The 57,671-nt window shown below is 24.5% G+C and carries 49 protein-coding genes and 5 tRNA genes (1 of these 54 running past the window's edge); 27 read left to right on the top strand and 27 right to left on the bottom strand.

Annotated features, from left to right (window positions below; translation table 11 throughout):
- Both dnaG and rpoD read left to right on the top strand, forming a co-directional pair.
- Nucleotides 1-855: the 3' end of a DNA primase gene (gene dnaG / locus AB4W67_RS00270; RefSeq protein WP_367682583.1), read on the top strand. 882 nt of this gene lie to the left of the window's left edge; 855 of the gene's 1,737 nt are visible here — the last part of the coding sequence; its start codon lies off the left edge, out of view; it ends in the stop codon at nucleotides 853-855.
- 137 nt (nucleotides 856-992) lie between these two features.
- Complete coding sequence (gene rpoD, locus AB4W67_RS00265; RefSeq protein WP_367682818.1) at nucleotides 993-2,858, top strand: RNA polymerase sigma factor RpoD; 1,866 nt, start codon at nucleotides 993-995, stop codon at nucleotides 2,856-2,858.
- A 97-nt stretch (nucleotides 2,859-2,955) separates the two neighbouring features.
- Here rpoD and cysE read toward each other — a convergent pair whose 3' ends face one another.
- The 6 genes from cysE to metF form a co-directional block, all read right to left on the bottom strand.
- Nucleotides 2,956-3,786, bottom strand: coding sequence for a serine O-acetyltransferase (gene cysE / locus AB4W67_RS00260; protein ID WP_367682582.1), 831 nt, complete (start codon nucleotides 3,784-3,786; stop codon nucleotides 2,956-2,958).
- A gap of 81 nt (nucleotides 3,787-3,867) precedes the next feature.
- Nucleotides 3,868-4,296 (bottom strand): protein-export chaperone SecB, encoded by a 429-nt coding sequence (secB, locus tag AB4W67_RS00255; protein WP_367682581.1) that lies wholly within the window; start codon nucleotides 4,294-4,296, stop codon nucleotides 3,868-3,870.
- Between the two features lie 45 nt (nucleotides 4,297-4,341).
- Nucleotides 4,342-4,779, bottom strand: coding sequence for a rhodanese-like domain-containing protein (locus tag AB4W67_RS00250; RefSeq protein WP_367682580.1), 438 nt, complete (start codon nucleotides 4,777-4,779; stop codon nucleotides 4,342-4,344).
- A 119-nt stretch (nucleotides 4,780-4,898) separates the two neighbouring features.
- Nucleotides 4,899-6,278, bottom strand: coding sequence for an argininosuccinate lyase (argH, locus tag AB4W67_RS00245; protein WP_367682579.1), 1,380 nt, complete (start codon nucleotides 6,276-6,278; stop codon nucleotides 4,899-4,901).
- Between the two features lie 71 nt (nucleotides 6,279-6,349).
- A complete protein-coding gene (locus AB4W67_RS00240; protein WP_367682578.1) occupies nucleotides 6,350-7,558 on the bottom strand; it encodes an argininosuccinate synthase in 1,209 nt (402 codons plus the stop codon).
- A gap of 441 nt (nucleotides 7,559-7,999) precedes the next feature.
- On the bottom strand, nucleotides 8,000-8,887 hold the full coding sequence (gene metF / locus AB4W67_RS00235; RefSeq protein ID WP_367682577.1) for a methylenetetrahydrofolate reductase: 888 nt from the start codon (nucleotides 8,885-8,887) through the stop codon (nucleotides 8,000-8,002).
- Between the two features lie 400 nt (nucleotides 8,888-9,287).
- Here metF and murB point away from each other — a divergent pair, with 400 nt between their 5' ends.
- From murB to purH, 15 genes are all read left to right on the top strand, one after another.
- Entirely contained in the window at nucleotides 9,288-10,070 is a 783-nt protein-coding gene (gene murB / locus AB4W67_RS00230) for a UDP-N-acetylmuramate dehydrogenase (protein WP_367682817.1), read from the top strand.
- Between the two features lie 138 nt (nucleotides 10,071-10,208).
- Nucleotides 10,209-10,281: transfer RNA gene (locus AB4W67_RS00225), tRNA-Thr, on the top strand.
- A gap of 4 nt (nucleotides 10,282-10,285) precedes the next feature.
- A tRNA-Tyr gene (locus AB4W67_RS00220) sits at nucleotides 10,286-10,367 on the top strand.
- A gap of 5 nt (nucleotides 10,368-10,372) precedes the next feature.
- Nucleotides 10,373-10,444, top strand: a tRNA-Gly gene (locus AB4W67_RS00215).
- Nucleotides 10,445-10,456: 12 nt separating this feature from the next.
- Nucleotides 10,457-10,529 (top strand) — tRNA-Thr (locus tag AB4W67_RS00210).
- Between the two features lie 200 nt (nucleotides 10,530-10,729).
- Nucleotides 10,730-11,113 (top strand): preprotein translocase subunit SecE, encoded by a 384-nt coding sequence (secE, locus tag AB4W67_RS00205; RefSeq protein WP_367682576.1) that lies wholly within the window; start codon nucleotides 10,730-10,732, stop codon nucleotides 11,111-11,113.
- A gap of 3 nt (nucleotides 11,114-11,116) precedes the next feature.
- Nucleotides 11,117-11,662 (top strand): transcription termination/antitermination protein NusG, encoded by a 546-nt coding sequence (gene nusG, locus AB4W67_RS00200; protein WP_367682575.1) that lies wholly within the window; start codon nucleotides 11,117-11,119, stop codon nucleotides 11,660-11,662.
- Between the two features lie 27 nt (nucleotides 11,663-11,689).
- Nucleotides 11,690-12,118: a 50S ribosomal protein L11 gene (rplK, locus tag AB4W67_RS00195; protein WP_367682574.1), complete on the top strand. Its 429-nt coding sequence runs from the start codon at nucleotides 11,690-11,692 to the stop codon at nucleotides 12,116-12,118.
- A gap of 3 nt (nucleotides 12,119-12,121) precedes the next feature.
- On the top strand, nucleotides 12,122-12,814 hold the full coding sequence (rplA, locus tag AB4W67_RS00190; protein WP_367682816.1) for a 50S ribosomal protein L1: 693 nt from the start codon (nucleotides 12,122-12,124) through the stop codon (nucleotides 12,812-12,814).
- Nucleotides 12,815-12,979: 165 nt separating this feature from the next.
- Nucleotides 12,980-13,477 (top strand): 50S ribosomal protein L10, encoded by a 498-nt coding sequence (rplJ, locus tag AB4W67_RS00185; RefSeq protein WP_367682573.1) that lies wholly within the window; start codon nucleotides 12,980-12,982, stop codon nucleotides 13,475-13,477.
- Nucleotides 13,478-13,547: 70 nt separating this feature from the next.
- On the top strand, nucleotides 13,548-13,916 hold the full coding sequence (rplL, locus tag AB4W67_RS00180) for a 50S ribosomal protein L7/L12 (protein WP_367682572.1): 369 nt from the start codon (nucleotides 13,548-13,550) through the stop codon (nucleotides 13,914-13,916).
- A gap of 212 nt (nucleotides 13,917-14,128) precedes the next feature.
- A complete protein-coding gene (rpoB, locus tag AB4W67_RS00175) occupies nucleotides 14,129-18,157 on the top strand; it encodes a DNA-directed RNA polymerase subunit beta (RefSeq protein ID WP_367682571.1) in 4,029 nt (1,342 codons plus the stop codon).
- Between the two features lie 68 nt (nucleotides 18,158-18,225).
- Nucleotides 18,226-22,455: a DNA-directed RNA polymerase subunit beta' gene (gene rpoC / locus AB4W67_RS00170; protein ID WP_367682570.1), complete on the top strand. Its 4,230-nt coding sequence runs from the start codon at nucleotides 18,226-18,228 to the stop codon at nucleotides 22,453-22,455.
- 484 nt (nucleotides 22,456-22,939) lie between these two features.
- Nucleotides 22,940-23,212 (top strand): HU family DNA-binding protein, encoded by a 273-nt coding sequence (locus tag AB4W67_RS00165; protein WP_158360357.1) that lies wholly within the window; start codon nucleotides 22,940-22,942, stop codon nucleotides 23,210-23,212.
- A 115-nt stretch (nucleotides 23,213-23,327) separates the two neighbouring features.
- Nucleotides 23,328-24,908: a bifunctional phosphoribosylaminoimidazolecarboxamide formyltransferase/IMP cyclohydrolase gene (gene purH / locus AB4W67_RS00160; RefSeq protein ID WP_367682569.1), complete on the top strand. Its 1,581-nt coding sequence runs from the start codon at nucleotides 23,328-23,330 to the stop codon at nucleotides 24,906-24,908.
- Between the two features lie 114 nt (nucleotides 24,909-25,022).
- Here purH and metE read toward each other — a convergent pair whose 3' ends face one another.
- Entirely contained in the window at nucleotides 25,023-27,281 is a 2,259-nt protein-coding gene (gene metE / locus AB4W67_RS00155; RefSeq protein ID WP_367682568.1) for a 5-methyltetrahydropteroyltriglutamate--homocysteine S-methyltransferase, read from the bottom strand.
- A 153-nt stretch (nucleotides 27,282-27,434) separates the two neighbouring features.
- On the opposite strand from metE, the gene metR reads away from it, so the two are divergent.
- Nucleotides 27,435-28,352 carry an HTH-type transcriptional regulator MetR gene (gene metR, locus AB4W67_RS00150; protein WP_367682567.1) on the top strand — a complete coding sequence of 306 codons (918 nt, stop codon included), beginning with the start codon at nucleotides 27,435-27,437 and terminating at the stop codon, nucleotides 28,350-28,352.
- Nucleotides 28,353-28,383: 31 nt separating this feature from the next.
- Here metR and AB4W67_RS00145 read toward each other — a convergent pair whose 3' ends face one another.
- Nucleotides 28,384-29,184, bottom strand: a complete 801-nt coding sequence (locus AB4W67_RS00145) for a Cof-type HAD-IIB family hydrolase (protein ID WP_367682566.1) — start codon at nucleotides 29,182-29,184, stop codon at nucleotides 28,384-28,386.
- Between the two features lie 106 nt (nucleotides 29,185-29,290).
- Between AB4W67_RS00145 and glmU the strand changes: the two genes are divergently transcribed.
- Both glmU and glmS read left to right on the top strand, forming a co-directional pair.
- Complete coding sequence (gene glmU, locus AB4W67_RS00140; protein ID WP_367682565.1) at nucleotides 29,291-30,676, top strand: bifunctional UDP-N-acetylglucosamine diphosphorylase/glucosamine-1-phosphate N-acetyltransferase GlmU; 1,386 nt, start codon at nucleotides 29,291-29,293, stop codon at nucleotides 30,674-30,676.
- A gap of 55 nt (nucleotides 30,677-30,731) precedes the next feature.
- On the top strand, nucleotides 30,732-32,561 hold the full coding sequence (gene glmS, locus AB4W67_RS00135) for a glutamine--fructose-6-phosphate transaminase (isomerizing) (protein ID WP_367682564.1): 1,830 nt from the start codon (nucleotides 30,732-30,734) through the stop codon (nucleotides 32,559-32,561).
- A gap of 102 nt (nucleotides 32,562-32,663) precedes the next feature.
- On the opposite strand, the gene rpoH is transcribed toward glmS, so the two are convergent.
- Both rpoH and ftsY read right to left on the bottom strand, forming a co-directional pair.
- Entirely contained in the window at nucleotides 32,664-33,524 is an 861-nt protein-coding gene (gene rpoH / locus AB4W67_RS00130) for an RNA polymerase sigma factor RpoH (protein WP_367682563.1), read from the bottom strand.
- A gap of 187 nt (nucleotides 33,525-33,711) precedes the next feature.
- Complete coding sequence (gene ftsY / locus AB4W67_RS00125; protein WP_367682562.1) at nucleotides 33,712-34,767, bottom strand: signal recognition particle-docking protein FtsY; 1,056 nt, start codon at nucleotides 34,765-34,767, stop codon at nucleotides 33,712-33,714.
- Between the two features lie 132 nt (nucleotides 34,768-34,899).
- Here ftsY and rsmD point away from each other — a divergent pair, with 132 nt between their 5' ends.
- Genes rsmD through dnaC form a run of 3 tightly spaced genes read left to right on the top strand, consistent with a single transcriptional unit; the run spans nucleotide 34,900 to nucleotide 36,749 of the window.
- The gene (rsmD, locus tag AB4W67_RS00120; protein ID WP_367682561.1) at nucleotides 34,900-35,472 is read left to right on the top strand and encodes a 16S rRNA (guanine(966)-N(2))-methyltransferase RsmD; all 573 of its coding nucleotides are present in this window, start codon (nucleotides 34,900-34,902) and stop codon (nucleotides 35,470-35,472) included.
- 42 nt (nucleotides 35,473-35,514) lie between these two features.
- Nucleotides 35,515-36,009 carry a DnaT-like ssDNA-binding domain-containing protein gene (locus AB4W67_RS00115; RefSeq protein WP_367682560.1) on the top strand — a complete coding sequence of 165 codons (495 nt, stop codon included), beginning with the start codon at nucleotides 35,515-35,517 and terminating at the stop codon, nucleotides 36,007-36,009.
- A complete protein-coding gene (gene dnaC, locus AB4W67_RS00110) occupies nucleotides 36,009-36,749 on the top strand; it encodes a DNA replication protein DnaC (protein WP_367682559.1) in 741 nt (246 codons plus the stop codon). The genes AB4W67_RS00115 and dnaC overlap by 1 nt, the downstream gene beginning before the upstream one ends.
- A gap of 2 nt (nucleotides 36,750-36,751) precedes the next feature.
- Here the strand turns inward: dnaC and efp are convergent, their stop codons facing one another.
- The 3 genes from efp to AB4W67_RS00095 all read right to left on the bottom strand — a co-directional run bounded on the left by efp (nucleotide 36,752) and on the right by AB4W67_RS00095 (nucleotide 39,414).
- The gene (gene efp / locus AB4W67_RS00105; protein ID WP_367682558.1) at nucleotides 36,752-37,318 is read right to left on the bottom strand and encodes an elongation factor P; all 567 of its coding nucleotides are present in this window, start codon (nucleotides 37,316-37,318) and stop codon (nucleotides 36,752-36,754) included.
- 100 nt (nucleotides 37,319-37,418) lie between these two features.
- Nucleotides 37,419-39,065 carry a chaperonin GroEL gene (gene groL / locus AB4W67_RS00100; RefSeq protein WP_367682557.1) on the bottom strand — a complete coding sequence of 549 codons (1,647 nt, stop codon included), beginning with the start codon at nucleotides 39,063-39,065 and terminating at the stop codon, nucleotides 37,419-37,421.
- 58 nt (nucleotides 39,066-39,123) lie between these two features.
- Entirely contained in the window at nucleotides 39,124-39,414 is a 291-nt protein-coding gene (locus AB4W67_RS00095) for a co-chaperone GroES (protein WP_367682556.1), read from the bottom strand.
- A gap of 204 nt (nucleotides 39,415-39,618) precedes the next feature.
- Here AB4W67_RS00095 and AB4W67_RS00090 point away from each other — a divergent pair.
- Nucleotides 39,619-39,691, top strand: a tRNA-Phe gene (locus tag AB4W67_RS00090).
- Nucleotides 39,692-39,701: 10 nt separating this feature from the next.
- Here AB4W67_RS00090 and mnmE read toward each other — a convergent pair.
- Genes mnmE through rpmH form a run of 5 tightly spaced genes read right to left on the bottom strand, consistent with a single transcriptional unit; the run spans nucleotide 39,702 to nucleotide 43,460 of the window.
- Complete coding sequence (gene mnmE, locus AB4W67_RS00085) at nucleotides 39,702-41,072, bottom strand: tRNA uridine-5-carboxymethylaminomethyl(34) synthesis GTPase MnmE (protein ID WP_367682555.1); 1,371 nt, start codon at nucleotides 41,070-41,072, stop codon at nucleotides 39,702-39,704.
- Nucleotides 41,073-41,123: 51 nt separating this feature from the next.
- A complete protein-coding gene (gene yidC / locus AB4W67_RS00080) occupies nucleotides 41,124-42,719 on the bottom strand; it encodes a membrane protein insertase YidC (protein ID WP_367682554.1) in 1,596 nt (531 codons plus the stop codon).
- A 2-nt stretch (nucleotides 42,720-42,721) separates the two neighbouring features.
- On the bottom strand, nucleotides 42,722-42,979 hold the full coding sequence (gene yidD / locus AB4W67_RS00075; protein ID WP_367682553.1) for a membrane protein insertion efficiency factor YidD: 258 nt from the start codon (nucleotides 42,977-42,979) through the stop codon (nucleotides 42,722-42,724).
- Entirely contained in the window at nucleotides 42,958-43,305 is a 348-nt protein-coding gene (gene rnpA / locus AB4W67_RS00070) for a ribonuclease P protein component (RefSeq protein WP_367682552.1), read from the bottom strand. The genes yidD and rnpA overlap by 22 nt, the downstream gene beginning before the upstream one ends.
- 11 nt (nucleotides 43,306-43,316) lie before the next feature.
- On the bottom strand, nucleotides 43,317-43,460 hold the full coding sequence (rpmH, locus tag AB4W67_RS00065) for a 50S ribosomal protein L34 (RefSeq protein WP_367682551.1): 144 nt from the start codon (nucleotides 43,458-43,460) through the stop codon (nucleotides 43,317-43,319).
- Between the two features lie 338 nt (nucleotides 43,461-43,798).
- Here rpmH and dnaA point away from each other — a divergent pair, with 338 nt between their 5' ends.
- The 3 genes from dnaA (at nucleotide 43,799) to gyrB (ending at nucleotide 48,734) form a co-directional block, all read left to right on the top strand.
- Complete coding sequence (gene dnaA, locus AB4W67_RS00060) at nucleotides 43,799-45,154, top strand: chromosomal replication initiator protein DnaA (protein WP_367682550.1); 1,356 nt, start codon at nucleotides 43,799-43,801, stop codon at nucleotides 45,152-45,154.
- Nucleotides 45,155-45,158: 4 nt separating this feature from the next.
- Nucleotides 45,159-46,259 carry a DNA polymerase III subunit beta gene (dnaN, locus tag AB4W67_RS00055; RefSeq protein ID WP_367682549.1) on the top strand — a complete coding sequence of 367 codons (1,101 nt, stop codon included), beginning with the start codon at nucleotides 45,159-45,161 and terminating at the stop codon, nucleotides 46,257-46,259.
- A gap of 69 nt (nucleotides 46,260-46,328) precedes the next feature.
- Nucleotides 46,329-48,734 carry a DNA topoisomerase (ATP-hydrolyzing) subunit B gene (gyrB, locus tag AB4W67_RS00050; RefSeq protein WP_367682548.1) on the top strand — a complete coding sequence of 802 codons (2,406 nt, stop codon included), beginning with the start codon at nucleotides 46,329-46,331 and terminating at the stop codon, nucleotides 48,732-48,734.
- 101 nt (nucleotides 48,735-48,835) lie between these two features.
- Here the strand turns inward: gyrB and AB4W67_RS00045 are convergent, their stop codons facing one another.
- The 9 genes from AB4W67_RS00045 to mnmG all read right to left on the bottom strand — a co-directional run bounded on the left by AB4W67_RS00045 (nucleotide 48,836) and on the right by mnmG (nucleotide 57,395).
- Nucleotides 48,836-49,258: a F0F1 ATP synthase subunit epsilon gene (locus AB4W67_RS00045; RefSeq protein ID WP_367682815.1), complete on the bottom strand. Its 423-nt coding sequence runs from the start codon at nucleotides 49,256-49,258 to the stop codon at nucleotides 48,836-48,838.
- A 16-nt stretch (nucleotides 49,259-49,274) separates the two neighbouring features.
- Nucleotides 49,275-50,672, bottom strand: a complete 1,398-nt coding sequence (gene atpD / locus AB4W67_RS00040; RefSeq protein ID WP_367682814.1) for a F0F1 ATP synthase subunit beta — start codon at nucleotides 50,670-50,672, stop codon at nucleotides 49,275-49,277.
- Between the two features lie 21 nt (nucleotides 50,673-50,693).
- Nucleotides 50,694-51,563, bottom strand: a complete 870-nt coding sequence (gene atpG / locus AB4W67_RS00035; RefSeq protein ID WP_367682547.1) for a F0F1 ATP synthase subunit gamma — start codon at nucleotides 51,561-51,563, stop codon at nucleotides 50,694-50,696.
- 51 nt (nucleotides 51,564-51,614) lie between these two features.
- Complete coding sequence (gene atpA, locus AB4W67_RS00030; RefSeq protein ID WP_367682546.1) at nucleotides 51,615-53,147, bottom strand: F0F1 ATP synthase subunit alpha; 1,533 nt, start codon at nucleotides 53,145-53,147, stop codon at nucleotides 51,615-51,617.
- Nucleotides 53,148-53,158: 11 nt separating this feature from the next.
- A complete protein-coding gene (gene atpH, locus AB4W67_RS00025) occupies nucleotides 53,159-53,689 on the bottom strand; it encodes an ATP synthase F1 subunit delta (protein ID WP_367682545.1) in 531 nt (176 codons plus the stop codon).
- An 18-nt stretch (nucleotides 53,690-53,707) separates the two neighbouring features.
- Nucleotides 53,708-54,196, bottom strand: coding sequence for a F0F1 ATP synthase subunit B (locus tag AB4W67_RS00020; RefSeq protein ID WP_367682544.1), 489 nt, complete (start codon nucleotides 54,194-54,196; stop codon nucleotides 53,708-53,710).
- 101 nt (nucleotides 54,197-54,297) lie between these two features.
- Nucleotides 54,298-54,537, bottom strand: a complete 240-nt coding sequence (gene atpE / locus AB4W67_RS00015) for a F0F1 ATP synthase subunit C (RefSeq protein WP_367682543.1) — start codon at nucleotides 54,535-54,537, stop codon at nucleotides 54,298-54,300.
- 42 nt (nucleotides 54,538-54,579) lie between these two features.
- Nucleotides 54,580-55,398, bottom strand: a complete 819-nt coding sequence (gene atpB, locus AB4W67_RS00010) for a F0F1 ATP synthase subunit A (protein ID WP_367682542.1) — start codon at nucleotides 55,396-55,398, stop codon at nucleotides 54,580-54,582.
- 101 nt (nucleotides 55,399-55,499) lie between these two features.
- The gene (gene mnmG / locus AB4W67_RS00005) at nucleotides 55,500-57,395 is read right to left on the bottom strand and encodes a tRNA uridine-5-carboxymethylaminomethyl(34) synthesis enzyme MnmG (RefSeq protein WP_367682541.1); all 1,896 of its coding nucleotides are present in this window, start codon (nucleotides 57,393-57,395) and stop codon (nucleotides 55,500-55,502) included.
- Between the last annotated feature and the right edge of the window lie 276 nt (nucleotides 57,396-57,671).

Here is a 57,671-nt window from a genome sequence, read left to right as displayed (position 1 = left end):
CTTTTTCGACATACTGATACAATTATATACTGTTATGATGGTGACGATGCAGGTAAAACTGCTTCATGGAGAGCATTAAAAATAACATTACCATATATATCTGATAAAAAAACTATAAAATTTATTATATTACCTGAAAATGAAGATCCAGATACAATAATTAAAAAAGAAGGAGCAAAAAAATTTCAATTACGTATTAAAAATTCTATAAAAATGTCTGAATTCTTTTTTAAGAACATTTTAAATGGAGTTGATTTATCATCTAATAATGATAAATTTTATTTAAGTATCCGTGCTTTACCTTTAATTAATCTTATACCTAGTGAAATTATAAGAATCTATTTACGACAAATATTAGGGAGAATTATAGGAATTTTAGATGATAATCAATTTGAAAAATTTTTATATGAAAAAGAACAAAAAAATAAAAATATACAATATAAACAAAATAAACGCACTTTGATGCAAAAATTAATCGGACTTCTTATTCAAAATCCTAATTTATCAAATTTAGTAGTTTCAAAAAAAAACTTAGAAAATTCAAAAATAAAAGGAATTTCTATTTTTTTAAATATTTTAAAAATATGTAAAACTCATCCCAACATTAATACAGGACAATTATTAGAATTTTATAGAGGTAGTAAAATCATTAATATTTTAAAAACTCTTTCAATATGGGATCATATGATCATTGAAGAAAAGATTGAAAATATGTTTTTAGATTTATTAAAAAATATACACAAAAAAAATCTAGAAATAAGACAAAAATATTTAATTTCAAAAGAAAGGATTCATGGTCTTACAATCTATGAAAAACAAGAAATTTGGTCTATCAATAAAAAACTAAAAAAATAATTAATTATTTTTATAATATCCATTAAAAATTACCTTTATAATATATCTTAAAAAAATTGAAATATTTTATTTATATTTATTATTGACTAAAATGTCAATTAATGTTCATTATATTAACAAAATTTGGATATTTTCTTATGGATCAAAACCCAAAATCACAGCTTAAACTACTTGTTACACATGGTAAAGAGCAAGGATATTTAACCTATGCCGAGGTTAATGATCATCTTCCAGAAGATATTATTGATTCTGAACAAATTGATAATATTATTCAGATGATTAATGATATGGGAATTCAAGTTGTTGAAGAAGCTCCAGATGCAGATGATTTAATTTTAAATGAAATAAATACAGATACAGATGAAGATGCAGTTGAAGCAGCCACTCAAGTATTATCTAGTGTTGAATCTGAATTAGGAAGAACTACAGACCCTGTTCGGATGTATATGAGAGAAATGGGTACTGTAGAACTACTTACAAGAGAAGGAGAAATTGATATAGCAAAACGTATTGAAGAAGGAATTAATCAAGTACAATCATCAGTATCAGAATATCCAGAAGCTATTACTTATCTTTTAGAGCAATATGATCGAATTAAAACAGGTCAAATTAGATTATCTGATATTATAACGGGTTTTGTTGACCCTGATATGAAAGAAATCTTACCAACTCCAAGTAATATTAATTTAGAATCTGAACTTTTAGATGAAGTTACTAATGATGAAAATAAAATAAATAGAGATGAAGAAGATGAAGATACAGTAAATGAAGATGAAGAAGATGAAGAAAATAGTATCGATCCAGAATTAGCAAATGAAAAATTTTCTGCTTTAAGAAAACAATATACTAATACAAGTAATACAATTAAAATTAAAAATAGAAATCATAAAGATTCATTATTAGAAATTTATAATCTTTCTGAAATTTTTAAACAATTTAGATTAGTTCCAAAACAATTTGATCATTTAGTTAATAATATGCGTAATATGATGAAAAGAGTAAGAAAACAAGAAAAAATAATCATGAAATTATGCGTTGATGAATGTAAAATGCCGAAAAAAAATTTTATACAAATTTTTTCAACACAAAAAACAAATATAGATTGGTTTATAAAAGAAAAAAAAGAAAATCATGAATGGTCTAAAAATTTTAATAAAATTGAAGAAAAAATTTTAATCAGTATTAAAAAATTAAAAAATATAGAAGAAGAAACAGGTTTAACTATTGAAGAAGTAAAAGATATTAATAAAAGAATGTCTATTGGTGAAGCAAAAGCTAAAAGAGCAAAAAAAGAAATGGTAGAAGCAAACTTAAGATTAGTGATTTCTATTGCAAAAAAATATACTAATAGAGGATTACAATTTTTAGATTTAATCCAAGAAGGTAATATAGGTTTAATGAAAGCAGTCGATAAATTTGAATATCGTCGTGGATATAAATTTTCAACTTATGCAACTTGGTGGATTCGACAAGCTATTACTCGATCTATTGCAGATCAAGCAAGAACTATTCGAATACCTGTACATATGATAGAAACTATTAATAAATTAAATCGAATTTCTAGGCAAATATTACAAGAAACAGGGCGTGAACCAACTCCAGAAGAACTTTCTGAAAAAATGTTAATTCCTGAAGATAAAATTAGAAAAGTTTTAAAAATTGCTAAAGAACCTGTATCTATGGAAACTCCGATAGGTGATGATGATGATTCACATTTAGGTGACTTTATAGAAGATACTACATTAGAATTACCGCTTGAATCAGCTACATCTGAAAGTTTAAGAACAGCAACACACAATGTTCTATCAGGACTAACAGCAAGAGAAGCAAAAGTTCTTCGAATGCGTTTTGGGATTGATATGAGTACTGATCATACTTTAGAAGAAGTTGGAAAACAATTTGACGTAACAAGAGAAAGAATTAGACAAATCGAAGCAAAAGCATTAAGAAAGTTACGTCATCCAAGTAGATCTGAAGTATTACGTAGTTTTTTAGATGACTAAAATTTTATTTAATATATAAAATAAGCGATAAAACTTCTGTGATAAATCATACTAAAAATATGTTTTTAATAAAAACAGGAGTTTTAATTTAAAAATACTAAATACCATCTCCATATTGAAATTGTTCTAAAGAATCTATAAAATTATTTTGATCTGTTTGATGGAAAGTGTAACTTTTATTATTTAATCTATTTATAATTTTAGCAGGAACACCGGCAACTGTAACATAAGGTGGAACATTTTTTACAACTACTGAACCAGCTCCTATTATTGATTGAGATCCAATTTCAATATTACCTAATATTTTTGCTCCTGCGCCTATACTTACTTTTTTTCTAATAATGGGATGTCTGTTTTTACTATGATTTTTTCCTGTTCCACCTAAAGTTACAGAATGTAATATAGAAACATCATCTTCTATAATTACCCCTTCACCAATTACAATTCCAGTTGCATGATCCATCATAATACCAGAACCAAGAGATGCAGCTGGATGAATGTCAACAGAAAAAACATTAGAAATTCTACTTTGTAAATATATAGATAAATAATAATTTTTTTGATGCCATAAATAATTGCTCAATCTATAAGACTCTAATGCGTGAAAACCTTTAAAATATAAAAATGGAGTTAAATAATCTTTTACAACTGGATCTCTTTTTACAATAGCTTTTAAATCTTTAACTACTAATTTTAATATAAAAAAATTATTTAAATATATTGTATTAAAAATATTATACATATTTTTTCTAGATACTAATGAAGTAGATAATTTACTTGATAAAATATCACTCAAAGAGTTACTCAATGTTTTATGTTGTAATATATTTTTATTATACAAATCAAATAAAATCGGTTCTTTTCTTGATGCAATTTTAGCCTCATATAGTATTATATTCCATAATTTTAAAATTTTTAGATAAGACATAAATTGTTCCCTTAAAATAAAATTTAAAAATATTTACTATTAAAATTATTATATATGTTAATTTTAATTTATATAATTTTTTTATTTTAATTGTTTATTAAAAATATTATCAAAATTAATAGGTTCAAGATTTAATTGAGGAAAGCTACCATAAGATACTAAATGAGATATACATGATCTAGCGTATGGAAATAAAATATTTGGACAATATACAGCTAAACAATGTTTTAATTCTTCTTCATAAAAATTGTCAATTAAAAAAATTCCAGCCTGATGAACATCGCATAAAAAAACTAAATTTGTTTTATCTTTAACTATTACCCTCACTTTTAAAATAATTTCAAAAATATTTAATTTTAATTTTTTAATATCTGTATCAATATTAAATTTCATAGTTGGAACAGTAGATATTTTAAAAATTTCAGGTGTATGTGGAGCCTCAAAAGAAATATCTTTTACATAAATTCTTTGAATAGAAAAAATTTTTTGTTTTATTTTTTTTTCTGACATAAATATTCCAATATTTAATATTCTAATTAAAAGTTTATTTAATAACTATTTTTTTTTATTTACAATAATAGGAAGATTATCTGTCTTCCAAGAATACATACCATTGTTTAAAATATAAATATTATTTCTTCTATCAATTAAAAGTTTTTGAATATATTTATTATTATTATCTGATAAATTAATTATTAAAATAATAGGTTGAATAGAAGGTAAATTTAAATCTTGAATTTTTTTTAAAAAATTATTATTTAATGGAATATGAATAGAATTTAAAATATGACCATCATTATATAATTCTAAAGACCGTGTATCTATTATAGTAACATTTTTTTCATTAATTAATTTTACTGCATCAAAACTACTAATTATTTTTCCTTTAAAATTAAATTTATTAAAAGACAAAAAAATAATCATAAAAAGAAAAAAAAACCATATAATACTAAGCAATAAATGATTAGAAATAAAAAATAATATATTATTCACGTAATAATAACCTTTTATTTATTATAAATTATAATAATCTTAATTATTAAGCTTTTGGCATTTAAAAAAAAATTAAATGCCTAAAGAAATAAAAAACTATTCACTACTAATAAAAAATTTTATGAAATATTTAATCGAATTTTTTCTTTTATAATTTTCTTCTTAACTTGATTAAACGAAACCCCACCTTTTGATAAATGTTTTTTAATACATGCACTTAAAGTAATGTGATCGTATATATCATTCTCTATATAATTACTATACTTTTTAAATATAGATAAATCTAAATGACTTAAAGATTTTTTTATATCTATAGCATGTAAAACTATTTTACCAACTATATTATGTGCTTCTCTAAAAGATATACCCTTTCTAACTAAATAATCTGCTACTTCTGTTGCATTAGAGTAACCTTTTTCTGCTGCATCATAACATATTTGACGATTTAACTTAATATTTTTTAAAACTAAAGAAGATATTAATAATGAATAATTCCAAGTATAGATAGTGTTAAAAAGATTTTCTTTATCTTCTTGCATGTCTTTATTGTAAGATAAAGGTAAACCTTTTAAAACAACTAAAATAGAAAATAAAGAACCATAAACACGTCCACATTTACCACGTATTAATTCTAATGCATCTGGATTTTTTTTTTGAGGCATAAGGGAAGAACCTGATGTAATAGCATCAGATAGTTCAATAAAATTTGCTTCACTAGAATTAAAAAAAATTAAATCTTCAGAAAATCTAGATAAATGCATCATACTAATTGATGCAGATGATAATAGCTCTATAACATAATCTCTATCTGAAACACTATCTAATGCATTTTCAGTTGAAGTAGTAAAACCCATAGATAAAGCTAATTTTTCACGATCAATATTCCATCCAGTTCCTGATAAAGCACCTGAACCTAAAGGACTAATATTTAATCTTTTTAAAGTATCTTCTAGACGACTAAAATCTCGTTTTAACATTTCAATATATGCTAAACACCAATATGCAAATGTAATAGGTTGAGCACGTTGTAAATGAGTATATCCAGGAATAATAACATCGATATTCATTTCGGCTGTTAAAACAAATTGTTTCTGTAAATTTAAAATATTCTTTAATAAAATTTTTATATTGCTTCTACACCATAATTTTAAATCAGTTGTAATTTGATCATTTCGACTTCTTCCAGTATGTAATTTTTTTCCTATATCTCCTATTTTTTTAATAAGGTTTTTTTCTATCCAACTATGAATATCTTCACAATTACTTTTAAGAATTTTTTTTGGATTTATATTGACTTCTTTTTTTAAAGAAATCAACGCTGACTCGATTTTTTTTTGTTCAATATTTGTTAAAACACCAATTTCAAGTAATGCTTTAGACCAAGCAATTGAAGCAAATATATCTTCTTTAACTAAATTATAATCAAATGATAAAGAAGCATTAAATTCTTCAAATAATTTATTCGATTCATTAATGAATCTTCCACCCCAAAGCGACATATATTTTCTCTAATAAAAGTAATAAAATAATTAATTCAGTAATCAACATATACAAATAAAAAATATAAAAACTATTTTAACTTAGTTAAAGCACGTATTCTCGAAGATAAAGAAAATAAACGAATAAATCCTTCCGCATCTGAATGCTTATAAACATTATCTTGATTAAAAGTAGCATATTCTTTTGAATATAATGAATTTAAAGACTTTCTTTGAACTGCTACAACACTACCTTTATATAATTTTAACATTACCTCTCCATTAACTTCAGAAAACAATGAATCTATAGCGCATTGTAAAGATTTTCGAATTGGAGTAAACCAACGACCATCATATACTACTGAAGACATTTCTAAAGCAATTTTTTCTCTCCATTTAAAGCTTTCTCGATCAAAAACTAACTGCTCGATAGCTCGTAAAGCTACATAAATAATTGTACCACCAGGCGTTTCATAACACCCTCTAGATTTTATTCCAATAATTCTATTTTCAACGAGATCTAATCGTCCTATTCCATGTATTGAACCAATCTTATTTAATTGGATAATACATTGTAAAGGAGTTAAAATTTTATTGTTAATAGATACTACTGAACCTTTAACAATATTTAATAAAATATATTCTGCTACTTCTGGAGCTTTTTCTGGATCTACTGTCCAACTCCAACAGTCTTTATTTGTTTTCTGCCAAATATCTTCAAGAATCCCTCCTTCTGTAGAAATATGCAATGCATTTTCATCTTTACTATAAATTTTTTCTAAAGTTGCTGTAGTAGAAATATTTTTTTTATTCAAATAATTTAATAATAATTCTCTTGAATTTAAATTCCATTCACGCCAAGGAGCAATAATTGAAAGATTAGGTGCTAAAGATGCATAAGTCATTTCAAAACGAATTTGATCATTTCCTTTTCCAGTAGCTCCATGACATAAAAATTTTGCTCCAATTTTTTGTGCCAATTCTACTTGTTTTTTTGCTATAATTGGTCTTGATAATGCTGTTCCCAATAAATATAAACCTTGATATAAAGCGCCGGTTTTTAATATAGGAAATACATAATTTTCTACAAACTCATCTTTTAAATCAAAAATATGACAACTAGACGCTCCTGACTTTAATGCTTTTTCTTCGATACCACATAAATCATTTTTTGACTGTCCAACATCAGCTACAAAAGCAATTACATCAACTTTATAAGTTTCTTTTAACCAAGGAATAATTGCAGAGGTATCTAATCCTCCTGAATATGCTAATACAACTTTTTCTAAATTATTAACCATTTTTTATGCCCTAGTAAGAAAATTAAAATAAAAGCATAATACATATTAACATATATGTTTTTTAATATAATATTTAAAATTTTTAATATCCTGCTGTTTGAAAAATATTTAAAAAAAATTGAATTAAATTGAATGTAATTTTATAATTGTATTATTTTAGTAATAGACATTTTATTAATAAATAATATATAAAATAAGATAAAAGCTATTAAATTAAAACCTATCTAAAATATTTATTAAAAAATTATTTTTAATAAATATTTTATTTATTTTTAATAAATGTTTTTTAATTATTTAATCGAATTAAAAGATAAAAATAATACTAATTAATTTTTTCTAGATAAAATAGTTATCTCATCTAAAATAATTTTATTACTTTGAAATATATCTTAAAACATAACGACTAATTTAATTAAAATTTTTTTAAAAAATATATATATTTTAACTCCCAAAACCAAATAAACGACATATAGAGTATACTATATCTGATTGATTTAACGTATAAAAATGAAAATTTCTTACCCCTTCTTTATATAAATTCTTTATAATATCTATAATTATACTTGTACCTATTATTTTTTGAGTATGTAAATCATTATCTAATTCTTTAAATATTTCAAACATCCAATATGGAATTTGAACATTAGTTAATTCAGAAAATCGTTTTAACTGATTAAAATTATAAATAGGTAATATACCAGGTATAATTTCTACATTGATATTATTTTTTATACAATTATCTCTAAAACGTAAATAACTTTCAGTATTAAAAAAAAATTGAGTGATAGCTCGATTAGCACCTGCTTCAATTTTTCTCTTTAAATTTAAAATATCAGATTTAGCATCTCTTGCTTCTGGATGTATTTCTGGATAAGCTGCTACAGAAATATCAAAATTAGCAACTTTTTTTAATAAATAAACTAAATCAAAAGCATACATTTTATGTTGATAATTAATGTTATTTGAATCTCCTCTTAATGCAAATATACTTCGAATACCATTTTCCCAATAAAATTTTGCTATTTCTTTTAGTTCATTCGGTGTAGAATCAACACAAGTTAAATGTGGAGTAGTAATAACACCTGTTTTATTGTATATTTTTTTTACAGTATCATATGTTTTTTTACGCTCACCACTATTTGCACCATAAGTGACAGAAAAAAAAAATGGTTTCAATTGAATTAATTGTTCTATAGAAGAAAATAATTTTTTTTCTAAATTTATATTTTTAGGTGGAAAAAATTCAAAAGAACATTGTATAATCGTATTTAAGTTATTTAATTTTTGATTAATTATATCTTCATGATATTTATTTTTTAAAAAATTCATTTTTATAGAACTCCATTAAAATACTTTAATTACTATAGTATTATCATAAAATTTATATTATAAAATTTTATAATATAAAAAAATAACGTTTTAATAAATAAAACTTTAAATTAAAAAATCTTAAACATAAAAAATTATATGTACAAAAAAAAAACTATTTAAAATCTTTAAAAGATTTAAACACATTTTCAATTAATGTAACAGCAAAAAAAATTATTTTTGTTCAAAATATTCAATCATTATTAGAAATTTATAAAAAATGTAAATTGTCTAATACACCTTATATAATTTTAGGAGAAGGCAGTAATATATTATTTTTAGAAAATTATAAAGGAGTTGTTATAATTAATCGAATTAAAGGTATTAAAATTAAAGAAAAAAAAAATCTTGGCTATTACATATTTTTTCAGGTGAAAAATGGAATGATGTAGTTAAATATACAATGAAAATGAAATTTTTTGGTCTAGAAAATTTAGCATTAATTCCAGGATGTATAGGATCAGCTGCTATTCAAAATATAGGAGCATATGGTTTAGAACTAAAAAATATATGTGAATACGTCGATATCATTTCATTAAAAACTTCAAAAATAATAAGAATTAAAAACTATCTATGTAGATTTGCATATCGAGATAGTATATTTAAACATAAATATCAAGAAGGATATGCAGTGATTTCTGTCGGTATAAAAATATTAAAAAAATGGAAACCTATATTTTTTAAATCACTGATAAAAAATATTAATATTACAAAAGTTACACCTTATGAAATATATAATAATATATGCAAAATAAGAAGAAGAAAATTACCCAATCCAGATAAAATAGGAAATGCAGGTAGTTTTTTTAAAAATCCAATTATTACTCAAAAAAATGCAAAAAAAATTTTATCTATTTATATAAATATACCTTATTATCCACAAAATAATGGAAATATAAAAATTTCAGCAGCTTGGTTAATTCAAAAATATAATTTTAAAAATATTAAAATTGGAAATGCAAGTATTTATAAAAAAAATAAACTAATATTAGTAAATCAAAAAAAATCTCATGGATGGGAAATTTTAAAATTAGCTAAAATAATACAAAAATCTATTTTTAAAAAATTTAAAATTTGGTTAGAACCTGAAATTGATTTTATTCATTCTTTAGGAAAAATTGACTTATTAAAAAAAAATAATTAGTATATTTATTTTTTAATTTTAACTAAAATATTTTAAAACAATTTTTTATAAAAAAATATTTTTTAAAAAAACTTGCAATAAAATCGAAAAAACATATAATATTAAAAGTATTTATTTTTATAAAAACATTTTAATAAAGCCGGCTTAGCTCAGCAGGTAGAGCAACTGACTTGTAATCAGTAGGTCACCAGTTCGATTCCGGTAGCCGGCAAAATGGTGGGGTTCCCGAGCGGCCAAAGGGAGCAGACTGTAAATCTGCCGTCTTAGACTTCGAAGGTTCGAATCCTTCTCCCACCAAAAATGCGGACATCGTATAATGGATATTACCTCAGCCTTCCAAGCTGATGATGTGGGTTCAATTCCCACTGCCCGCTAAAAAAATTACTGCTGATATGGCTCAGTAGGTAGAGCACACCCTTGGTAAGGGTGAGGTCCCCAGTTCAAATCTGGGTATCAGCATTGATTAATAATAAAATTCAAAAAAATAACATTCAATCCAAAAAACCTCATCCTAGATTTTATAATCCTACAATTATCTCTAAAAAATTTAAAAAAATCATTTATGTATTTTAAAAAAAATATATATGGATAAAATATTAAAAATTTTTTACATATTTTTTCTTTTAATTATTTTTATTTTTATAATTCTAGGAGAAATTATGAATATACATAATTCTAAGCAAAAAAAATCTAAAAACATAGAAAAAATTAAATGGATTTTTATATCTGTTAATCTTATATTGTGTCTTTTAATCAACTATTTTTTTAATACGATAAATTCTTCTATACGGATACCATTAATAATATTTTTAATTATTTTTTCAATTGGTATTGCAAAATATACAAAAAAAGGAAAATCTATTTTATTATATATAAATGCATCAAAAAATGAAATGAAAAAAATAATATGGCCAAGTTATAAAGAAACTTTATATACTACATTTATCATTATTTTTGTAACAATAATTATATCACTTCTTTTATGGTGTTTAGATAGTATTATTTTTCATTTAATAACATTTGCTATTAGTTTAAGGTTATAAAATATGCATGAAAATTCAAAAAAGAAATGGTATGTATTGCAAGCATTTTCTGGTTTTGAAGGTCGTGTAGCACAGTCAATACGAGAACATGTTAAATCAAATAAAATGCAAAAATTTTTTGGAGAAGTTATGGTTCCATCAGAAGAAGTAATAGAAATTAGAGGAGGACAACGTAGAAAAAGTGAATATAAATTTTTCCCAGGTTATGTTTTGATTCAAATGATTATGACAGATACAACATGGCATTTAATTAGAAATATACCACGAGTATTAGGTTTTATTGGTGGAAAATCAGATAAACCATCACCAATTAGTCATAAAGAAGTTGAAACTATTATTAATCGACTTCGAAAAATTGGTGATAAACCAAGACCTAAAACTTTATTTGAACCAGGCGAAATGATTCGAGTTAATGACGGACCATTTGCAGATTTTAATGGTGTTGTAGAAGAAGTAGATTATGAAAAAAGTAGATTAAAAGTATCTGTTTCTATTTTTGGAAGATCTACTCCTGTAGAATTAGATTTTAGACAAGTTGAAAAAAATTAAAAAATATTTTATTAAAAGGTTTTTAAAATGGCAAAAAAAATACAAGCATATATAAAACTTCAAGTATCTGCTGGAATGGCTAATCCAAGTCCACCTATAGGTCCTGCATTAGGACAGAAAGGTGTAAATATTATGGAATTTTGTAAATTATTTAATACAAAAACAGAAAATATAGAAAAAGGTTTACCTATACCAGTAATTATTACAGTGTACTCTGATCGTTCTTTTACATTTATTACTAAAACACCTCCAGCATCTGTTTTATTAAAAAAAGCAGCTGGAATTAAATCAGGATCTAGCAAACCAAAAATAGAAACTCAAGGAAAAGTTACTAATTTACAAATTAAAGAAATAGCTAAAACTAAAAAAAATGATATGACTGGTGCAAATATTGAAAGTATGATCAAATCTATTAAAGGAACAGCTAAATCTATGGGTATAATAGTTCAGGATTAAGTTATAATGAAAAATAATAAACGAATAAAAAAAATAAAAAAAAGTATTAATCTAACAAAATTATATAATATAGATGAAATTATTTCATTATTGAAAAATTCATCAAAAGTTAATTTTATTGAAAGTATTGATGTAGCTATTAATTTAGGAATTAACCCAAAAAAATCAGATCAAAATGTTCGCGGAACTACTATATTACCACACGGAACTGGTCGAAATATTAAAATCGCTGTATTTACACAAGGGGAAAATATTTCAATAGCTAAAAAAGCTGGTGCAGAATACATTGGTATGGAAGATTTATCTGAAAAAATAAAAACAGAAGGTATTAAATTTCATACTGTAATTGCATCACCTGATGCTATGAAAATTGTTACTCAATTAGGACATATATTAGGTCCAAAAAATCTTATGCCTAGTCTTAAACTAGGAACAGTTACAACAAATATTGAAAAAGCAATTAAAAATGCAAAAACAGGAAAAATTTATTATCGAAATGATAAAAATGGAATCATACATGCAACCATTGGAAAAATTAATTTTGAAACTAATAAAATTAAAGAAAATTTTAATGTTTTTTTAAAATCAATAAAAAAATCAAAACCTCCTCAATCAAAAGGAATATATATAAAAAAAATAACTTTATCTAGTACCATGGGAGTTGGTTTAACTATAGATCAATCTGATTTATTTTAAAAATAATATGTTTTACTTTACGATAGAAAAAAAATTATTTATAATAATATCCCCTTTTTTTAAAAAATTAAATTTTTTCTATCACAAAGCAAAATTAACATTCCCAGTCATGAATATAATAAAAAATCTTTTCTCTAAATGTAAAATGTAGGAGAATACGATAAAATGGCATTAAATCTAAACAAAAAAAAAACAATTGTTTCTAAGATAAATCAAATTTCTAATTCAGCTATATCCGCTGTCATTGCAAACTATCAAGGAATATCTGTAAATAAAATAAATGAACTAAGAAAATTAGGACGTAAATTAGGCGTAAAAATGAGTATTGTTCGAAATACTTTACTATCTCTAGCAATTAAAAATACAAATTTTGAATGTTTAAAAAAAAATATCAAAGGTTCTACTTTTATAGCTTATTCCACAAATCATCCTGGTAGTGGAGCTAGACTATTTACAGAATTTCAAAAAAAAAACAAAAAATTTAAAATTATAGGAGCCGCATTTGAAGGTAAACTATTATCTAGTTTAGAAATTAATCAACTTGCAGATATGCCAACTTATGAAGAAGCTATAGTAAAATTTTTATTAATATTAAAAATTTTAGCTGCTGGAAAACTTATTTATATATTATCTGCTATAAAAAAGAAAAAAGAAACTTCTTAAGAGAAGTTATTATTTTTGATGGATTATCTAACATCTAAAATAATTCTAATTTTGATTAGGAATTATTGCTATGTCTATTACTAAAGAACAAATTTTAGAAGCTGTATCAGAAATGTCGGTTATGAATGTTGTTGAACTTATTTCAGCAATGGAAAAAAAATTTGGAGTTTCTGCAAATCTAGCAATGCAATCTAATAATAACCATGAAAACAAAACAGTTGAAGAAAAAACAGAATTTGATGTCATATTAAAAGTTATTGGTCCAAATAAAGTTCCAGTAATTAAAAGTGTTCGTAGTGCAACAGGATTAGGACTAAAAGAAGCTAAAGATTTAGTAGAATCTGCACCAGTTGTTTTAAAAGAAAATATGAATAAAAAAGATGCAGAATCGCTTAAAAAAACTTTAGAAGATGTTGGTGCTGAAATCGAAATTAAATAAAATACTTTTATTTTAATTTAATTAACTTCCATATATGGCTGGTGTTCTTAATTCACCAGCCCTTTTATAAAAAAATACTTAAAAAGTATATAAAATTTTTAAATAAAACAAATTATTTTAAGATTAAAATAGTTAATTTATAGCACTATCTCTTCTTCTAGATCAAACAATATCAGTTTTAATTTTTTTCTTTCAGCGAGCTTAGGAACCCTATGGTTTATTCTTATACCGAAAAAAAACGTATTCGAAAAGATTTTGGTAAACGTTCTCAAATTTTAGATATACCATATCTTCTCTCAATTCAATTAAATTCTTATAAAAAATTTATTAAAGTAGATCCAGATGGGCAACAAGGATTAGAAGCAGCTTTTCAATCTATATTTCCTATTCGAGGATATAATAGTAATTCTGAATTACAATATGTTAGTTATCGATTAGGAAAAGCGACTTTTGATGTTAAAGAATGTCAAATACGAGGTGCCACTTATTCTGCACCATTAAGAGTAAAATTAAGATTAGTAATTTATGAACGCGATATAATAGAACCTACAGTTAAAGATATTAAAGAACAAGAAGTATATATGGGCGAGATACCATTGATGACAAATAATGGAACTTTTATAATTAATGGTACAGAAAGAGTTGTTGTATCACAATTACACCGTAGTCCTGGTGTATTTTTTGATAGTGATAAAGGAAAAACACATTCTTCTGGAAAAGTATTATACAACGCTCGTATTATTCCATATAGAGGATCCTGGTTAGATTTTGAATTTGACCCAAAAGACAATCTATTTGTTAGAATTGATAGAAGAAGAAAATTACCAGTAACCATTATTTTACGCGCACTAAATTATAATACAGAAGAAATATTAAATTTATTTTTTGAAAAAAATATTTTTAAAATACATGAAAAAAAAATTAAATTAGAATTAATTTCAGAAAGATTGAGAGGTGAAACCGCATCTTTTGATATTCAAAAAAATGGAACAATATATGTAAAAAAAGGACGTCGTATTACTGCACGTCATATACAAGAATTAAAAAAATTTAAAATTAAATCTATTACAGTTCCAGTAGAATATATTTTAGGTAGAATAGTATCAAAAAATTACTTACATCCAATAACAAACGAAATAATTATTTCAGCTAATACTGAATTATCTTTAGAAGCATTAAATAAATTACGAAAATTAAATTTTAAAAATATTGAAACACTATTTACTAATGACTTGGATCACGGTCCATATATTTCAGATACACTTCGTATTGATTCTTCAAATGATCGAACAAGTGCATTAATGGAAATTTATCGAGTTATGAGGCCTGGTGAACCTCTTACAAAAGAAGCTACAGAAAATTTATTTGAAAATTTATTTTTTTCTGAAGATAGATATGATCTTTCATGTGTTGGACGAATGAAATTTAATAGATCTTTATCACGTAAAAAAATTAAAGGATCAGGAACTTTAAATAAAGAAGATATTATTGATGTTATAAAAAAATTAATTGACATTCGAAATGGAAAAGGGGAAGTGGATGATATTGATCATTTAGGAAATAGACGTATTCGATCTGTAGGAGAAATGGCAGAAAATCAATTCAGACTTGGGCTAGTAAGAGTTGAGCGAGCTGTAAAAGAACGATTATCAGTTGGAGATTTAGAAGCTTTAATGCCTCAAGATATGATTAACGCTAAACCAATATCTGCAGCTGTAAAAGAATTTTTTGGTTCTAGTCAATTATCTCAATTTATGGATCAAAATAATCCTTTATCAGAAATTACGCATAAAAGAAGAATTTCAGCATTAGGATTAGGTGGTTTAACAAGAGAAAGAGCTGGTTTTGAAGTAAGAGATGTTCATCCAACTCATTATGGACGAGTATGTCCTATAGAAACTCCAGAAGGTCCTAATATTGGATTAATTAATTCTTTATCAGTATATGCACGAACTAATTCTTATGGATTCTTAGAAACACCTTATAGAAAAGTAAAAAATAGATTAGTAACAAAAGAAATACATTATTTATCTGCAATAGAAGAAGGACATTATATTATTGCGCAAGCTAATACAAATGTAGATGAAAATAATTATTTCATTGATGATTTAGTTACTTGCAGACATAAAGGTGAATCAAGTCTATTTAATTCTAATCAAGTTGATTATATGGATGTATCTACTCAACAAATTGTATCTGTTGGAGCATCGTTGATTCCTTTTCTTGAGCACGATGATGCAAATAGAGCTTTAATGGGTGCTAATATGCAACGACAAGCAGTTCCTACTCTAAAAACTGATAAACCATTAGTAGGTACAGGAATGGAAAGAGCAGTCGCTGTAGACTCAGGAGTTACTATTGTAGCAAAAAGAAGTGGTATTATTCAATATGTAGATGCATCTCGTATTATTATCAAAGTTCATGAAGATGAAATATACTTAGGTGAAGCAGGTATAGATATTTATAATTTAACAAAATATACTCGTTCTAATCAAAATACTTGTATTAATCAAAAACCATGTGTTCAATTAAATGAAAAAGTTAATAAAGGAGATGTATTAGCTGATGGACCATCTACTGATTTAGGGGAATTAGCATTAGGACAAAATATGAGAGTAGCTTTTATGCCTTGGAATGGATACAATTTTGAAGATTCTATATTAGTCTCAGAAAAAGTTGTACAAGAAGATCGATTTACTACAATTCATATTCAAGAATTATCTTGTATATCTAGAGATACTAAATTAGGACCTGAAGAAATTAGTTCAGATATACCAAATGTAGGAGAAGCAGCTTTATGTAAATTAGATGAATCAGGTATTGTATATATTGGAGCAGAAGTTACTGGTGGAGATATTCTAGTAGGAAAAGTTACGCCAAAAGGAGAAACACAATTAACTCCAGAGGAAAAATTATTACGTGCTATATTTGGTGAAAAAGCATCTGATGTAAAAGATTCATCATTAAGAGTTCCTAATGGAGTTTCTGGAACAGTAATTGATGTACAAATTTTTATAAGAGACGGTGTAAAAAAAGATAAAAGAGCGTTAGAAATTGAAGAAATGCAAATTAAAAAAGCAAAAAAAGACCTTACAGAAGAATTTAAAATTTTTGAATTAAGTTTATTTTCAAAAATTAAAAAAACACTTCTCTCCTTCGATGTTAAAATAGAATATTTAAATAACTTGCCTTTTGAAAAATGGTTTTTAATTGATGTTAAGAACAAAGATATAAATAAAAAAATGGAAAAATTCATGGAACAACATCATGAATTAAAAAAAGAATTTGAAAAAAAAATTGAAATAAAACGTCAAAAAATTATACAAGGTGATGATCTTGCCCCAGGAGTTTTAAAAATAGTAAAAGTTTATCTAGCAGTAAAACGTCAAATTCAACCTGGAGATAAAATGGCTGGTAGACATGGAAATAAAGGAGTAATTTCTAAAATCAATCCTGTTGAAGATATGCCATATGATCAATATGGAATACCAGTAGATATTGTTCTAAATCCTTTAGGAGTACCTTCACGTATGAATATCGGACAGATATTGGAAACACATTTAGGAATGGCAGCAAAAGGCATTGGTGATCAAATTAATGATATGATAAAAAAACAAGAAAAAATTTCTCGTTTAAGACGATTTATTCAAAAAACATTTGATTTAGGAGATAATTTAAGACAAAAAATAAATTTAAACCAATTTTCAGATGAAGAAATATTATGTTTAGCAAAAAATTTAAGAAAAGGTCTTCCTATTGCGACACCAGTATTTGATGGTGCTAAAGAAAATGAGATTAAAAAAATGTTAGAATTTGCCAACCTACCTATATCTGGTCAAATTTTACTTTTTGATGGAAGAACAGGAGAAAAATTTGAAAGACCTGTTACAGTTGGTTATATGTATATGTTAAAGCTCAATCATTTAGTAGATGATAAAATGCATGCTCGATCAACTGGTTCTTATAGTCTTGTAACACAACAACCTTTAGGAGGAAAGGCTCAATTTGGTGGACAACGATTTGGTGAAATGGAAGTTTGGGCGCTAGAAGCATATGGAGCATCTTATACTTTACAAGAAATGTTAACTGTTAAATCTGATGATGTCAATGGAAGAACTAAAATGTATAAAAATATTGTAGATGGAAACCATCAAATGGAACCGGGTATGCCAGAATCCTTTAATGTATTATTAAAAGAAATTCGTTCATTAGGAATTAATATTGAATTAGAAAATGAATAAAATATTTATTAATTTTAAAAATAAAGACTTAAAACCTTCAAAAGTTTCACTCCAATGAGAGCTCATGCGTGAAAGATTTACTAAAATTTTTAAAAGCCCAAACTAAAACTGAAGATTTTGATGCTATTAAAATTTCATTAGCATCTCCTGATGTAATTAGATCTTGGTCATTTGGTGAAGTTAAAAAACCAGAAACTATTAATTATCGTACATTTAAACCAGAACGAGACGGATTATTTTGCGCTCGTATTTTCGGTCCAGTTAAAGATTATGAATGTTTATGTGGAAAATATAAAAGATTAAAACATCGAGGTGTTATTTGTGAGAAATGTGGTGTAGAAGTTACACAAAGCAAAGTTAGACGTGAAAGAATGGGTCATATAGAACTTTCCTCTCCTACAGCTCATATTTGGTTTTTAAAATCCTTACCGTCACGTATTGGTTTATTATTAGATATGCCGTTAAGAGATATTGAAAGAGTACTATATTTTGAATCTTATGTAGTTGTTAACCCAGGTTTAACTCACCTTGAAAAAAATCAAATTTTAACAGAAGAACAATATTTAGATGCATTAGAAGAATTTGGAGATGAGTTTCATGCTAAAATGGGAGCTGAAGCAATTCAATTATTATTAAAAGAAATGAATTTAATAAAAGAATGTGAAAACTTAAGAACAGAACTTAATGAAACACATTCAGAAACAAAACGTAAAAAACTAACTAAAAGAATTAAATTAATTGAATCATTTATACAATCAAACAATAAACCAGAATGGATGATTCTTACTGTTCTACCAGTTTTACCTCCTGATCTTAGACCATTAGTACCATTAGATGGTGGAAGATTTGCAACATCTGATTTAAATGATTTATATCGAAGAGTAATTAACAGAAATAATCGATTAAAAAGATTATTAGATTTATCTGCACCTGATATTATTGTACGTAATGAAAAAAGAATGCTACAAGAAGCAGTAGATGCACTTCTAGATAACGGAAGAAGAGGAAGAGCTATAACAGGTTCAAATAAAAGACCTTTAAAATCTCTAGCTGATATGATTAAAGGAAAACAAGGTAGATTTCGACAAAATTTACTTGGAAAACGTGTAGATTACTCAGGAAGATCAGTTATTACTGTTGGTCCTTATCTAAGACTTCATCAATGTGGATTGCCTAAAAAAATGGCTTTGGAACTTTTTAAACCATTTATATATGGAAAATTAGAAGTACGAGGATTAGCAACTACTATTAAAGCTGCAAAAAAAATGGTAGAAAGAGAAGAATCTGTTGTATGGGATATATTAGATGAAGTAATTCGAGAACATCCTGTATTACTTAATCGAGCACCTACTTTACATAGATTAGGTATTCAAGCATTTGAACCTATTTTAATAGAAGGAAAAGCAATCCAATTACATCCATTAGTTTGTGCTGCTTATAATGCTGATTTTGATGGTGACCAAATGGCTGTTCATGTTCCATTAACACTAGAAGCACAACTGGAAGCTCGAGCTTTAATGATGTCAATAAATAATATTTTATCCCCAGCTAATGGAGAGCCAATTATTGTTCCTTCTCAAGATGTAGTTCTTGGATTATATTACATGACTCGAGAAAAAATAAATGGAAAAGGGGAAGGAATGTTTTTAAATAATTCTAATGAAGCAGAGAAAATTTATCATCTAGGAATTGCTGAATTACATTCTTTAGTTAAAGTTAGAATAATAGAGTATGAAAAAAATCAAAATAATGAATTTATTCCAATTAAAAAAATAGTAGAAACTACTATAGGAAGAGCTATTTTATGGATGATTGTACCAAAAGGTTTACCATTTCATATAGTTAACCAAACATTAGGGAAAAAAGATATTTCTAAAATGTTAAATATCTGTTATCGAATTTTAGGATTAAAACCTACTGTTACATTTGCAGATCAAATTATGTATACAGGTTTTGCATATGCTGCAAGATCTGGGGCATCTGTAGGTATTAATGATATGGTGATACCTGAAAAAAAAATAAATATTATTAATGAAGCAGAAATTGAAGTTGCTGAAATACAAGAGCAATTCCAATCAGGACTAGTAACAGCAGGTGAAAGATATAATAAAGTCATTGATATTTGGGCTGCAGCAAATGAAAGAGTAGCAAAAGCAATGATGAAAAATTTATCCACAGAATTAGTAAAAAATAAAAAAGGTAAATTAAAAAAACAAATTTCTTTTAATAGTATATTTATGATGGCAGATTCAGGAGCTAGAGGTTCAGCTGCTCAAATTCGTCAGTTAGCTGGTATGAGAGGATTAATGGCAAAACCTGATGGTTCTATTATTGAAACCCCTATTACAGCTAATTTTAGAGAAGGTTTAAATGTATTACAATATTTTATTTCAACTCATGGAGCTCGAAAAGGATTAGCTGATACAGCACTAAAAACAGCTAATTCTGGTTATTTAACACGACGTCTTGTTGACGTAGCTCAAGATCTAGTTATTACTAAAAATGATTGTGGAACACATGAAGGTATTTTAATGACTCCATTGATAGAAGGTGGAGATGTAAAAGAACCATTACGAGAGAGAGTTTTAGGACGTGTAACCGCAGAAAACATATTAATTCCTAATACTGAAAAAATATTAATTAAACGAAATACTTTATTAAATGAACAATGGTGCGATCTTTTAGAAAAAAATTCTATAGATACTATAAAAGTTAGATCAGTTGTTAACTGTGATACTGACTTTGGTGTATGTGCATACTGCTACGGAAGAGATTTAGCTCGTGGACATTTAGTCAATAAAGGAGAGGCTATAGGTGTAATTGCAGCTCAATCTATAGGAGAACCAGGTACTCAATTAACTATGAGAACTTTTCATATTGGTGGAGCAGCTTCAAGAGCAGCGACTGAATCTAGCATTCAAATTAAAAATAAAGGTATTATTAATCTTAATAATGCAAAATCTGTAACAAACTCTTCAGGAAAAATAGTTATAACATCAAGAAATGTTGAACTAAATATTATTGATAAATTTGGAAGAACAAAAGAAAGTTATAAAATACCTTATGGATCTATAATGGCTAAAAAAAATGGTGAAGAAGTTGATTCAGGTGAAACTATAGCAAAATGGGATCCACATACTATTCCAGTTATTACAGAAGTAAATGGATTTGTTCGATTTATAGATATGATTGATGGTCAAAGCATTACAAGACAAGCAGATGAACTTACAGGATTATCTTCTATTGTAGTATTAGATACCTCTGAAAGAATGTCTATTGGAAAAGATTTAAGACCTTCATTAAAAATTATTGATGAAAAAGGAAAAGATGTACTTATTTCAGGCACAGAAATGCCTGCACAATATTTTTTACCAGGAAAAGCAATTATTCAATTAAATGATGGTGTTAAAATTAGTTCAGGTGATACTCTAGCAAGAGTACCTCAAGAATCTGGAGGAACTAAAGATATAACTGGAGGGCTTCCAAGAGTTGCAGATTTATTTGAAGCAAGACGACCAAAAGAATTAGCAATATTAGCAGAAATTAGTGGAATTATATCATTTGGAAAAGAAACAAAAGGAAAAAGACGATTAATTATTACTCCAATAAATGGGCATAATACATATGAAGAAATGATTCCAAAGTGGCGTCAATTAAATGTTTTCGAAGGTGAAAGAGTAGAAAAAGGTGATGTAATATCAGATGGTCCAGAATCACCACATGATATTCTTCGTTTAAGAGGTGTTCAAGCTGTAACTAAATACATTGTGAATGAAGTACAGGAAGTATATCGTCTACAAGGTGTAAAAATTAATGATAAACATATTGAAGTAATTATAAGACAAATGTTAAGAAAAGCTACCATAACTAAATCAGGAAATTCTAATTTTTTAGATGGAGAGCAAGTTGAATTTTCTAGAATAAAAATTTCAAATCGAATTTTAAATAAAAAAAATCAAACATTAGCAACTTTTTCAAGAGATTTACTAGGAATTACTAAAGCCTCACTTGCAACAGAATCATTTATATCTGCCGCTTCTTTTCAAGAAACAACTCGAGTACTAACAGAATCAGCAGTAGCAGGTAAAAAAGATGAATTACGAGGATTAAAAGAAAACGTTATTGTAGGTCGATTAATTCCAGCAGGAACTGGATATGCTTATCATAAAGAGCGTCTTAATCGTCGAAAATCTATAAATAATAATCAAATATCAAGTAATAATCATACATCTTCTCAAGTTAGTGCTGAGGAGGCATCTGCAAGTTTATCAGAATTATTAAATTCAACTCTTACATAAAAATTATATATAAATAATAAAAATCTGGCTGCTATTAACAGCAGCCAAAATAATTTAAAAAAATCTTAAAATACATTATTCTAAAAAAAATTAAATAGTTAAATACTAAAATTTTAAAAATTATTAATAATATTAATTTAATTTTTTTAAAAAAATATTATATATAAATTTTTATTTAAGAAAATATATGTTTTTTTTATACTATCTTTTTATTTTTTTTTAGATATATTATATATTTAAATTTTATTAAATACATTAAATTCATCTTTTTATATTAAACAAATTTTTAAAAATAAGATATTAACTAAATATTGATCTAAATTATATAAAATATCAACTTAAATATAATTTTAAAATTTTTTTAAAAATATATAAAAATTTATATTAAAAATAATTTATTTTAATTAATAAAAAATAAATGATTTCATTTATATCAAAACGTAATTTAAAGTAATTATTATTTTTTTAATAAAAAGGAAAGATAATGAATAAAACTCAATTAATTAATATTATTTCTAAAAAATCTAATTTATCAAAAATACAAGTTAAATCAACTTTGGAATCAACATTATCAACCATTATTGACTCTCTAAAAAAAGGTGAATCAGTACAAATAGTTGGTTTTGGTACATTTAAAGTAAATTTAAGAGCTTCTCGAACAGGTAGAAACCCGCAAACAGGAAAAGAAATTATTATTCCCGCTACAAAAGTACCTAGTTTTATATCTGGAAAAACTTTAAAAAACGCAATTAAATAAGAAATATAACATAAAAAATTTTTTAAAGGGGCAAAACGCCCCTGTAATATTAAATATTTAAATACTTTTAAAATTAATTTTATTAATAATATTTTTATATAAAAGAAATTAAACTATGTCATCAAATAATATATTAAAAAATGCTTTAATTAGCTTATCTAACAAAAAACATCTTTTAGAAATGTCAAAAATTTTATTACAAAAAAAAATTAACTTATTTTCAACAGGAGGAACGGCAAAATTTTTAAAAAGTAATAATATACCTGTTGTACAACTTTCAGAATATACAAATGTACCAGAAATTATGGATGGTCGTTTAAAAACTATGCATTTTAAAATTATAGCTGGTATTTTAGGGAGAAGAAAAAAAGACAAAAAAATAATGAAATTATATAATATTATACCAATTGATATAGTAATTATTAATTTTTATCCATTTAAAGAAAAAATTAACTTTAAAAAAGAAAAAGAAATAGAAGAAATTATTCAAAATATTGATATTGGAGGGCCTACACTTGTTCGATCTGCTGCTAAAAATTATAAAGATGTTTTAATTATAGTTGATTTTTCTGATTTTAAACTAATTTTTAATTCAATTAAAAATAATGATATTAGTCTTGAAAAAAGATTTTATTTAGCAACAAAAGCTTTTCAATATACATCACATTATGAAAAAAATATTAAAAATTATTTTTTAAAAAATAACACTTTTAATGCTGATATAAAAAAAAACTTATTTCCTGATAAGATTGAATTAAATTTTAAAAAAAAACAAAATTTAAGATATGGAGAAAATCAACATCAAAAATCTGCATGGTATATAAAAAATAATATTTTTGATTCTGGAGTAATTAGCTCCTCATATCAAGTTAATGGAAAAAAATTATCTTATAACAATATATCTGATGCAGATATAGCTTTAGAATGTGTTAAACAATTTTTAAATCCAGCTTGTGTTATTGTAAAACATGGAAATCCTTGTGGAGCATCTGAAAGTATATCTACAATAAATGCATATATATCTGCTTATAAATCAGATCCTATTTCTGCTTTTGGAGGAGTAATTGCATTTAATACAAAAATTGATGAAAAAACAGCTATAAAAATTATTCAAAAACAATTTGTTGAAGTTATTATTGCTCCTGAAATAAATAAAAATGCTTTAAAAATATTAAAAGAAAAACAAAATATTAGAATTTTAATTGTTGGAAAAATCAAAAAAAATAATGAAAAACTAGATTTTAAAAAAATAACTAATGGATTACTACTACAAGAATATGATAATAGCATAATTAACATTAATAAATTTAATTTTATAACAAATAGAAAACCTACTAATAATGAATTACAAGATGCAATTTTTTGTTGGAAAGTAGTTAAATATGCTAAGTCTAATGCTATCTTATATGGTTTAAATAAAACTACTATTAGTATAGGATCTGGACAAACAAGTAGAGTAGATGCAACAAATTTAGCAAATATTAAAGCAAAAAATCGAGGTTTTAATATAAAAGGTGCTGTGATGGCATCTGATGCATTTTTCCCTTTTAAAGATGGAGTGGAAAAAGCTGCTGATATGGGTATATGTTGTATTATCCAACCAGGTGGATCTATTCGAGATGAAGAAGTGATTGAATGTGCTAATAAAAATAATATAGCAATGATTTTCACTCAAATACGTCATTTTAAACATTAATAATATTAGTATATTCTTTAAATCATCATTTAGATTCTAATATTATAAAAATAATCTAAAAGATGATTTAATTTTTAAATAAAATTTTTTAACAAATATATTGTACTAAGTTATTTAAATTTTATTTCGTATTTCTTTTGTAACTTGTATCATATTTTTTAATGCAGATACTGTTTCATTCCAATTTCTTGTTTTTAAACCGCAATCTGGATTTACCCAAATACGATTTAATGGAATATATTTCATAGCTTTTTTCAATAAAGTCTTAATTGAATTAGAATTAGGTATATTTTTAGAATGAATATCATATACACCTGGACCAACTTCATTAGGATATTCATAATTTTTAAATAATTCTAAAAGCTCCATATCTGAACGAGCAGTTTCAATTGTAATAACATCTGCATCTAATAAAGCAATAGATTCCATAATATCATTAAATTCACAATAACACATATGTGTATGAATTTGTGTAGTATTTTTTACCCTAAAACAAGTTAAACGAAAAGCATCTACTGCCCAAGATAAATATTTTTTCCAAAATCTTTTTTTCAAAGGTAAACCCTCACGTAATGCAGGTTCATCAATTTGAATAATTTCAATTCCTGATTTTTCTAAATCTAAAACTTCATCATGTAGTGCTAATGCAATTTGTTTAGAAATAATTTCTAATGAAATATCTTCTCTAGGAAATGACCAAAATAAAATAGTAACTGGTCCTGTTAACATTCCTTTTACTGGTTTATCTGTTAAAGATTGAGCATATTTAGACCATTTTATAGTAATAGGGTAAGGCCGACTAATATCACCAATAATAATTGGAGGTTTAACGCAACGAGAACCATAACTTTGCACCCATCCATTTTCTGTAAATGCAAAACCATCTAAGTTCTCACCAAAATATTCCACCATATCACTTCTTTCAGATTCTCCATGCACAAAAACATCAAGATCTAAATCTTCTTGTATTTTTATTACTTTTTTAATATTTTTTTTAATACCAATTTCATATTCATTCAAACTTATAACATTATTTTTATAATCTTTTCTTAATTTTCTTATTTCTATTGTTTGAGGAAAAGAACCAATTGTAGTTGTAGGTAAAATAGGCAAATTAAATTTTATTTTTTGTTCTTGAGAGCGAATACTATAATTAGAAGACCGATTTAAATCAATATTAAAAAGATCAGAAATACGTTTCTGAACTTCAGATTTATGCACTTTTTTAGAAAAATTTCGTTCATAAATAGGTTTAGACCATTCTTTAATTAAAATAGTATTATTATCTTTTAATGCTTTTAATAATAAACCTAACTCATAACATTTTTGAATAGCAAAAGAAAACCATTTTTTAATATCTGGATTTAATTTATTTTCTACTTCTAAATCAATAGGAGAATGTAGCAATGAACAAGATGAACCAATTAATAAATTTTTACGAATTTTACTAATTTTTGAAATAACTTCAAACCATTTTAATAAATCTGCTTTCCAAATATTTCTTCCATTAATTACTCCTAAAGATAAAATCCATTCTTTTGGAATTTTTTTATTAAAATCAAATAAATTATATTTACCATGAATTAAATCAATATGAATACCATTAACAGGTAAATTACGAATAAACTCTATATTATGATTTATATCATCAAAATATGTTGTCAATAGTATTTTAGTTTTTCCATGAAGATATTTATAAGAATATAAATAAGCTTTTTTCCATTTTTCTGGTAATTCTAAAACTAATGCAGGTTCATCTATTTGAACAAAATCAATATTTTTTATAGACAATTTATTTAAAACATATTTATATATCGGAAGAATACTATCTAGCAAATCTAAACGATCAAAATATTGTCCTTTTACCTTTCCTAGCCATAAATATGTAATAGGACCTAAAATAATTGGTTTAACTTTATAATTTAATGATAAAGCTTCATCTACTTCTTCTAAAAATTGATTCCAAGAAAATTTTAATACTCTTTTTTTACTAAATTCTGGCACTATATAATGATAATTAGTATTAAACCATTTAGTCATTTCAGAAGCAGAAATATCTGGAAATGCACCACGAGCAATACGAAATAAACAATCCAAGTCAATTAAAGAATTAACATTATAATGCCTATCTGGTATATTTCCTAACATCATACTAGTATTTAATACATGGTCATACCAAGAAAAATCTCCTACTGATATATATTCAATGCCATTATTTTTTTGTTCTTTCCAATGTTTTTGTCGTAAATCTTTTCCTATAAGAAGTAAATCTGATTGTTTAATATCACCAGACCAATAAGATTCTTGAGCTCTTTTAAGTTCTCGATTGACACCTATTCTTGGAAATCCAAGTATATGATTTGAAATCATCATTTATTCTCCTTATAATTAATTTATTAATATTTAATAAAAAATTTATTTAAAAATAATTTTATATTTGATTTATCTAAAATATATATCTTATAATTCTAGTAATAAATTAAATACGCAAGCGAAAATAGTTAATTCTCGATATGAAGGAATCTAATGATCGAAATAAAACATCTTAGAACTTTACAAATCTTAAAAAATAATGGTTCATTAAGTTTAACTGCTATTACTTTACATCAAACACAGTCAGCTATTTCTCATCAATGCAATGAATTAGAAAAAAGATTAGGTTTTAAATTATTCATTAGAAAAACTAATCCTATAAAATTTACAATACAAGGAGAAATTTTATTAAAATTATCTAAAGAAATATTACCAAAAATAGATATAGCAATGAAAAATTGTAAATACAATTATCAAACAGTTATTAATCTTTCAATTGAATGCCATAGTTGTATTGAATGGTTAATACCAACATTAAAAATTTTTCATAAAAAATGGCCAAAAAATAAAATAAATTTTTCTTCTGATATGATTTTTAATCCTCAACCATTATTACAAACAGGTGAGTTAGATATTGTATTAACTTCAGAAGTTTTACCTAAAAGCAACTTAATTTATATACCTTTATTTGAATTTGAAGTTCGATTAATTTTATCTCCTAGTCATATTTTAGCTAAAAAAGAAAAAAAAATTACTCCAAAGGATTTAGAATCAGAAATATTAATGATATATCCAGTACAACGTCATAGATTAGATATATGGACATATTTTTTAAAACCAGCAGGAATTATACCAAAATTTAAAAATGTAAATAACACTTCTTTATTAATACAAATGGTTGCTGCAAAAATGGGTATTACTGCATTACCATATTGGACAGTGAATAATTTCGAAAAACAAAAGTTAATTGTTACAAAAAAAATAGGATCAGGAATATGGAAAAGGTTATATGCAGCTGTAAGATATGGAGATCAAGAAGAGTTTAATATAAAAAATTTTATATCTTCTATATATATACACACTAATAATCATTTAAAATTTATTCGTACTGTATTTAAATCTAATACTTAAAAAATAAAATTAATATAACAATTAAAAAATATTAAATAAGAAACTTTTTATTTAAAAAAACTGCTACACCATCATTTATATTATTACCAATAATTTCTGCATATGGTAATGCATATTTTAAACAAGGATCAGAATTTTCCATAATACATGCTTTTCCAGAAATACTTAACATATCATAATCATTCATTCCGTTTCCAATGGTAATACATTCTTTCAAAGAAATGCCTAATATTTTACATATTAATTTTAAACCATATCCTTTTGAAATATTTCCAGATGTTATTTCTAAACATCCTGGAGAAGAAAAATTTATATTAACTTTATTATTTAATACATTAATAATATGAATTTTAAGCTTATATAATTTTTTAAAATTGTTACTTGTAAAAAAAATTTTACTAATATTTTCAAAATTAAATTTATTTAAATTGAGAAATTGATATCTTAATAAAGATAAATTAGGACAAAAATTATTTTCAATTTTATTATTATTTATATACCATTGATCATTTTGATACACTTGAGTAATAATATCTTGATCTAAATATCGTAAAGATAAAAGTTCCAAAGCAATATCCTTATCTAAATTATTTTCAAAAATTAATTGATTATCTAAATTATAAATTTTAGCCCCATTAGAAGTAATCATAAAAATTTTAATATTTAAATAATTTCGAAGATATATCATATCAACATGGTGCCGACCTGATGCGAAAACAACATAAAAACCTTTATTTATTAATAATTTTATGATTTTTTTAGTATATTTTGTTATTTTGTGTTCTTGAGATAATAAAGTTCCATCTAAATCTACTGTAATAATTCTATACATAAACAAACCTTAATAAAAAAATATATTATATTAAATTCTCAAAAATAATTTCATTATATTTTTAAATAATTAAATTTATACAATAATAAAATTAACAAGGATATATATGTTAAAACTTGATACAACTATTATTATACTAGCAGCTGGCAAGGGTAGTAGAATGAAGTCTGATTATCCAAAGGTATTACATATATTAGGAGATAAAACAATTTTAGAATATGTTTTAAATACAGCTAAATCTATTAACCCTAAAAAAATTATATTAGTTTGCAATAATAATACAAAAAAAATATTATCTAACATGAAAAACTTTTCTATTGAAATTGTTGTTCAAAAAGAACAAAAGGGGACTGGAGATGCATTAATTACAGCCTCAAAAAATTTTTTAGACAATGAAAATATAATTGTTCTATATGGTGATATGCCGTTAATTTCTAGTATATCTATAAAAAAATTACAAGAATCTAAAAAAAAGTCTGATCTTAGTTTATTAACTAGTAATATTAAAAACCCTTCAGGATATGGAAGAATTTTAAGAAAAAACGGATATGTAATTGGTATTATAGAAGAAAAATATGCAAACAATCAAGAAAAATTAATTAAAGAAGTGTACTCTGGAACATTTATAACTCAAGGAAAAGACTTAAAAAGATGGTTATCTAAAATTCATTATAATAATCACAATCAAGAAATTTATGCTACAGAGATTATTAAAATAGCTTACTTAGAAGGTGGAAATATTATCAAAACAGTAAAACCTTTAAATTATAAGGAAATACTAGGTATAAATAATAAGTTGCAATTATCTATTTTAGAAAAAATGATTCAACAAGAAAAAATTGAAAATCTTTTACTCTCTGGTGTAACTTTAAAAGATCCATATAATTTTAATTTAAGAGGAACATTAAAACATGGTGAAAATATTGAAATTGATTCAGGTGTTATATTAGAAGGTAATATAATTTTAGGAAATAATATTAAAATTAATGCAGGTTGTATAATTAAAAATAGTTTTATTAATCATCATTCTCAAATTAAAGAATATACAATTATAGAAAATGTAAAAATCGGAAAAAATTGCATAATTGGTCCATTTTGTCATTTAAGAAATAAGACTATATTAAAAAATAATATACATATAGGAAATTATGTTGAAATTAAAGAAAGTATAATTAATGAAAAAACAAAAATAAAACATCTTAGCTATATTGGAAATTCTAAAATTGGTTCACAAGTTAATATTGGAGCTGGTACTATTACATGCAATTATGATGGTTTTAAAAAATCAAAAACAACTATTGGTGATAATGTTTTTATAGGTTCAAATACAGAATTAATAGCACCTATAAATATTTCAAAAAACACAACTATTGCAGCAGGAACTACAGTAAGAAAAAATGTAGATAAACCATGTTTAGTTTATAATACTAAAAAACAAAAATATAAAGAAAATTGGTCATATATCAATAAAAATAAAAAAACTAATACTTAAAAAATATAAATTTTTTACAAAAAATAATTTTATAATAAAACAAGGATAGACCTATATGTGTGGTATTGTTGCTGCAGTAACACAACGTAATATAATTAACTTTTTACTTAAAAGTATTCAAAAGTTAGAATATCGAGGATATGATTCATCAGGATTAGCTTTAATAAATTCAAATAATCATCTAATAAGAATTAGATCTGTAGGAAAAGTAAATGAATTAATAAAAAAAACAAAAAATAAAAAATTATTTGGAAAAATTGGGGTTGCCCATACTAGATGGGCTACACATGGAAGGGTATCAAAAGAAAATACGCATCCTCATGTTTCTTCACATATTACAATTGTTCATAATGGTATTATTAATAATAGTTTAGAACTTCGATTATTTTTAGAAAAAAAAGGCTATATATTTAATTCTGATACAGATACTGAGGTTATTGTACATTTAATACATTGGGAGCAAAAAAAAACGGGAAAATCGCTTTTAGAAGCTGTTTATAATAGCTTGATAAAATTAAATGGAAATTACAGTATGGTAATTATGGATACTAATAATATATCAAAATTAATAGCTGTTTGTTCTGGAAGTCCATTAGTTATTGGTTTAGGCTCAAAAGAAAACTTTATAGCTTCAGATCAAATTGCATTATTAAATGTTACAAAACGTTTTATCTATTTAAAAGAAGGAGATATTGCAATTATTAAACCAGAAAAAATTAAAATATTTAACAAAAAATACTTAATAGTAAATAGAAAAATAATTCACTCAAATCTTAAATATGAGCATTCAAAAAAAGGAAAATATAAATATTATATGGAAAAAGAAATTTATGAACAACCTATGTCTATTGAAAATACTATAAAAAACTATTTAAAAAATAATACAAGCATTTATTTTAAAAAATTAGGAAAAAAGGAAAAAAATATATTTTTACATTTAGAACATATTCAAATAGTTGCTTGTGGAACTTCCTATCATGCCGCGATGGTATCTAAATATTGGTTTGAATCATTAGCTAATATTCCTTGTGATGTTGAAGTAGCGTCTGAATTTTCTTCTCGAAAACTAGTAGTAAGAAAAAAAAGTTATTTTATTACTTTATCACAGTCTGGTGAAACAGCAGATACTTTAATAGCTTTAAGAATTGCTAAAAAATTAAATTATTTAGGAAATTTAGCTATATCTAATATGCCTAATTCATCTTTAGTTCAAGAATCTGATACTTTTTTACTAACTCATGCTGGTATTGAGATAGGAGTAGCTTCTACAAAATCTTTTACTACACAATTAATTGTATTATTAATGTTAGTTACTAAAATAATAAGTATTAAACAAAAAAAAAATCAAATTGAAAAAAAAATTATAAAAATCTTAACTATTCTACCTAATACAATTAAAAATTTTTTCGAAAAAAATAAAGAAATAAAAAATATTGCAAAAAAACTATCTAATAAAAAAAATATGTTATTTTTAGGACGTGGTATACAATATCCTATAGCTATGGAAGGAGCATTAAAAGTAAAAGAAATTTCTTATATTCATGCAGAAGCTTATCCATCTGGCGAGCTAAAACATGGACCATTAGCATTAATTGATTCAAATATGCCAGTAATAATTATAGCACCAAAAAACTCATTAATTGAAAAAACAAAAAAAAATATTCAAGAAATAGATGCAAGAGGGGGGGTAATTTATATTTTATCTGATGAAGAAATTAACATATCGAAAAATATAAAAATTCTAAAAATGCCTTATATAGACGAGATAGTAGCTCCTATTTTTTACATAATTCCATTACAATTACTTGCATATTATATTGCTTTAAGTAAAGGAACTAATATTGATCAACCAAGAAATCTAGCAAAATCTGTTACAGTAGAATAAAAAAATATACTTTTATAATCAGAGAGTATGAGTTTATGGTTTAAAAAAGTCTCATACTCTATATAAAAAAAATATTAATTTAATTGAAAAAATACATTTAACTTAATTTTCTATAGCTATTTTTAACTTTTTCATAGCATTCTTTTCTAATTGTCGTACACGTTCAGCAGAAATCCCATAACTATTAGCTAATTTTTGCAAAGTGTTTTTCTTATTGTTATTAAGAAGCCATCTAGATCGAATAATATCACGACTTCGTCGATCTAATCCTAATAAAGCATTACTTAATTTGTGAGTTGCATGTTCATCCCAATTATCTTGTTCTAAATAATTTGCAAAATTAGAAGTTTTATCTTGTAAATATGGTATATTTGAATTACTTTTACCATCTTTTACATCTTCTTCTGGAAATGAATTAAATGTTACATCTTGAGCAGACATACGAGACTCCATTTCCTTAACATCTTTAGTACTTACACCTAATTCTTTTGCAACAATTTCAATTTCCTTTTTATTAAACCAACCTAATCTATTTTTACTTTTTCTTAAATTAAAAAATAATTTTCTTTGAGATTTAGTAGTTGCTATTTTTACAATTCTCCAATTTTTAAGTACATACTCATGTATTTCAGATTTAATCCAATGCACAGCAAAAGAAACCAAACGAACTCCTATTTCTGGGTTAAATCTTCTAACTGCTTTCATTAAACCTATATTTCCTTCTTGTATTAAATCAGATTGCGGTAAACCATATCCAGAATAACTACGTGCAATGTGAATAACGAACCTAAGATGAGAAAGAATTAAAGTTTTAGCAGCATCTAAATCACTATTATAACGTAAACGTTGAGTTAATAACTTTTCTTCTTTAATAGATAACATAGGCCATAAATTAGCTATTCTAATATAAGCATCTAAATTACCTAATGATGTTACAGATAAAATCTGTACTTTATTAGTCATCTTAATTCCCGAATCAATCAAATATATTAAATCAATAATAAGTATGTAAAATTATTCAATCATAATTCATTAAAATTTTAAAATTAAAAATTATAATAATGATCAACTATTTACAATAATATTAACTATATTAACATTAAAAAAATAAAATAAAATAAGTTACTAATAAATAAGTATTTTCAATATATTACTTTATTTTATGAAAAATAGAATCAACAAAATCATTACTATTAAAATCAATTAAATCAGTTGATTTTTCACCAATTCCAATATAACGAATAGGAATAGAAAATTGATCTGCTAATGCAAAAATCACTCCTCCTTTTGCAGTACCATCTAATTTAGTAATAATTAAACCAGTTAAATTAATTGCCTTATGAAACATTTCAGTTTGTTTAATTGTATTTTGACCATTACAAGCATCAATAACTAATATTACTTCATGTGGAGCAGATAAATTTAACTTTTTAATTACTCTAATTATTTTTTTTAATTCTTCTAATAAATGCTGTTTATTATGTAATCTTCCTGCTGTATCAATAATTAAAATATCAATTTTTTTAGAAATAGCAGATTTTAAAGCATCAAATGTTACCGCAGCTGGATCTGAACCTAATTTTTGAGCTATTACTGGTATTTTATCTATTTTCCCTAATATTTGTAATTGTTCTATTGCTGCTGCTCTAAATGTATCTGATGCTGATAACATGACAGACTTTCCATCTAATTTATATTTTTTTGCTAATTTCAAAATAGTAGTTGTTTTTCCTGTACCATTTACGCCTACTACTAATATAACAAACGGAGTTTGTTTTGAAATTAATAATGGAACTTGTACTTTTTTTAAAATTAAACGCATTTTTTCTTTTAATGCAAAATATACTGACTTTGGATCTTTTAAAGCTTGGTAATCAATATCTTTAATTAATTCTTGAATAATTTTTTCAGTTGTATTAATTCCAATATCAGATAAAATCATAATGTCTTCTAATTCTTGAAAAAGATTTTTATCTATTCGCTTAATTGAAAAAATACGATCTATACGATCACCAAAAAAAATTTTAGTTTTTTTTAAACTTTCTCGTAATTTAAAAAAAAAATTTGATTGTATACTATTTTTTTTTAAAATATTATCAGTTTCTATTTTTTTTTTGATTCTAGATACATCGAAATTTTCTTTTTTTGTTTTAATTAATTTAGAATTAATCCAAGAGAAAAATTTATTTTTTTTATCGTTACTCATTGAACTATCCTTATAATTTATAAAGTTAAAAATAATATTTAATATTTTAAAAAAAATTAAAAATTAGATGTATATTTAAATTATATTTAATAATAAAATAAATTATATCACTAACATAGACAATCTAATAAAATGTATAATTACTTTTCTAATAAAAGAGATAAAATTTATATTATTTCAGGTAAATTAAAGGGGAAAAAAATATCTTTAAAAAATAGTTTAAATATTCGACCTACAACTAACAGAATAAGAGAGACGCTATTTAATTGGCTTTCTAAATATGTTAATAATGCTCATTGTTTAGATTGTTTCTCAGGCAGCGGAGCATTAGGAATAGAAGCTATATCTCGAAATGCTAAATTTGTTACATGTTTAGAAAAAGAAAAAAAAAATGTACTTACATTAATAAAAAACCAAAAAAGATTAAATATATCTAATTTAGAAATTATACATACAAATACTTTTAATTGGTTAAAAAGAAAAAAAAAATCATATGATATAATATTTATAGACCCACCATATCATCAAAAATTAATAGAAAAAACTATAATTTTATTAGAAAAAAAAAATTGGATAAAAAACAACTCGATAATTTATATAGAAACAAAACGATCTGAATCTATAAAAATATCAAATAATTTTATTTTATATAAAAAGAAAAAAACTAGCCAAATTAAATGCTATCTTTATATTTTTAAAATTTAATATTTTAAATAATATTAATAAATTAAATAGGATAAACTTTTTATGAAATTTTTAGTTTCTAAAACTATAACTTTAGATTTTTTTTGTCAAAATCCAATACAAATTATAAAAGAAGCAAAAAATAAAACTTTATCTATTTCAAAAAATAAAAAAATTTTATTTTATATTATTCAACCATCACTGTTAAAAAAAATATTTGATTTAGAATATAATTTGGAAGAAAAAAATATACAAAAAAAAAATAAAATGATACAAAAGTTTGCTATGCATTCTAAATGGATTCCTGATAAAGATTTTATTCAAAAAGCTGCACTGTGGGGTATAATATTAAAAAAAGAAGTATCAAAATACGAACTTGCTGCATTTATTTCATACTGGGAAGCTGAAGGATGTTTATTTCATCATATACAATGGGAACAAAAACTTGCACGAAATCTACAAAAAGTTCGTTCTTTTAATTTTTTTAAAAAACAAAAAGATATTACTTATATACCAACACCTGATAAAAAAATACCAGATGGATTTAGAGGGAAATAATGACATTTTATACAGATTTTTTTAAACGTTTACAACGAATGATGCCTAAAAATATTAAACCAAAATTTAAAAATGATTATGATTTATTAACTTGGAACCAAGAACAGGGAAAAATATCTTCTGAATTGATATTACGTGAAAATAAAGCTATGAAAATGCAAAGAGTTTTAGGTCGATCTGGTATTCGTGAATTATATATGAATTGTTCGTTTGAAAATTATAAAATTGAACACGAAGGACAAAGAAAAGTACTTCAAGCAGCTAAACGTTATGCAGAAGAATTTAATGAAAATATTGCAAGTTTTGTTTTTTCAGGACGACCTGGAACTGGAAAAAATCATTTAGCATCAGCTATAGGAAATTATTTAATTCTACACGGAAAAAGTATTTTAATTGTTACAGTAGCTGACTTAATGTCTAATATTAAAAGTACATTTAGTGATTCTAATAATATCACTGAAGAAAATTTATTACATAACTTAAGTAGTGTAGATTTATTAATGATAGATGAAATTGGTATGCAAACTGAATCAAGATATGAAAAAGTAATTATTAATCAAATAGTTGATAGAAGATCATCATCAAAAAAATCAACCGGAATGTTATCTAATCTAGATCATAAAGGGATGAAAAATTTATTAGGAGAAAGAGTAATTGATAGAATGCGTTTAGGAAATAGTTTATGGTTAACTTTTGAATGGGAAAGCTATAGAAAGTATATCAAAGGTAATGAATATTAATTTTATTTAATTCTAGAAACATATTCTCCAGAACGAGTATCTACTTTAATTATTGATCCAACTTGTATAAATAATGGAACTTTTAAAACTGCACCTGTATTTAGTCTTACTAATTTTGTACTATTGTTAATAGTATTTCTTTTTAAAATTAAATCTGTTTTTATAACTTTTAATTTTACAAAAACTTTAGGTATAATAGATATTGGCTTTTTATTCCAAAACATTATAGTACATATATCTTTCTCTAACATCCATTTTTTATTTACACCAATAACTTTTTTTTCTACTGAAAAATCTTCTAATGTCTTATCATTAATAAAATACCAAAAAAAACCATCGTTATATAAATAATATAATTTATATTCTACAATATCAGCTATTTCTAACAAATCTGTAGATTTAAATGTTTTATCTATTAATTGATTTGTTAATAATTTTCTTAATTTTAAACGAACAAAAGCTTTTCCTTTTCCAGGTTTTACAAATTCATTTGATTCTATTAAACATGGTTCTTTTTCAAAAATAATCTTACAACCTGATCGAAAGCTATTACTTTGATAGACTTTCATAATACCTCTTTAATTATCTCAACTTCTTTCCTCAAGAAAAATATTTATATCTGAGGAAAGAAATCTTTAAATTAAATAAATAAGATTAACTATAAAATTTTTACATCATTCCACCCATGCCGCCCATTCCACCTGCAGGAGAAGCGTTTACATCAGCAGATTTTTCATCTTTTGGCAAATCAGTTACCATACATTCTGTAGTAATCATTAAACCGGCAACAGATGCAGCATATTGTAAAGCAGATCTTGTAACTTTAGTAGGATCTAATATACCAAAATCAATCATATCCCCATATTCATCAGTAGCAGCATTATAACCGTAATTGCATTTTCCATCTTTTACGTTATTAGTTACTACAGAAGGTTCTTCACCTGAATTTGAAACAATTTGACGTAAAGGAGCTTCCATAGCACGTAAAGCTACTCTAATTCCAACATTTTGATCTTCATTTTGACCACGTAAATTTGAAATTTTTCCAGCAACACGAACCAATGCAACACCACCACCAGCAACTACACCTTCTTCTACAGCAGCACGAGTCGCATGTAAAGCATCTTCAACACGAGCTTTCTTTTCTTTCATTTCTACTTCTGTTGCAGCACCTACTTTTAACACTGCTACACCACCTGATAATTTAGCTAATCTTTCATTTAATTTTTCTTTATCATAATCAGAAGTAGCTTCTTGAATTTCTTGACGAATTTGGCTAATACGACTTTGAATAGAATGTTTTTCTCCTGAACCATCAATTATTGTTGTAGTATCCTTATTAATTACAACACGTTTAGCTTGACCTAAATCTTCTAATGTAGATTTTTCTAATTCCATTGCTAACTCTTCTGAAATTACAGAACCTCCTGTTAAAATAGAAATATCTTGTAACATAGCTTTTCTTCGGTCACCAAAACCAGGAGCTTTAACAGCAGCAACTTTTACAATTCCACGCATAGAATTTACTACTAAAGTAGCTAATGCTTCACCTTCTAAGTCTTCTGAAATTATTAATAATGGCTTGCTAGATTTTGCAACAGATTCTAATATTGGTAACATTTCTCGAACATTTGAAATTTTTTTATCTGCCATTAAAATATATGGGTTTTCTAGTTCAACAATACCTGTTTCTGGTTTATTAATAAAATAAGGCGATAAATAACCTCGATCAAACTGCATACCTTTTACAACTTCAAGCTCATTTTGTAAACCAGTTCCTTCTTCTACCGTAATAACTCCATCATTTCCTACTTTTTCCATTGCTTCGGCAATTAATGCTCCTACTTTTTCATCAGCATTAGCAGAAATAGTTCCAACTTGTGTAATTGCTTTAGAATCAGAACACGGCACAGATAGATTTCTTAATTCTTCAACAGCATTAATAACTGCCTTGTCAATACCTCGTTTTAAATCCATAGGATTCATTCCAGCAGCTACTGCTTTTAATCCTTCATTAACTATAGATTGTGCTAATAATGTTGCTGTTGTAGTACCATCTCCTGCTGCATCATTAGCTTTAGATGCAACTTCTTTAACCATTTGAGCACCCATGTTTTCAAATTTATCTTCTAACTCAATTTCACGAGCTACAGATACACCATCTTTAGTAATACTAGGTGCACCAAAAGATTTATCTAAAACTACATTTCGACCTTTTGGTCCTAAAGTAACTTTTACTGCATCAGCTAATACATTAACACCTCGAAGCATTTTGATTCGAGCTTCATTACCAAATTTTACATCTTTAGCGCCCATTTTGACATTTCCTTAAATATATATTTTTAATAGATATACAACAGAACTTATGTATTTACTATTCAACAATTGCTAAAATGTCACTTTCAGTTAAAATTAGTAATTCTTCATTATTAATTTTTTCTGTTTTTGCACCATAACCCTCATTAAAAATAACAATATCTCCAACTTTTACATCTAATGGTTTAATTTCCCCACTATCTAAAACACGACCATTACCAACTGCTTTAACAGTACCTCTATTTGATTTACCTGCAGCAGAACCTGTAAGAACAATACCTCCAGCAGATTTTGACTCTGCTTCTTGACGTTTTACAAGTACACGATCATGCAATGGACGAATTTTCATATGATAATACTCCTGTGAATAATCCTTCTGATTTAAAAAATATTTTAATCTTATATTAATATTAAATATATGGATGTTTATTAAAACTTCAAGGGTAAAAATTATTTTTATTATTTTTTAAATAAAAAAATAAATCATTTATCTATATTGTTTATCAAAAAAAGATTGACAAAGTTTTATCTTTGATGATTTAATGTAAAAAATGCCCGGATAGCTCAGTTGGTAGAGCAGGGGACTGAAAATCCCCGTGTCGGTGGTTCAATTCCGCCTCCGGGCATAATTAAATACTATTTACCTATACAAAAGGTAGAAAAAATACGATTTAATAAATCATTAGAAGAAAAAGATCCAGTAATTTCTCCAATAATTTTATTCATTATATTTAATGATTCTGCTAATAATTCAATATTTTTATTTTTTATCCAATTTTTTTGAGCTTTTAGAAATTCATGATACGATAAATCAATTTGATATAGATGACGCCTTCTAGCAATAAAAGTACCTTCTTTATTTTTATTTTTTTCTATATTAATAAGATGTTTTTTTAGTATATCTATTCCCTCCCCAGTAAGGGCAGAAATACTAATAAAAAAAAATTTTCCTATTTTTTTAATCTTAAAATTATCTGGTGATAAATCATTTTTATTTAAAATAAAAGTAATTTCAATATTATTTTTATTGTAAGAAGAAATTTTTTTTAAAAAATTATCAGATATTTTTTTTTGATGTTTTAAATCAATTGTTTTATCAATAACAAATAAAATATGATCACATTTTTTTATTTCCTTCCAAGCTAGATCAATACCAATTTTTTCAATAGTATTTGTTGTATTATGAAAACCAGCTGTATCAATAAACTCACATAAAATCCCATTAATATTAATATATTCATGAAGAAGATCTCGAGTTGTTCCTGGGATATTCGTAACTATAGCTTTATTTCTTGAAGATAATATATTTAATAAACTAGATTTTCCAGCATTCGGAGGTCCAATAATTATAATTTTTTTTGATTCTCTTATCACACTTTCATTTTTAATTAAATTTTTTATTTTTAAAAAATAATTATTTAATTTTTTAAATTTAATAAAAATAATATCATTATAATTAAAATCAATTTCTTCTTCTGAAAAATCTATACTAGATTCAATATAAACTCGAAATTCAATAAGTGTTTTAAGTAAATTTTTTATATAATATGAGAAGTTTCCTTGTAAAGAATTTAATGAAGCTTTAATCATAGATTCATTTTCAGAATTAATTAAATCATCTATTGCTTCTGCCTGAATTAAATCAATTTTTCCATTTAAAAATGCACGTTCACAAAATTCTCCGGGTCTAGCTAATCTTATATTTTTTACAGATAAAATCGTTGTAATTAATAAATCTATTATTACTGGGCTTCCATGACCCTGTAACTCCAATACATCTTCACCTGTAAATGAAAATGGAGAAGGGAACCATAAAGCTATACCTTGATCTAAAATTTCATTATTTTTGTTAAAAAACTTAGAATAAGTAGCAACTCTAGGTTTAGGTATTTTATTTAAAATTAAAATAGCAATTTTTTTTGCATTAACTCCAGAAACTCGTAATATCCCAACAGAACTTTTACCTGGATGTGTTACTTGAGCAACAATAGTTTTTCTTTTTATCATAAATAGTTTCTTATTTAATAAATATAAATTAATATCAAACAACTATTTAATCTATTTTTTAAAATGAAATAAAATAATTTTTTGTTGTATAATCGTTACTAAATTACTAATAATATAATATAATACCAATCCTGATGGAAACCATAAAAAAAACAATGTAAATAAAATAGGTATAAAACGTATTATTTTTTGCTGTAATGGATCAGAAATATTATTAGACGATAAACTTTGTACAAAAAACATTGTAATACCCATGATAATAGGTAAAATATAATAAGGATCTTGACTAGATAAATCTTTAATCCAAAATAAAAATGGTGCATGACGTAATTCAACAGAACTAATTAGCATATAATAAAGTGATAAAAAAATAGGCATTTGTATCAAAACTGGTAAACACCCACCTAGTGGATTGATTTTTTCTATTCTATATAAACGTATCATTTCTTGACTCATACGTTGTTTATTATCTCCAAAATTTTTCTTTATTTCGTTTATCTTAGGTTGTAATTTACGCATTTTTACCATAGAAACATATTGCGCTTTTGTTAAAGGATATGTTATTGCTTTCATAATAAATGTGATTAAAACAATAGAAAAACCCCAATTACCTACAATATTATATAAAATACTCAATAATTTAAATAAAGGTTGAGATAAAAACCAAAGCCAACCATAATCTACTGTTAAATCCAAATTTGGAGCTACTAAAGCCATTTCTTTTTGTATTGCAGGTCCTATCCATAATTTTGATTTAATAGTATATTGAGAATTAGATGGGATATTAATAATAGGAGATTGATAACCAATAATAGCAATATTATTATTTAAATAAGAAGTATAAATACTATTTAAATTAGCATTAAAATCAGGTATCCAAGCTACAGAAAAATATTGTTGTAACATCGCAATCCAACCACTTTTTGTAAAAATATTTAATTGTTGATTTTTAGAAATATCGTCAAATTTATATTTTTGATATTTTATATCATTAGTTGAATATGCAGCTCCACGAAATGTTTGAAGAGCAAAATTTTTACTATAAATATTACGATTTTCAGGTAGTTGAATTGTTTGTCTTAATTGACCAAACATACGTAATTCTAAATTATTATTACTAATATTATTTATATTATATTCTATCTCTAAATCATATTTTCCTCGTTTAATAATAAATGTTTTAGTATAAATGACATTTTTATTTTTAAGAAAAACAATTGGAACACGAAGTTCATATTGATTATTTTTCAATTCAAAAAAATTATTTTTTGAATAATATAATGGTCTACTATAATTTTCTATATTATCTAAACCATCTTTTCCAATTAAACCACTTTGTGCTTGGTAAATAAAATTTGGTGTTGTTTCTAACAATTTCATTGGTTTAGAAGAATTTAATTTTTCTTTATAATTTAATAAACTTGCTTCTTCTATATCTCCTCCATACATATTTACAACTAAACGAATCACATCATTTTTAATAATGATTTGATTTTGATCATTCTTTTTTTTAGTATTAATATCAAGATTTAAACTATTATTTTTATTATCATAATTATTTAAAAATGGTTGTTTTTTCCATTCTTGCCAAAGCAAAAAAGAAATAAATAAAAAAGCAAAAATAAAAAAATTACGTTGTAATTCCATAATTAATATTCACTTTTATCTTTTGTTCTAAAAGATATTGGGTCATATCCAGTTTTATAAAATGGATGACATTTAAACAAACGAAATATTGTTAAAATTATACCTTTAATTATTCCAAATTTATGCAAAGAACAAATCATATATGTTGAACAAGTCGGATAAAAACGACAATGAGATTGCATAAAAGGACTAATAAAATACTGATAAATTAAAATAATATGAGTTAAAAAATATATAATTAATGATGATATTTTAACCATAGAGTCTCCAATATATTAATTATATTTTTATTATTTAAAGAAATAATATTTTTTTTAGCTATTACTATAAAATCCTTAGAAGTTAATTTATATTGCAATAGACGAAAAGTTTCTCGAATTAATCTTTTAATTATATTTCGTTTATATGCATATTTAACATTTTTTTTAGGTATACTAATACCTAATCTAGGATATCCTAAATAATTAGAACGTCCTAAAATAACTAATTCAAAATTACTTTGCATATAATTTTTCTCAAAAACATATTTAAAATTTATTGATTTTAATAATTTAGATTTTTTTTTAAAAAAATAATTTAATATCATATTAAACCTTATTATTTACTAGAAACACTTAAACGTGATCTTAATTTAGAACGTCTTCGTGATAAAATATAACGACCACTTTTAGTTGACATTCGGATTCTAAATCCATGTGAACGATTACGCTTTAATACTGATGGTTGAAAAGTTCTTTTCATTTTTTATACACCATAAAATAATTAATATAATTTGATAATTTTTTTATATAAATATAAATAAAAGATTTTAAAAAAATCAATTAAAAATGAATTATTGTCTTTTTATTCTTTATTATAATTTTATATTATTTTTACATTTATTTCATTTAATCAATAAATATTAATTTATAAAAGTAAAATTTAACCTTAATCTTTAATAAAAAATAAATAAAATATATTATACCCTTTTATAACATTTACATATTTAAAGTTATATAATTTAATTTTTTAACAAATGATTTTATATTACTTTTTAAAAAATAATTATATTTTTTATATATTTTTACTTGGAGTATACTGTGTCACTTTGTATTTGGAAAAAATGCCTTAGTCGATTACAAGAAAAACTACCATCTACAGAATTTAGTATGTGGATACGCCCTTTAAAAACTAAATTAAATAATAATATTTTAGAAATATATGCTCCAAATCGATTCGTTTTAGAATGGGTAAAAGATAAATATTTAATTACTTTTAAAAAAGCAATAAAAGATTTTTATGATCCTAATAAATTATTAATAACATTTAAAGTATATCAAACTTCGAAAGAAAAAAAATTTAAAAAAAATATTTTAAATAATATTAAAAAAATTAATATAAAAGAAAAAAAAAATAGTCCATCGCAACCATATTATCAATTTAATATTAATAAAAAAAATAAATTTGAAAACTTTATAGAAGGTAAATCTAATCAATTAGCACGAGCAGCAGCTTTACAAGTGGCTAATAATCCTGGAAATTCTTATAATCCATTATTTTTATATGGAGGTACAGGATTAGGTAAAACACATTTACTTCATGCTATTGGAAATCAAATATTAGCACATAAATATAATATGAGAATTATTTATATGAATTCTGAACGTTTTGTTCAAGATATGGTAAGAGCACTGCAAAACAATGCTATTGATAAATTTAAACTATATTATCGTTCAGTAGATGCATTACTTATTGATGATATTCAATTTCTTGCACATAAAGAACGTTCTCAAGAAGAATTTTTTCATACATTTAATACTCTTTTAGAAGAAAATCAACAAATTATTTTAACTTCAGATCGATACCCAAAAGCAATTAATGGTGTTAAAGACAGATTAAAATCTAGATTTGGATGGGGTTTAACTGTTTCTATAGATCCCCCAGAATTAGAAACAAGAGTAGCTATATTAATTAAAAAAGCTGATGAAAAAAATATTTTTTTACCTGATGAAATTGCTTTTTTTATTGCAAAACATTTATGTTCTAATGTACGTGAATTAGAAGGAGCTTTAAATAGAATAATTGTTAATTCTAATTTTAGCCATAAAACTATTACTATTGAATTTGTTCGAGAATCACTTAGAGATATTTTAACTTTACAAGAAAAACTTGTTACTATTGATAATATCCAAAAAAAAGTTTCAGAATATTATAAAATTAAGGTATCAGATTTATTATCTAGAAGACGATCTCGATCAATAGCTAGACCTAGACAGATAGCTATGGCTATATCAAAAGAACTAACAAAACATAGTTTACCAGAAATTGGAGATGCATTTAATGGAAGAGATCATACTACAGTATTGCATGCTTGTCGTAAAATTGAACATTTACGTAAAGAAAATCATGATATTAAAGAAGATTTTTCAAATTTAATAAGAACCCTATCAGGGTAAAATTATGCAATTTACTATTCAAAATAATATTTTAATTAAAAATTTAAAAAAAATTAGTCGGCTACTAGTAAAAAATAGCTCACATCCTATTTTAGAAAATATCCTCATAGAAATGAAAGATAATATATTATCTTTAACTGCAACAAATTTAGAAATAGAAATAATTTCAAAAATCTATATTTCAACTAAATATACACCAGGAAAAATAACAATTTCAGGAAAAAAGATATTAAATATTTGTCAAAATTTATCAGAAACTTCAATTATCCAAATAAAATTAAAAAAAAATAAAATATATATTTTTTCTGAAAACAGTAGTTATATATTGTTAACTATAACAGCCGATAATTTCCCTAATCATCAAAATTTTAATTATCATTCTGATTTTTATATATCATCAGATATTTTTAAAAATATGATATTAAAAACTGAATTTGCTATGGGTAAACAAGATATTCGATATTACCTTAATGGTATGTTGTTTGAAAAAAAAAATAACCATCTTAAAAGTGTAGCAACAGATGGATACAGATTAGCAATATCATATGTTTTATTAAAAGAAAAAATAAATTTTTTTTCAATTATTGTTCCAAATAAAGGAGTTATGGAAATATTACGATTATTAAATATAAAAAATGAATTATTACATATTTTAATTGGTAATACTCATTTAAGAATATATATAGATAATTTAATATTCACTACACAATTAATTGACGGAGAATATCCAAACTATAATAATGTTTTATTAAAAAAATTAAATAAACCTATTATTATTAATAACCATTTATTCAAAAAATCATTATTACGTACTTCTATCTTATCATATGAAAAATTTTCTGGTATTGAAATAAATATTAATAACGGAATACTTAAAACAGTATCTTACAATCAAGATGAAGAAACTGCAAAAGATCAATTTAATATTGAATACTTTGGCGATACAATTGAAATATCAATTAATGTTTATTATATACTAGATGTATTAAAGGTAATACAAAGTGAAAATATTTTATTATTTTTTAATGAAACTCAATCTTCAATACAAATTCAATCAGAAAATAACTTTTCAGATATTTATGTAATAATGTTATTAAAACATTAAACGATAAAAAATTTATAAAGTAAAAATATATGAAATATTTATTTTAGTTTTTTAAAAATAGGAATAAACATGAAAGATAATTATAACTCTTCAAATATTCAAATTCTTAGAGGGTTAGATGCAGTTCGAAAAAGACCAGGAATGTATATTGGTGATACTGATGATGGTAGTGGTCTACATCATATGGTTTTTGAAATTGTTGATAATTCTATTGATGAAGCATTAGCAGGTTTTTGTAAAGAAATTATAGTTACTATTCACAAAGATAACTCTGTATCAATAGAAGATGATGGACGAGGAATTCCAACTGATATGCATCACGAAGAAAAAATATCAGCTGCAGAAGTGATTATGACTATATTACATTCAGGTGGAAAATTTAATAATGATTCTTATAAAATTTCTGGTGGATTACATGGTGTTGGTATTTCAGTAGTTAACGCTTTATCAGAAAAACTTAAATTAATTATTTATAAAAATCAAAAACAATATCAACAAATATATCAAAATGGAATACCAAAATCACCTTTATTAGTAATTGGAAAAACTAATAAAACAGGAACATATATTAGATTCTGGCCCAGTTATAAAACTTTTACAAATAAAACAACATTTCAATATGAAATTTTATCAAAACGTTTACGCGAATTATCTTTTCTTAATTCTAGTATTTCTATTTATTTAAAAGATAATAGAAATAATATTGAAGATCATTACCATTATAAAGGTGGAATTAAAACTTTCATCAAATTTCTAAATAAAAATAAATTAACAATTAATTCAAAAATATTTTATTTTAAATCTTTTAAAAAAGATATTGAATTAGAAGTAGCTATTCAATGGAATGAATCACATCAAGAAAATATATATTGTTTTACAAATAATATACCTCAAAAAGATGGAGGTACACATTTAGCGGGGTTTAGATCAGGAGTAACACGTACATTAAATTTACATATTGAACGTGAAGGATATAATAAAAAACATAAAACTATTATCACTGGAGAAGATACAAGAGAAGGTATAACTGCAATTATATCAATTAAATTAACTGATCCTAAATTTTCTTCACAAACAAAAGATAAATTAGTGTCATCTGAAGTAAAATCAGTAATAGAATCCTTAATTAATGAATATTTAATTGAATATCTTTTAGAAAACCCTAGTGATTCAAAAGCTATAATTCAAAAAATTATAAACACGGCACAAACAAGAGAAGCAGCAAAACGTGCTAGAGAAATAAATAAAAGAAAAAATATGCTGGATTTAGGAGGATTACCTGGGAAATTATCTGATTGCCAAGAAAATGATCCAAAAATATCAGAAATTTATTTAGTTGAAGGAGATTCTGCAGGAGGTTCTGCAAAACAAGGTAGAAATAGAAAAAATCAAGCAATTTTACCGCTTAAAGGAAAGATATTAAATGTACAAAAATCAAAATTTAATAAAATGATATTATCTCAAGAATTAGCAGCGCTTATAACAGCGTTAGGATGTGGTATTGGAGAACACGAATATAATTTAGAAAAATTAAGATATAATTATATTATAATCATGACAGATGCAGATATTGATGGAGCACATATTAGAACATTATTATTAACATTTTTTTATCGTCAATTACCTGAACTAATTGAAAAAGGATATATTTATATTGCTCAACCTCCATTATATAAAATTAAAATAGGAAAAAAAGAAAAATATATTAAAAATGATGAAGAAATGAAAAAATACCAAATTAAGTATGCTTTAAAAAATTTAATTATAAAAAATAAAAAACAAAATAAAATTGAACAAAATATAAAAATATTTAAAGAAATTATCTATGAATTTAATAAAATTCAAATAAACACAAAAAAAAGTAATAGTTATTTTCCTGAAATAATATTGAATGAATTAATTTATCAACCACATTTAAATAATTTAAAAGATAAAGAAAAAGTTTTAATATGGATAGAACAACTAATAAATAAATTAAATAAAAAAGATAAAAATAATACATTTTATCAATCGAAAATTAATGAAAAAGAAAATATTTTTGAACCAAGCATTATTGCATCTAGATATGAATATCGTTATCAATATGATTTTACAAATCAATTTATAAATAGCAAAGAATATTTTTCAATTATTTTATTAGGAGAAAAATTTAAAAAATTTAAAAAGTATAAAAATTTTATAGAAAAAGAAGATAAAATTTATATAATTAATGATATAAAAAATACTATAGAATGGTTAATCAATGAATCTAAAAGAAATTTTTTTATACAACGATATAAAGGACTCGGTGAAATGAATCCTGATCAATTATGGCATACAACAATGAACCCTGAAACAAGAAATATGTTACAAGTAACAATTCATGATGCCATTTCAGCAAATAATTTATTTAATACACTTATGGGAGATGCAGTTGAACCTAGAAGAAAATTTATAGAAAAAAATGCCTTAAATGCAAGTAATATAGATATTTAAACAATTTTTTATACTCTCTCCTTTTAATAAATTATTGATATTTATAAAAAATATTTATAAATTAATTGCGGCAGGAAAACCAGCCGCGAATAGACTATTTTCTATTGCTTAAATTTATCCATTATTTCAAGTACACGAAGTTTTGCAATTTCATGAGATATTTTTAGCAAAATATCTTTTTTATTTATATTTTTATCTATATTTTTACAATATTCTTCAGCTTGTTGTTTAGTTTTTAAGATACGTTTTCGATCTAAATCTGCACCTCGAATAGCAACATCCGCCAAAATCGAAACAACAAAAGGTTGAATTTCTAATATTCCTCCAGATATATAAAGACATTCTTCAGTTTTATTTTTATGAAATATATATACTATACCTGGTTTAATTATACTTAATAATTGAGAATGTCCTGGGTAAATACCCATTTCTCCTTCACTTCCAGATATACGTATTTTTTTTACTAATCCGGAAAATATACTCTCTTTAACACTGACAATATCTAAATGAAAATCCATAAATATATCCAAAAAATATTTATTATAATTTTTTTGATTTTTTTTCAACTTCTTCAATGCCGCCAACCATATAAAATGCTTGCTCTGGTAAATGATCAAATTCACCTTCTATAATACCTTTAAAAGCACGAATATTATCTTTTAAAGATACATATTTACCTGGAGAACCAGTAAATATTTCTGCTACAAAAAAGGGTTGTGATAAAAATCTCTGTATTTTACGTGCTCTTGAAACTATTTTTTTATCTTCTTCAGAAATTTCATCTATCCCTAAGATAGATATAATATCTTTTAATTCTTGATATCTTTGTAATACTGATTGTACTTCACGTGCTGTATTATAATGTTCATCACCAACAATACTAGGATCTAGTTGACGACTTGATGAATTCAAAGGATCAACAGCCGGATAAATACCTAATGATGCAATTTGTCGACTTAACGTTACTGTAGAATCTAAATGTGCAAATGTAGTTGCAGGAGACGGATCTGTTAAATCGTCTGCTGGAACATATACTGCTTGAATAGAAGTAATAGATCCTTTTTTTGTTGAAGTGATTCTTTCTTGTAATAAACCCATTTCTTCAGATAAAGTAGGTTGGTATCCAACTGCGGATGGCATTCTTCCAAGTAATGCAGATACTTCAGTTCCAGCTAAAGTATATCGATATATATTATCAATAAATAATAAAACATTCTTTCCTTCATCACGAAATTTTTCTGCTATAGTTAATCCTGTGAAAGCAACTCGTAATCGATTTCCTGGAGGTTCATTCATTTGTCCATATACAAGAGAGACTTTATCTAATACTTGAGAAGCTTTCATTTCATGATAAAAATCATTTCCTTCTCTTGTTCTTTCACCAACTCCAGTAAATACTGAATAACCTGAATGTTCTATTGCAATATTTCTAATTAATTCCATCATATTAACTGTTTTTCCTACACCAGCCCCTCCAAATAAACCAACCTTTCCACCTTTTGAAAAAGGACAAATTAAATCTATTACTTTAATCCCTGTTTCTAATATTTCTTGAGATGTTGATTGTTCTCTATAACTAGGAGGAGTTCGATGAATTTCCCAATATTCTATTTGAGAAGAATTTATGTTTTTTAATGGTCCTTGATTGTCAATAGTCTCACCTAATACATTTATAATTCGACCTAATGTAGGTTGACCAACTGGTACTTTAATATAATGCCCGAGATTAATAACATTTAAACCTCTTTTCAAACCATTAGTAGAACCCATTGCAATTGTTCGAACAATACCAGATCCTAATTGTTGTTGAACCTCTAAAATTAGAGTTTTCGTTTGATTTTTTACTTCTAAAGCATTATATATCTTAGGCACTGAATTTTGATTGAATTCAACATCCACTACAGCACCAATAATCTGAATAATTTTTCCAGTAATTATCATTAATACCTCTAAATAATTTTATTCTACTGATACTGCTGAAGCTCCAGCAATAATTTCAGTTAATTCTTGAGTAATACTGGCTTGACGAGCTTTATTATACAATAATTGTAACTCTTCAATTCGATTACTACTATTCTCTGTTGCAGTTTTCATAGCTACCATACGTGCTGCTTGTTCACTAGCAATATTTTCTAAAATACTCTGATAAACCTTCGATTCAATATACCGATCAAATAATATATCTAAAATTAATTTAGACTCTGGTTCATATAAATAATCCCATTTTTTTTTATTATATGATATTTTATTTTCAGCAGATAAAGGAATTAATTGAGTAATTGTAGGATATTGAGATAATTTGTTATGAAATTTATTATAAGCAACAAACACTTGATCAATTTCATTATTTTGATATTTTTTTAAAATAATTTGTATAGATCCTATTAATTTTGATAAATCTGGATTTTCTCCTATGTTAGTTACTTGAGCAAGAATAGAATTTCCATATAACTTAAATACAGATAAACTTTTTACACCAAATAATATTAAATCACAAGAAATATTTTTGCTCATGAATTTTTTTATTTTTAATAATACTTTTCTAAAAAGACTTGTATTTAAACTACCACATAAACCTCGATCAGTAGAAACAATAATGATACCAACTTTTTTAATTTTTCTTTTTTCTAAATAACTATGTTTATATTCTAAATTACCTTGGATAATATGATCAATTACTTTTTTAATAATATTACAATAAGGTCTTCCTAACCGCATTCGTTCTTCTGTTTTCCGAATTTTAGATAACGCTACCATTTCCATTGCTTTAGTAATTTTTTTTGTACTTTTTACACTATATATTTGATTTTTTATTTCTTTTATACTCATAGTGTGATCTCTTTTTTAAAATTATATTTTTACATTTTAAAAAATATAAAATTAAGAATTTTTAAATTTTTTTATCAGCTTCATAAGTTCTGATTTTATTTCATGATTAAAATTTCCATATTGATTTATTTTATTCATTAAATCTATATGATAATGATTTGCATATGTTAAAATATCTTTCTCAAATTGAGATATTTTTTCAATTGGAATATCATCAAGAAAATTATTTTCTGAAATAAAAAAAATTAAACCTTGTTCAGCAACACTTAAAGAACTATATTGTTTTTGTTTAAGTAATTCTGTAATTTTTTGACCATATATTAATTGTTTTTTCGTTGTAGGATCTAAATCTGATGCAAATTGAGAAAAAGCAGCAAGTTCATGATATTGAGCTAATGCAGTACGAATTCCTGAAGATAATTTTTTAATAATTTGTGTTTGAGCAGAACTACCAACACGAGAAACAGAGATTCCAGCATTTACAGCAGGTCGAATACCTGAATTAAATAAACTAGATTCTAAAAATATTTGACCATCAGTGATAGAAATCACATTAGTTGGAACAAATGCAGATACATCACCAGATTGAGTCTCAATAATAGGTAAAGCTGTTAATGATCCTGTTTTATCAATGACTTTGCCTTTAGTAATTTTTTTTATATACTCTTGAGATACACGAGAAGCTCTTTCTAATAAGCGAGAATGCAAATAAAAAATATCTCCAGGAAAAGCTTCTCTTCCAGGAGGTCGACGCAATAATAAAGAAATTTGACGATAAGCAACTGCATGCTTAGAAAGATCATCATAAACAATTAAAGCATCTTTGCCTTGATCTCGAAAAAATTCCCCCATAGAACAACCTGAATATGCTGATAAATATTGCAATGAAGCAGCCTCAGAAGCAGATGCAACAACAATAATAGTATTACATAAAGCATTATATTCTTCTAATTTCTTTACAACATTAATTACAGTAGAAAGTTTTTGTCCTATAGCAACATAAATACATGGAATATTAAATTTTTTTTGATTAATAATAGTATCTATTGCAAGTGCTGTTTTTCCTGTTTGACGATCTCCAATAATTAACTCACGTTGTCCACGTCCAATAGGAATCATAGAATCAATTGCTTTATAACCAGTTTGTATTGGCTGATCAATTAATATACGCTCAATCACACCTGGAGCATTTGATTCTACTGGTAAAAAGTTATCATATTCTATAGCGCCTTTTCCATCAATAGGTGAACCTAATGCATTGACAACTCGACCTAAAAAATTTTTTCCAACAGGGATTTCTAAAATTTTTCCTGTACATCGAACTTTCATACCCTCAGTGATATGAATGTAAGGACCCATAACAACAGCACCAACTATATCTCTTTCAAGATTTAAAGCAATAGCATATTCATTATTATCTAATAAAATCATTTCCCCTAACATAACATCAGAAAGACCATAAATTTTAAGAATGCCATCATTAATAGATATAACAGTACCTTCATTATAAGATTGATTGAATACTTTAAATTCAGTAATTCTTTCTTTAATTAATTGACTAATTTCTGTAGGATTTAACTGCATATATTATTCTCTTAAACATTTAAAACTAAAGATAGTTGCTTTAAATTATTTTTTATAGAAAAATCAAAAACTTGATCATGTATTTTTATAATTATACCATCAAGTATACGCTTATCAATTTTATATATAAATTTAATTTTAGAAGCGAATATTTTTTCTAAAATAATACGTATTTTATTAATCTGATTATTTTTTAAAATATATGCTGATTTTAATTTAATAACATTTATTTTATTATAAGACATTTCTAATTTTAAAAATTGTTTTAATATATAATAAAATATTTTAAAACGTTGATATTGAGCTAACAACTTTATTAAATTTTTTACATTTTTATTAAAATGATGACCACCAACAAATATAAAAAACGATGATAAATAATTAGGAGAAATTGAACCAGATAAATATTTTTGAATTCTTTTTAATGAAGTAATTTGATTGATAAAAATTAATATTTTTTTCCATTTTGTTATAGAATTACTTTCGATAGCTATTTCAAAAATAGCTTGAGCATAAGGTCTTGCAATAGTATCAAATAACATAAATTTTTACCTTCTATACTATTTTTTATCAATTTTTGATAATGAATTTATAACGTTATTTAAAAAATCTTTATTTATATTGTTTTTAATATTTTTTTGAATAATTTTTTCAGTTATTAAAAAAGATAGATCTAAAATTTCTTTTTTTAAATTTTGACGAGCATGCATCATTTGAATATCAATTTCTAATTGATTTTTTGATAAAATTTTTTTACTTTCTTCAATTGCTTGATTTTTTGCTGTTTCTAAAATAATTAATTTTTGCTTATTTGCTTCATTTAAAATCAAAGAAGCTTGAATTTTAGTATCTTTAATTACTTGTTTCATTTTTTTTTGAATAATAAGATATTCCTGTTTAATTTTTTTAGAAGAATCCAATGTATCTTTAATTTTTTTTTGTCTAGTTTCAATCGCCAATATAATAGGAGGCCATATATATTTCATACAAAACCAAACAAAGAAAAAAAATGAAATAGCTTGACCAAAAATTGTCGCATTAAGATTCACAGTTATATACCCTATATTTTAAATAAAATAATTAATCTTTACGCTATATTGAACACGTAAAGATTTTACTTTTTCTTAAAAATTAAATTGAAAATATAAATTTAAGAAATTGCAAAAAGCATATATAAACCTAAACCTACAGCAATCATAGGTATTGCATCAACTAACCCCATTACTACAAAAAATTGTGTTCTTAATAAAGGAATTAAATCAGGTTGTCTTGCTGCTCCTTCTAAAAATTTTCCGCCTAAAATACCAATACCAATTGCAGCGCCAATTGCTGCTAATCCAACCATAATAGCTACTGCTATATATAACATATCAACATTTAAATTATCCATTATAAACCCCGTTTTAAAATAGGATTATAGTTTAACATTACCTTAATGAGATTGAGAAGCAATTGATAAATAAACAATTGTTAATACCATAAAAATAAACGCTTGTAAAAAAATTATTAAAATATGAAAAATAGCCCATGGAACACTTAAGAAAAACTGTAACCACCATGGGAGTAAACCTCCAATTAAAATAAATACCATTTCACCAGAATACATATTTCCAAAAAGTCTTAATCCTAATGAAATAGGTTTAGATAATAAAGAGATAAATTCTAATAAAAAATTAAAAATAAAAAATACAGGATGATTAAAAGGTTGTAAAGTTAGTTCTTTAAAAAATCCAAAAATTCCTTTTATTTTAATACTATAAAATAAAATTAAAATAAAAACACATAATGACATTGATAAAGTAATATTTACATCTGTAGAAGGTACAATACGTATTACTGAAACATGGAATATTTTTTCAAAAAATATTGGTATGAAATCAACAGGAATTAAATCCATAAGATTCATAAGAAAAATCCATATAAAAATTGTTAATGAAAGTGGAGCAATAAGTTTATTTTTACCTTGAAACATATTACTTACATTAGACGATATAAACTCAAAAATTAACTCAACACTGACTTGTAATTTATTTGGGATATCAGTCGTAACTTTCTTTGATACTATATAAAATACAGTGAGAAAAATAAACCCTAATATAAAAGAAAATAAAATTGAATCAAGATTTAAAATCCAAAAATAAGAAGATACACTTCCAGGTTGTACAATATTAAAATTTATTAAATCTATTTGTAAATGACTTAAATGATGACTAATATATTTATGAGGATCAGATAGTTTTTGTAAAAACATAATTTATTCTCAATTTTATTTTATATAAAATTTAAACTAAAAAATATGAAATTTTTAATTTAAAATAAATATTTTAAAATTTATTAATTTATATAAATAATTTATAACATAAATTTTTTATCAGCTTCTTTTTTTAAATGTATTAATAAAATAGATATAGATGCAGGAGTAATACCAGAAATACGAGATGCCTGACCAATGGAAATCGGTTTATAATCATTTAATTTAGAAATTGCTTCGTTTGATAAACCTTTTATTTTTGTATAATCATATTTAGGCGATAAAAAAGTATTTTCATTTTTTAAATGTCTACTAATTTCTTCTAACTGTCTTTTAATATAACCTTCATACTTAATTTCATTTTCTATATGATTAATAATATCTATATTAAATATATCTGAATGAAAAATATTTAAATCAGATAAGTTTTTATATGTTATTTCTGGTCGTTTTAATAAATTAAAAATATTAGTATCTCTATTTAATAAAATATTAAATGATTTTTTTAAAATATTAGAATGTACAGATTTAATACATATTTTAGTTTTTTTCAATCGCTTTATTTCAGAGTGAATACTTGATAATTTATTATTATAATGTATCCATCTAAAATCATCTATTAATCCAAATTTTCGACCAATTTCAGTAAGACGTAAATCCGCATTATCTTCTCTTAAAATTAATCTATGCTCAGCACGTGATGTAAACATGCGATATGGCTCATTAGTACCTTGTGTTGTAAGATCATCGATTAATACTCCTAAATAAGCTTGATTTCTTTGAGGAAACCATTGTTTTTGATCTTTAGCATATAATCCTGCATTTAAACCTGCTAAAAGCCCCTGAGCTGCAGCTTCTTCATATCCAGTAGTGCCATTAATTTGACCAGCTAGGAAAAGACCTTGAATCCATTTACTTTCTAAAGTTAAATTTAAATCTTTAGGATCAAAAAAATCATATTCTATAGCATATCCAGGATAAATAATTTTAGATTTTTCTAAGCCTTTTATAGAATGTACCATTTTTTTTTGGATATTTAATGGCAAACTGGTTGAAATTCCATTAGGATATATTTTACAACTAGATAAACCTTCTGGTTCTAAAAACACTTGATGCGATATTTTATCAGGAAAACGAACTATTTTATCTTCAATAGATGGACAATACCTCGGTCCACAACCTTGAATAATACCTTGATATATTGGACTTTTATTTAAATTATCATGTATTATTTGATGTGTTTTTTCATTTGTATGCGTTAAATAACACGGTATTTGCTGAGGATGATCTGAAGATTTTCCTATTAAAGAAAAAACTGGAACAGGTATATCTCCGTATTGTATAAATAAATCTTTAAAATTAATTGTATTTAAATCAATTCTTGGTGGTGTTCCTGTTTTTAAACGACCTACACGAAAAGGTAATTCTTTTAATCGAGATGCTAAATCTATAGATGCTTTTTCTCCTCTTCTTCCGCCAGAAAAATTTTCTAAACCAATATGTATTTTCCCTCCTAAAAAAGTACCTGTAGACAATACTACTGATTTAGTATAAAAACTTATTTCATTCTGAGTTAACACACCTATAACTTTATAATTTTTAACAATTAAATCTTTTATTTCTGCTTTTAAAATTAATAAATTTTTTTCTTTATTTAGTAATTTCTTTATATTTTTAGAATATAATAATCTATCAGCTTGCGCCCTAGTAGATTGAACAGCGGGTCCTTTTTTTTTATTTAAAACTCTAAATTGAATACCAGAATAATCAATTGCTCTAGCCATAATACCACCTAAAGCATCTATTTCTTTTACTAAATGACTTTTCCCAATTCCACCAATAGCTGGATTACAAGATAAAACACCAATATCTGATATACTTTTAGTTAGCAATAATGTTTTACAACCTATTCGAGAAGAAGCTGAAGCAGCTTCAATCCCAGCATGTCCTCCACCAATAATAATTACATCAAAATTTTTAGAATTTAACTGCAACATACTATAAAACCTTTTAAAATATTAAATATATTATACAGTATTAATATTTTAATCAAGATAACATCTATAACAACAATAAAAATAATTATATCAATATTTTAATTTATAGTTAATATTATATTATTTAATTAATATTTATTATATTATTTATATTTATAAAAAAATATAAAAAATAAAAATATATATTTATTATTATTAGTAAATACAAAATCTGTGGATAAGTAACATTGAGTATTGATAATCAAAGAACTTTTAACACTAATTAACTGTGTATAA

The sequence above is a fragment of the Buchnera aphidicola (Protaphis terricola) genome, from assembly GCF_964059145.1.
Classification (GTDB): domain Bacteria; phylum Pseudomonadota; class Gammaproteobacteria; order Enterobacterales; family Enterobacteriaceae; genus Buchnera; species Buchnera aphidicola_BP.
The sequence above is the reverse complement of the archived record's forward strand: the minus strand, read 5'-3'. Positions and strand labels throughout refer to the sequence as shown.

What these genes read in the sequence shown, in the direction of transcription:
- rpoD (WP_367682818.1), top strand. Translation starts at nt 993, where the DNA reads ATGGATCAAAACCCAAAATCACAGCTTAAACTACTTGTTACACATGGT.
- cysE (WP_367682582.1), bottom strand. Translation starts at nt 3,786, where the DNA reads ATGTCTTATCTAAAAATTTTAAAATTATGGAATATAATACTATATGAG.
- secB (WP_367682581.1), bottom strand. Translation starts at nt 4,296, where the DNA reads ATGTCAGAAAAAAAAATAAAACAAAAAATTTTTTCTATTCAAAGAATT.
- argH (WP_367682579.1), bottom strand. Translation starts at nt 6,278, where the DNA reads ATGTCGCTTTGGGGTGGAAGATTCATTAATGAATCGAATAAATTATTT.
- AB4W67_RS00240 (WP_367682578.1), bottom strand. Translation starts at nt 7,558, where the DNA reads ATGGTTAATAATTTAGAAAAAGTTGTATTAGCATATTCAGGAGGATTA.
- metF (WP_367682577.1), bottom strand. Translation starts at nt 8,887, where the DNA reads ATGAATTTTTTAAAAAATAAATATCATGAAGATATAATTAATCAAAAA.
- secE (WP_367682576.1), top strand. Translation starts at nt 10,730, where the DNA reads ATGAATATACATAATTCTAAGCAAAAAAAATCTAAAAACATAGAAAAA.
- nusG (WP_367682575.1), top strand. Translation starts at nt 11,117, where the DNA reads ATGCATGAAAATTCAAAAAAGAAATGGTATGTATTGCAAGCATTTTCT.
- rplK (WP_367682574.1), top strand. Translation starts at nt 11,690, where the DNA reads ATGGCAAAAAAAATACAAGCATATATAAAACTTCAAGTATCTGCTGGA.
- rplJ (WP_367682573.1), top strand. Translation starts at nt 12,980, where the DNA reads ATGGCATTAAATCTAAACAAAAAAAAAACAATTGTTTCTAAGATAAAT.
- rplL (WP_367682572.1), top strand. Translation starts at nt 13,548, where the DNA reads ATGTCTATTACTAAAGAACAAATTTTAGAAGCTGTATCAGAAATGTCG.
- rpoB (WP_367682571.1), top strand. Translation starts at nt 14,129, where the DNA reads ATGGTTTATTCTTATACCGAAAAAAAACGTATTCGAAAAGATTTTGGT.
- AB4W67_RS00165 (WP_158360357.1), top strand. Translation starts at nt 22,940, where the DNA reads ATGAATAAAACTCAATTAATTAATATTATTTCTAAAAAATCTAATTTA.
- purH (WP_367682569.1), top strand. Translation starts at nt 23,328, where the DNA reads ATGTCATCAAATAATATATTAAAAAATGCTTTAATTAGCTTATCTAAC.
- metE (WP_367682568.1), bottom strand. Translation starts at nt 27,281, where the DNA reads ATGATGATTTCAAATCATATACTTGGATTTCCAAGAATAGGTGTCAAT.
- metR (WP_367682567.1), top strand. Translation starts at nt 27,435, where the DNA reads ATGATCGAAATAAAACATCTTAGAACTTTACAAATCTTAAAAAATAAT.
- AB4W67_RS00145 (WP_367682566.1), bottom strand. Translation starts at nt 29,184, where the DNA reads ATGTATAGAATTATTACAGTAGATTTAGATGGAACTTTATTATCTCAA.
- glmU (WP_367682565.1), top strand. Translation starts at nt 29,291, where the DNA reads ATGTTAAAACTTGATACAACTATTATTATACTAGCAGCTGGCAAGGGT.
- glmS (WP_367682564.1), top strand. Translation starts at nt 30,732, where the DNA reads ATGTGTGGTATTGTTGCTGCAGTAACACAACGTAATATAATTAACTTT.
- rpoH (WP_367682563.1), bottom strand. Translation starts at nt 33,524, where the DNA reads ATGACTAATAAAGTACAGATTTTATCTGTAACATCATTAGGTAATTTA.
- ftsY (WP_367682562.1), bottom strand. Translation starts at nt 34,767, where the DNA reads ATGAGTAACGATAAAAAAAATAAATTTTTCTCTTGGATTAATTCTAAA.
- rsmD (WP_367682561.1), top strand. Translation starts at nt 34,900, where the DNA reads ATGTATAATTACTTTTCTAATAAAAGAGATAAAATTTATATTATTTCA.
- AB4W67_RS00115 (WP_367682560.1), top strand. Translation starts at nt 35,515, where the DNA reads ATGAAATTTTTAGTTTCTAAAACTATAACTTTAGATTTTTTTTGTCAA.
- dnaC (WP_367682559.1), top strand. Translation starts at nt 36,009, where the DNA reads ATGACATTTTATACAGATTTTTTTAAACGTTTACAACGAATGATGCCT.
- efp (WP_367682558.1), bottom strand. Translation starts at nt 37,318, where the DNA reads ATGAAAGTCTATCAAAGTAATAGCTTTCGATCAGGTTGTAAGATTATT.
- groL (WP_367682557.1), bottom strand. Translation starts at nt 39,065, where the DNA reads ATGGGCGCTAAAGATGTAAAATTTGGTAATGAAGCTCGAATCAAAATG.
- AB4W67_RS00095 (WP_367682556.1), bottom strand. Translation starts at nt 39,414, where the DNA reads ATGAAAATTCGTCCATTGCATGATCGTGTACTTGTAAAACGTCAAGAA.
- mnmE (WP_367682555.1), bottom strand. Translation starts at nt 41,072, where the DNA reads ATGATAAAAAGAAAAACTATTGTTGCTCAAGTAACACATCCAGGTAAA.
- yidC (WP_367682554.1), bottom strand. Translation starts at nt 42,719, where the DNA reads ATGGAATTACAACGTAATTTTTTTATTTTTGCTTTTTTATTTATTTCT.
- yidD (WP_367682553.1), bottom strand. Translation starts at nt 42,979, where the DNA reads ATGGTTAAAATATCATCATTAATTATATATTTTTTAACTCATATTATT.
- rnpA (WP_367682552.1), bottom strand. Translation starts at nt 43,305, where the DNA reads ATGATATTAAATTATTTTTTTAAAAAAAAATCTAAATTATTAAAATCA.
- rpmH (WP_367682551.1), bottom strand. Translation starts at nt 43,460, where the DNA reads ATGAAAAGAACTTTTCAACCATCAGTATTAAAGCGTAATCGTTCACAT.
- dnaN (WP_367682549.1), top strand. Translation starts at nt 45,159, where the DNA reads ATGCAATTTACTATTCAAAATAATATTTTAATTAAAAATTTAAAAAAA.
- gyrB (WP_367682548.1), top strand. Translation starts at nt 46,329, where the DNA reads ATGAAAGATAATTATAACTCTTCAAATATTCAAATTCTTAGAGGGTTA.
- atpG (WP_367682547.1), bottom strand. Translation starts at nt 51,563, where the DNA reads ATGAGTATAAAAGAAATAAAAAATCAAATATATAGTGTAAAAAGTACA.
- atpA (WP_367682546.1), bottom strand. Translation starts at nt 53,147, where the DNA reads ATGCAGTTAAATCCTACAGAAATTAGTCAATTAATTAAAGAAAGAATT.
- atpH (WP_367682545.1), bottom strand. Translation starts at nt 53,689, where the DNA reads ATGTTATTTGATACTATTGCAAGACCTTATGCTCAAGCTATTTTTGAA.
- atpE (WP_367682543.1), bottom strand. Translation starts at nt 54,537, where the DNA reads ATGGATAATTTAAATGTTGATATGTTATATATAGCAGTAGCTATTATG.
- atpB (WP_367682542.1), bottom strand. Translation starts at nt 55,398, where the DNA reads ATGTTTTTACAAAAACTATCTGATCCTCATAAATATATTAGTCATCAT.
- mnmG (WP_367682541.1), bottom strand. Translation starts at nt 57,395, where the DNA reads ATGTTGCAGTTAAATTCTAAAAATTTTGATGTAATTATTATTGGTGGA.